Here is a 55,900-nt window from a genome sequence, read left to right on the forward strand (position 1 = left end):
ACCGGATTGTCGGCGGCGGTGTCCTCCAGGGTGTCCATCAGGCTCAGCCGGTCGCCGCCCTCGCCGCCGACATGCAGCAGCTCCTCCAGGGCGACCACGTTGGCCAGGGACAACTGGCTGAAAACCGCGTGCAGTTCCTCCAAGGCGATGCCCATCTCCGAGGCCACCTCGGACTCGGACGGGGTGCGCCGCAACTGCGCCTCCAGCGTGGCGTAGGCGCGCTCCACGTTCCGCGCCTTCTGCCGCACCGAGCGGGGGATCCAGTCGAGCGCCCGCAGTTCGTCGATCATCGCGCCGCGGATCCGGGTGATCGCGTACGTCTCGAACTTGATGGCCCGCTCGATGTCGAACTTCTCGATGGCGTCGATCAGTCCGAAGACTCCCGAGGAGACGAAGTCCGCCTGCTCCACGTTGGACGGCAGCCCCACACTCACCCGGCCCGCGACGTACTTGACGAGCGGCGAGTAGTGCAGGATCAGCTGCTCCCGCAGCCGCTCGTCGCCGGTGGTCTTGTACGAGCGCCACAGTTCGTCGAGGGAGGAGGGGGCGGGAGGGCGCACAGTGCCACGCGCAACCGGTGGTACTGCCGCGCGGTCAGACCCGGAGGTGTGCTGGGGCATGTGGTGCCTTGAGCCGTTCTGCCGTGAAGTGCTGGGGGACTTCTGTCTGGGGCGGAATCCTTGTGAGCGTAGCGTGACTGCGGTGTCGCAGTCCGCACAGGAGTGGAGATCCGGGCCGCGTGATTGCGTTCTGCCCCTCACGCCGCCCGCACCTGCCGGGATCCGGGGCCGTCGCCGTGGGCGAGGGCCTCCGGCAGGTCACCGATCGATCGTGCGAGGTCATCGGCTTACCTTTTCACCCGAATGCTCCAGGTCAAGAACCGCCTCGCCGCGCGTCGCCGCCACAGGGTGACGGACGCGTCAACCGCCAGCCGTCGCCCTCCCGTTCGACGAACCCCAGTGAGTGCAGTTCGTACAGTCGCGCGAGCGTTTCGTCGGCGGACGTCCCGGCGCCGCGGGCGAGGTCACGGGGGCTGACCGGGCCGTGGTACGGGAGGGCGTCGAGGACCCTCGCCGCCACCGGGTCCAGCCGGTCCCGGGGCAGCACCGGGCCGCGCCGGTCCGGTGCGAGGTCGCCGATCTCCCCGATCAGCTCGGCGACTTCGGACGCGTCGGTGACCAGCACGCCTTCACCGCGGAGCAGTTCATGGACACCGGCCGACAGTCCGCTGGTGGCGGGCCCCGGCACCCCCATCACGAACCGGCCGAGCCGCTGGGCCTGACGGGCGGTGACGAGGGAGCCGCTGCGGTACTCGGCCTCCACCACGACCGTTCCTCTGGTCAGGGCGGCGATCACGCGGTTGCGGAGGACGAACCTGCTGCGGGTGGGATGCGCGCCCGGCGGCAACTCCGCGATCACCAAGCCTTGTTGGGCCACCCGGCCGATCAACTCCGCGTGGCCTCGCGGATAGGGGATGTCGACACCGCAGGCCAGCACCGCCGCCGTCGCGCCGCCCACGGCCAGGACGCCCCGGTGCGCCGCCCCGTCCACACCGAACGCGGCGCCCGACACCACCACCCAGCCGCGCTCCGCGAGCCCGGCGCCGAGGGTCGCCGCCATGTGCGCCCCGTACGGCGTGCAGGCCCGCGCGCCGACCACCGCGACCGAGCGCAGGGCCCACAGCCGCAGGTCCGGCCGGCCCCGCACCCAGAGCCCGACGGGACGGGCGTCCCCCAGGTCGTCGAGCTGGCTCGGCCACTCCCGGTCCCCTGGGCAGACAAGGCGGCCGCCCAGGGCGGCCGCCGCCGCCAGGTCCCGCGCCGGCTCGGCCACCGCCGCCCGGAGCCGGTAGCCCTCCAGCCGTACGGCGGTCATCCCCGGCAGCCTCTCCGCGGAGCCGTCGGCGGAGCGGAGCGCCCGTAACAGCTCCACGGGCCCGGCCTGCCGCAACCACGCCCCCGCCCGCTCGTCCCCTGGCTCCAGCACCCGCGTCAACGCGGCCCGCGCCAGCCGCTCAGGCTCCGGCCCCCGCTCCGGCCCCTCGGCCTCCGGCCCTTGCGGCAGCATCTCCGCGTCCATCCCCCTCACAGCGCCCCCATCTCCATCGGCGCCCCGCGCTGGATGCCGGTCCGCAGCTCCAGGGCGACCGCGATGTCACGGTCCTCCGGCCGCGGAGCGCCCCTCAGGTCGGCCACCGTCCAGGCCACCCTCAGCACCCGGTCCAGCCCCCGGGCCGTGAGGATCCCGCGCTCCAGGTCCCGCTCCGCCGCGGCCAGCGCTCCGGGGGCCGCCAGCAGCCGGGTCCGCAGCTCATGGCCGGGCACCTCGCTGTTGGTCGTCCACGGCGTCCCGGCCAGCCGCTCCGCCGCCCGCGCCCTGGCCTCCCGCACCCGCGCGGCGACCACGGCCGTCGGCTCGCCCCGGCCGCCCTGCTCCAGCAGATCCGCCCGGTCGACCGGCTCCACCTCGACCCTCAGGTCCACCCGGTCCAGGAGCGGGCCGGACAGCCGTGCCTGGTAGCGGCGGACCACCGAGGGCGGGCACTCGCAGCCCGCGCCGGTGAGGGAGTGCCGCCCGCAGGGGCACGGGTTGGCGGCCAGCACCATCAGGAACCGGGCGGGCAGCCGCACCACCCCCGCCGCCCGCGCCACCACCACATGGCCCGACTCCAGCGGCTGGCGCAGCGCGTCCAGCGCCTTGCCCGAGAACTCCGGGGCCTCGTCCAGGAACAGGACCCCTCGGTGCGCGAGCGAGACCGCCCCCGGCCTCGGCATCCCGTTGCCCCCGCCGACCAGGGACTGCATGGTCGCCGAGTGGTGCGGGGCGCAGTACGGCGCCCGGGAGACGAGCGGTTCACCCGGGGGGAGGATGCCCGCCACGGAGTGGACCGCCGTCACTTCGAGGGATTCCTGCCGGGTCAGCGGCGGCAGGACCGCCGAGAGCCGCTCGGCCAGCATGGTCTTGCCCGCACCCGGCGGGCCCGAGAACAGCAGATGGTGTCCCCCGGCCGCCGCCACCTCCAGGGCCTTGCGCGGCCGCGGCTGTCCCGCCACGTCCGCCAGGTCCGGGATGTGCCCCTCGCCCTGCGGTGACGCCAGCCCGGCGCCGAGGCCCGTGCCCGGGACCATCAGTCCTGCGAGCATCGCGTCCGGGCGCCCCCGGTCGTCGACGGGCTCGTCGGGCACCGGCTCGTCGCAGAGGATCGCGATGAGCTGGCGCAGGCTCCGGACGCCGAGGACCGAGACACCCGGCACCAGGGCGGCCTCTCCGGCCGTCTGCTCGGGGACGACGACCTGCTGGTACCCGGCCTCGGCCGCCGCGAGGACGGCCGGCAGCACCCCCCGTACGGGACGGACCCGGCCGTCCAGCCCCAGCTCGCCGATCATCACGACATCGGCGATGGCGGCGGGGTCCAGCCGCTCCGCCGCGCCGAGCACCGCACACGCCACGGCGAGATCGAAACCCGATCCGCTCTTCGGGACCGAGGCCGGGGAGAGGCCCACCGTGAGCTTCTTCTGCGGCCACTCGGCCCCGGAATTGACCACGGCGGCCCGCACCCGGTCCCGGCTCTCGATCAGGCTCTTGTCCGGCAGCCCGACCAGCGTGAACGCCGCCACCCCGGGCTCCAGGTCCGCCTGGACCTCCACCACCACACCTTCGACGCCGACCAACGCCACGGAACACGCCCGTGCGTACCCCATCAGGACACCCCCCGCGCATGCTCGGTGACAGGGGCGCCGCGCCGGGGCACGATCACCCCGATCAGGTCGATCCGGGCCCCGCCGACGGGTGGCCCGCCGTGCCGCTCCAGCCAGATCTCGGCGAGCCGCCGCAGCCGGTCCGCCTTGGCCGGGGTGACCGCGGCCATGGGATGTTCGAACCCGTTCGGCCTGCGGGTCTTCACCTCGCAGAAGACCAGTGCGTCGCCGTCCCTGGCGACGATGTCGACCTCTCCGGCGCGACAGCGCCAGTTGCGCTCGATCACGGCCATTCCGGCGTCGGTCAGCAGCCGTGCCGCCAGATCCTCGCCGTACCGCCCGAGTGCCCCCCGTGCGTTCATCTCTCCACCACCTCCGGCACCGACTCTGACCCGGCCGGACGGAAGTTGTGGATCTTGGTGGATAACCTTCCCGATGTGGAAAACCCGGCCACCCACACGGGTGACCGGGTCCAGGACGTGTCCAGCGGATCTTGCACGAGTCGGCGGCCGTGACCTACGGACCGCGCGGGGTCAGCCTCCCGGAAGTTCCAGATCGCTCTTGTTGAGCTCTTCGATATTGACGTCCTTGAAGGTCAGCACGCGGACCTGCTTGACGAACCTCGCGGGCCGGTACATGTCCCAGACCCAGGCGTCCGCCATGGACACCTCGAAGAAAACCTCACCCTGGACGGAGTGCACCTGCATCTCGTAGTCGTTGGTGAGGTAGAAGCGCCGTTCGGTCTCGATCACATATTTGAACAGACCGACGACATCGCGGTACTCCCGGTAGAGCTTCAGCTCCATCTCGGTCTCGTACTTCTCGAGGTCCTCGGCGCTCATGGCATGTTTCCCCTTCAGCCGTGCGTCCCCCCATTGTGCGTCAGCCTCGGGCGCCCCTGGACGATCAGGCGGTTTCGGCGGCGAGGACCAACGGCACACGCGGGGGACCCTCGTCGAGGAGCGTGCGCAGCAGCTCGGCGAGTCTGGTCGGGTACACCGTCTCACGCGCCGCGAGAAGTTCGGCGGAAGTCCACCACCTCAGACCGGAGACGCTGCGCAATTCGAGCTCGGTGAGGCCCTGGGGGTCGGTGGCGGTCTGTGCCGTACGGGCGAGGAAGTACCACTCGTCCTGGTCCCAGCGCCGTCCGTCGAACGGGAAGGAGCACATCCGCTTCCAGAGCACCGGGCCCAGCTCGATTTCGGTGATCCCGGTCTCCTCGGCCAGCTCGCGGCGGGCCGCCTCCTCATGGGTCTCGTCGCCCTCCAGGCCGCCGCCGGGCGTGAACCACCAGTCGTTCCCGGGGTCGCCCGGCTCATGGCCGTGGAGCAGGAGGATGCGGTCGTCGGGGTCCAGGAGCACCACCCGGGCGACCCTGCGTACGGCCCCGGTCACCGGGCGGCCCGGCGGCGGGCGGAGCGGGCGGCGACGGGTCCGTACGCCGCTCCTCCGAGGATGAGGACCACGCCCACCAGCACCGCCCCCACCTGGAGCGGGAGCGGGCCGTCGGCGGAGACCCCGCCGGGCAGGGCGGCGAACGCGTCGGGGCGGCCGATCATGCCGTTCATCGGCCAGACCACCGCGTCGACCCGGGCCTGGACGGCGCTCAGGGGTACGGAGCCCTGCCCGGCGTCCTCCAGGTGGACCCGGGAGTCCAGGGAGGTGGCCCGCTCGTCACCGAGGAGGAAGATCTGGCCCTTCGGCACCTTGGCGGAGAAGTTCTGCGGGGAGGCGGGCGCCCGTGTGCCGGCGGCAGCGGCGCCTCGGTTGATGTACGGCTCCTCCACGGGGGTCCCGCCGACCGTGAGCCGTCCCTCCTTGTCGCAGCAGGCGACCGTGTCCCCGCCGATGCCGACCACGCGCTTCACCATCGGGGTGGCGCCCCAGACGCTGTCGGTGAAGACCACCACGTCACCGCGCCGGACATCGGCGCCGTCTATCCGCTCGGCGAGCACCCGGTCCCCGGCGTTGACCGTGGGGGACATGGAGGCGGTGGGGACGGCGTACGGCTTGTACACCACCGCCGCCCAGAGGAACCCTCCGAGGAAGAGCACACAGCCGACGGCCACGGCCAGACCCGACACCATGGTGCCGGTCCGGCCGCGGCCGTCATCGTTGCGTTGCGTACCGCTCATCCCAGCGCTCCCCCATCGGAGATCGACAATCGCTGATCCGAGTCGGCACCCTACCCGGCGGTACGCCCGGCGGTCAGCCTCCTGCGGCGCCAGAACACGAGGGGCAGCGCTCCGGCTACCCCCAGTGCGGCCGGGGCCAGCGCGGCGGCCGCGTTCAGCCCGGGCTGGTCGAACGTGCTGGGGATGGGCAGGGTCGCCCAGCGGCCCACGGGCCAGGCGACGACGATCGCACGGCCGACGACCTCGTCGTTGGAGACGGTGCCCTGGCCGGGGAGCTCCTGGTGGTAGCGGGAGTCCAGGGAGTTCTGCCGGTGGTCGCCCATGACGAAGATCCGGCCCTCCTCGACCTTGATCGGGCCGAAGGGCTTGTCGTTGCACGGGGTGTTCCCCGGGAAGATGAACGACTTCTCGTCGAGCGCCTTGCCGTTGACCGTGACCGGCCCGTTCTCCTTGCACTCCACGGTGTCGCCGCCGATCGCGATGACCCGCTTGATCAGGTCCTTCTCCTCGGCGGAGGGCATCAGACCGATGAAGCTGAGGAACTTCTGCGCCACGTTGGGCTCCGGGGTCGCGGCATCCTCCAGCCAGCCGCCCGGATCGTGGAAGACCACGACCTCGCCGCGCTCCGGCTCGGCGCCGAACCAGGGGGTGAGCTTGTCGACCAGCACCCGGTCGCCCCGCTGCAGGGTGTTCTGCATCGAGTCCGAGGGGATCGAGAACGCCTGGATCAGGAAGGTCTTGATCAACAACGCCAGGATCAGGGCGATACCGATGAGCAGCGGCAGCTCCATCCAGAAGGAGCGCTGCCTCCGGGGAGGCGTGCCGCCGCCCGGACTGCCGTCGTCGTCGCCCGGTGTACCACCCTCACCGCCCGGCGGCACCGCCGCCCCGCCCTCGGGAGACTCGTCGCGCCCCGGCCGGTCCTCGGGTTCGTCGTGTCCGGATCGTGCGCCGACCGCCAAATCCCCCACATCCACTCCTCAATACGTGCCACTGCCCGCGCCCGATCCGGTGCAGGCCCACCACTCCCATAACGAGCGGGAGTTCCGCAGGGGTCGGGAGCCGGACCATTCCGTCCCGATCCGGAGTGGCAACCCTATGCGACGGCCCCGGAACGGCCGCCTCCGAGCCGCTCGCCCGCGCCACCGCGGCGAAGGTCTCGCGCTCCTCCAGGGTGGTCCAGTTGGAGAAGGGCCAGGCGATCACGACGGCCCGCCCCACCACCTCCTCCTCGGAGACCGTGCCCTTGTCGGGCTCGTCGAGATGGAAACGGGAGTCGGCCGAGTTGGACCGGTGGTCGCCCATCATGAAGAGGCGGCCCACCGGAACCTCTACCTCGAACTGCACGGTCGAGGGCCGGTCGTCCGGGTGCAGATAGGGCTCGTTCAGCGGTACGCCGTTGACGGTGACGCGGCCGTCGGTGCCGCAGCACTTCACGGTGTCGCCGCCGACGGCCACCACCCGCTTGATCAGGTCCTGCTCGTCGTCGGAGGGCAGCAGGCCGATGAACTTCAGCGCCTCGCTGGCCTGCTTGACGCCGATGGGCGGATCCTCCTTGCCCGCGGCGTTCTCCTGCTGGAGCCAGCCGCCGGGGTCCCTGAAGACGACGACGTCCCCGCGCTGCGGCTTCGACCCGAAGTTCGGGGTCAGCTTGTCCACCAGGACGCGGTCGCCGATCTTGATGGTCTGCTCCATCGAGCCGGACGGGATCACGAACGCCTGGACGAGGAAGGTCTTCAGGACGAGCGCGATCAGCAGCGCCAGCACGATGAGGACCGGTATCTCCTTCACCGCTGATCTGCGCCGCTTGCGCCGGACCTTCTTGGCGAGCCTGCGGCGCTCGGCCCGGGTCGGCAGCGAGCGGGGCGTGGTGGGCCGACTCCCGGTCGGCAGCGGGACGTCGGAGGCCGGGGCGCCGCGCGGGCGCCCGCGGTTACCCATGCGCCCTGCCGGGTGCCCGTACGCCGTCGAAGGCGCCGGTCCCCTCCAGGCCGCCGATCCGGGCCGGCGGCCAGCCCAGCCAGTCGACCCGGCCGATCACCTTCTCGGCGGGGACCATCCCGCCGCCCGGCGATCCGAGGTGGTCGCGGGAGTCGCTGGAGCGGCTGCGGTGGTCGCCCAGCACCCAGAGCGTGCCCTGCGGGACGACGATGTCGAACGGGGCCTCGGAGGCGGTGTCCCCGGGGTGGAGGTACGTCTCGTCCACCACCGCCCCGTTCACCCGGAGCCTCCCCCGCGCGTCGCAGCAGACGACCCGGTCACCCCCCACGCCCACCACCCGCTTCACGAAGTCGGTGTCGGGGGGTTCGGCGAGGCCCAGGGAGGAGGCCGCCCAGCGGGCCGGCGCGGCCAGCGGGTTCGCGTCCAGGTCCTCCCGTACGAAGGAGCCCGTCCCGTCGAAGACCACCACATCCCCGCGCCGGGGCTCGGCGCCGGACCGGTACGCCAGCTTGTTGACGAGCACCCGGTCCCCGACCTGGAGGGTGGGCTCCATGGAGCCGCTGGGGATCAGGAAGGGCTGGACCACGAAGGCGCTGAACAGCAGCAGCGCGGCCGTGCCCGCCACCCCCGCGACGAGGACGCGCCGCCGCCAGGGCCGTACGGCCGCGACGGCGCCCCGGACACGCGAGAAGCGCGACCCCTCCTCGGACCCGGCACGGGGTTCCGAGGAGCGATCGCGCTCCGAGTGCTCTGCTTGCGTGTCCATCGCGGCCGAATCCTATCCGGCCGCGCTGTGGACGCCAGAGGGTGCCTTGCCGGTCACCCGCCGTCGGCAGATCAGTTGTCGCGCTTCTCCTTGATCTTCGCGGCCTTGCCGCGGAGCTCACGGAGGAAGTACAGCTTGGCGCGACGGACGTCACCGCGGCTGACGAGCTCGATCTTCTCGAAGATCGGGCTGTGCACGGGGAAGGTGCGCTCGACGCCGACGCTGAAGGAGACCTTGCGGACCGTGAAGGTCTCGCTGACGCCCGAGCCCTGACGGCGGATGACGATGCCCTTGAACTGCTGGATACGGGAGCGGTTGCCCTCGATCACTCGCACGTGGACGTTGACGGTGTCACCGGGGCGGAACGCCGGGACGTCCGACCGGAGGGTGGCGGCGTTGACGCCATCGAGCAGGGAAGACATGAGTTCTGCTTTCTTCGCCGATGCCACAGGTCATCGACGGGATGTCGAGAGGAGTGAAGGAGTGCTGATCGCGTCGGGCGGGCGTCTTTCCCCCTGTGGCAGGGGCGCACACCGGACGTACAGCAGCGGCCTATTCTTCCACGGCCGGGGGCCTGCGCCAAAATCGGCCGCCGGGCTCCGGCGCGAAGCCGAGGATGGAGAGGATCTCGCGGTCCTTCTTGTCGAAGGCGCTCGCCTCGCACCGCTCGATCAGATCGGGCCTATTGAGGGCGGTCCGGGCGAACGCCTGGTCCCGCCGCCAGCGCGCGATCTTCCCGTGGTGGCCGCTGAGCAGGACGTCCGGGATCCCCCGGCCGCGCCACTCGGGCGGCTTGGTGTAGACGGGGCCCTCCAGGAGGTTCGCCATGGCGCCGGGAGCGAAGGAGTCGTCGCGGTGGGACTCGGCGTTGCCGAGGACGCCGGGCAGCAGCCGGGCCACGGCCTCGGTGATCACCAGGACGGCAGCCTCCCCGCCGGCCAGCACGTAGTCGCCGATGGAGACCTCGACGACCGGGACGCGGGTGGCGTACTCGTCGATCACCCGGCGGTCGATGCCCTCGTACCGGGCCGGGGTGAAGACCAGCCAGGGCTTGGCGGAGAGCTCCACGGCCAGTTCCTGGGTGAAGGGGCGGCCGCTGGGTGTGGGCACCACGAGGACCGGGGAGTGCGCGCCGGACTCGTACCCGTCGGCCAGGGCCTGGTCCAGCGCGTCGCCCCAGGGCTCGGTCTTCATGACCATGCCGGGGCCGCCACCGTAGGGGGTGTCGTCGACCGTGTTGTGCCGGTCGTACGTCCACTCCCGCAGGTCGTGGACGTGGACGTCGAGCACCCCGCGGGCGCGGGCCTTGCCGACCAGCGAGACGTTCAGCGGGTCCAGGTACTCGGGGAAGATCGTGACGACGTCGAGCCGCATCAGGCGTCGCCCTTCGGCGCCTCGTCCGCATCCCCGGAGGCCTGCGCGTCGTCCCCGGAGGCCGCCTCACCGGTCTCCTCGTCGCGGGAGGAGGCCACCACGGCCTCGCTCTCGTCGATCAGGCCGGGCGGCGGGGTGATGACCGCGCGCTGCTCCTCCAGGTCGATCTCGGTGACGATCTCCTCCACGAACGGGATCATCACCTCGCTGCCGTCGGGGCGTTCCACGATGAAGAGGTCCTGCGAGGGCAGGTGGGAGATCTCGGTGATCCGGCCGATCTCCGTGCCGTCGGCGAGCACGACGTCCAGGTCGATGAGCTGGTGGTCGTAGAACTCGTCCTCGTCCTCCGGGAGCTCCTCCGGGTCCACCTCGGCGATCAGCAGGGTGTTGCGCAGGGCCTCGGCGCCCGTGCGGTCGCGCACGCCCTCGAAGCGCAGCAGCAGCCTGCCGCTGTGCACCCGTCCCGACTCGATCGTGAGCGGGCCGGTGGCCGCCGGGTCGGTGGCCAGGACGGCGCCGGGCCCGAGCCGCAGCTCCGGCTCGTCCGTTCGTACCTCGACGGTGACCTCGCCCTTGATGCCATGGGCGCGGCCGATCCGCGCAACTACCAACTGCACGCTGTTCTCCGATTGATGGGGTGGGGACCTGGGGACCCGTGGGCCGACCGGTCGCGGGAACGCCCGGGGTGGCCGACGACAAAGGCCGGGGACGGCCCGAAGGCCCTCCCCGGCCCTGGCCGGTGTTCAACTGCGGTCAGCGGACCTGGTCCACATCGACGAGGTCGACACGGATCCCACGACCGCCGATGGCGCCCACGACGGTCCGCAGAGCGCGGGCGGTACGGCCGTTACGGCCGATCACCTTGCCGAGGTCGTCGGGGTGGACCCGGACCTCCAGCACGCGCCCGCGGCGCAGGGTGCGCTCGGCAACCTGCACGTCGTCGGGGTTGTCGACGATGCCCTTCACGAGGTGCTCGAGAGCCTCCTCGAGCATGCTCAGGCCTCGGTCGACTCGGTGGACGCGGCAGCGTCAGCCGCCTCGTCCGCCTTCTTGTCGGCCTTCTTGGCCTTGGGGGTGATGGCCTCACCCTTGGCCTCGTCGCCGTCCGAGGACAGCGCCTCGAACAGGGCGCGCTTGTCAGCCTTGGGCTCCGGCTGCAGGAGCGGCGCGGGGGCCGGGAGGCCCTTGTGGGCCTGCCAGTCACCGGTGAGCTTCAGGATCGCGAGGACCGGCTCGGTCGGCTGGGCGCCGACGGACAGCCAGTACTGCGCGCGCTCTGCGTTGACCTCGATGCGCGAGGGGTTCTGCACCGGGTGGTACAGGCCGATCTCCTCGATGGCCCGGCCGTCACGGCGGGTACGGGAGTCGGCGACGACGATGCGGTAGTGAGGCGAACGGATCTTGCCCAGACGCTTCAGCTTGATCTTGACTGCCACGGAAGTGGTGTCTCCTGGTCTCTGACGTGGTTGGGCACAACTAGATGCCACGTGGGGTTGCGGTACTCGTAAGTGCCCGATGGACGCGTCAGCCGGAGGAGAGAGGGGTCCTGTGCGACTGTCGAGTACAGCTAGCCATTGTGCCACACCACTTCACCTCACCCCACCGCGACCGCCGCTTCCGGGATCTGGAACGGCTTGCCGCAGCCACCGCAGACGATCGGGGCCTGGGCCAGGACCGAGGGGACGACGCGGACGTTGCGTCCGCAGTCGCAGACGGCCTTGACCCGGACACCGCCTCCGGAGGAGCCGTGCCGGGCGGCAGGGCCCCGGAAGGAGCGCTTGGTGTCGGCGGCGGTGGCGACCGTGTGCGCCTTGAGGGCGCGCTGCAGCCGTTCAGTGGTCGGGCGGTACCGGCGCTTGGCCTCGGGATTCAGCGTGACCAGCGAGAATCCGCTGCTGGGGTGGGGCTCCTCGGCATGGTCGAGGCCCAGCTCCTCGGCGATCGCGAGGAAGCGTCGGTTGTGGTAGCGGCCGGCGCGGGAAGTGTCACGGACTCCTCTCGCGGCAGCGATGCCGTGGACTGCCTCGTGGAGCAGTCGCTCGAAGGAGAGCTCGGCGCCACAGGCGGACGAGGACTCTCCGATCAGGGACTCGGGCGCGGCTAGATCGGGCAGCTCGGGGTGGTACCGCTGAATGTCGGCCCACGCCTGTGCCAGCTCTGCGGCAAGTACAGGTGGTGTCGTGCTCACGTCGTGACAACGAGTCCGAGTGCCGTGGTGTTCCTATTCCGGGGCATCCCAAATAATTTGCACGTACCAGTCAGTTGCTCGTGATGTGCCCTGGATGCGTCCGGAGGCGGGCGGGTGCGCCGAACTGCGGAGAAGACGCACAGCTCGCACCAAGGTGGTGCACAGCGTGCGGTGCGCCCGGCGCACGGGATGTGCGGTGCGCCGGCGCCTGGTGCCACTTACGGGCCCGCCGGAGAGGGTACCCGGCGGCGCCGCTCGACGTGCCCGGTGCCCGGTGTCGGGTAAGACTGATTCGGAGAGGCGCACGACCGGGGCACGTAAACAGTGCCCCACAACCCCTGGACGGAACGGCGGATGCGCAGTTCTCTGGCATACGGGGGGTGCGGACATACGCATACGGGGGGCCGTCCACTCGGGCAAGATCGACCTCTTGGCGGATTGGGGCGCTTTCCATGACACCAACGCTCGTCCGGAACCTCCGGGACGCGGATCCCTCCGCGCCGGCGGACGCCGGTACCCGTGCCCGCGACTGGGCCGAGATCCAGGAACGCATGCTGGCACCGCTCTACGAGGCGGTGTACGACCGGCTCGAAGTCGGACCCGCCACCCGGATGCTGTCGCTCGGCTGTGGCTCCGGGCTGGCCATGCTCGTCGCAGCGGCCCGGGGGGCGCAGGTGACGGGCGTGGACTCCGACCGCGAGCGCCTGGCGCTGGCGCGTGAGCGGCTGCTGCCCGACGAGGGCACGGAGGGCGCGGAGGGCGCGCCCCCGCACCGGGCCCGGCTGCACGAGAGCGGGCTCCCGGCGGGCGCCGGCGCGGACGGGGCACCGTACGACCTGATCACCGTGTTCGAGCCGATCGGCTGTGCGGCCGGTGACTCCGAGGGGCTGGTGCCGGCGCTGGAGTCGGCGCTGCCGCTGGCGGCCCGGGGCGCGACCGTGGTGCTGACCGGCTGGGGCCCGCCGGAGCGGTGTGCCACGGCGCCGGTGCTGCGGGTCGCGGCCCGGCTGACGGAGTCCGCGCGTCCGCCGCGTCCCGGCGGGTGGCGGCCGACGCTCCGGGACGATCTGGAGGACGTGGCCGCGCGGGCGGGGCTGAAGCCGGACGGTTCGGGGCGGGTCTCCTGCCCCTTCGGGTACGCGGACCCGGACAGCGCTGTGCGCGGGCTGCTGTCGACCGGGCTCTTCGACGCCGCCGTACGGGCCACCGACCGCTCCCAGGTGGAGAAGGAGGTCGCGGAGGCGCTGCATCCCTACAGGCGGCCGGACGGCACGGTGTGGATGCCGAACGTCTTCCGCTACCTGGTCTGCACGACGTGAGCTGAAAGAAGCCGCCGCGAAACGCGCGTAAGGGGCGCCCTCTCTCAAGGGCGCCCCTTACGCATACGTCCGGCGGGCCGGTCAGCCCATGAACTTCTTGAACTCGTCCGGCAGCTCGAAGTTCTTGTCCTCCTGCGCCGGGAGCCCGAACGCGCCGCCCTGGGCGGCGGCCTGCTCGCGGCGCTCCGCGGCGGCGGCCTCCTCGGCCTTGCGCTTCATCGGGTTGCCGCTCTTGCGCTTGCCCTTGGCCTGCTTGACCTGCTTCTTCTGACGGCCGGGGCCGCCGCCCATGCCGGGCATCCCCGGCATCCCGGGCATGCCGCCGCCCTGGGCCATCTTCGACATCATCTTGCGGGCCTCGAAGAAGCGCTCCACCAGGCTCTTGACGGCGGAGACCTCGACGCCCGAACCCTTGGCGATACGGGCCCGGCGCGAGCCGTTGATGATCGTCGGCTCGGCGCGCTCCTTGGGCGTCATCGACTTGATGATCGCGGCGGTGCGGTCGATGTCGCGCTCGTCGATGTTGTTGATCTGGTCCTTGATCTGCCCCATGCCGGGCAGCATCCCGAGCAGCTTGGAGATGGAGCCCATCTTGCGGACCTGCTCCATCTGGGCCAGGAAGTCGTCGAGGGTGAAGTCCTTCCCACCCTTGCTCGACTGGAGCTTCGAGGCCATTTTGGCGGCCTCTTCCTGGCTGAACGTCTTCTCCGCCTGCTCGATCAGGGTGAGGAGGTCACCCATGTCGAGGATGCGGGAGGCCATCCGGTCCGGGTGGAACGCGTCGAAGTCCTCCAGCTTCTCGCCGTTCGACGCGAACATGACCTGCTTGCCCGTGACATGGGCGATCGACAGGGCGGCGCCACCGCGGGCGTCACCGTCGAGCTTGGAGAGGACCACACCGTCGAAGCCGACGCCGTCGCGGAAGGCCTCGGCGGTGTTGACCGCGTCCTGGCCGATCATCGCGTCGACGACGAAGAGGATCTCGTCGGGGCTGACGGCGTCGCGGATGTCCGCGGCCTGCTGCATCAGCTCCTGGTCGATACCGAGGCGTCCTGCGGTGTCGACGATGACGATGTCGTGGACCTTGGCCTTGGCGAACTCGATGGAGTCCTTGGCGACCTGGACCGGGTCGCCGACGCCGTTGCCCGGCTCGGGGGCGTAGACGGCGACGCCGGCGCGCTCGGCGACGACGCTCAGCTGGTTGACGGCGTTGGGGCGCTGGAGGTCGCAGGCGACGAGCAGCGGGGAGTGGCCCTGGCCCTTGAGCCAGAGGCCGAGCTTTCCGGCCAGCGTCGTCTTACCGGCACCCTGGAGACCGGCGAGCATGATCACGGTGGGGGCGGTCTTGGCGAACCGCAGCCGCCGGGTCTCGCCGCCGAGGATGGAGACGAGCTCCTCGTTGACGATCTTGACGACCTGCTGGGCGGGGTTCAGCGCCTGGGAGACCTCGGCGCCGCGCGCCCGCTCCTTCACGTTGGCGATGAAGGCCCGGACCACGGGCAGGGCGACGTCGGCTTCCAGCAGGGCGATACGGATCTCGCGTGCCGTGGCGTCGATGTCCGCCTCGGACAAGCGGCCCTTGCCCCTGAGGTTCTTGAAAGTCGCGCTAAGGCGGTCGGAGAGAGTATCGAACACGGCGCTCGTCGGTCCTCAGGGTCGGGGGCGGGGCAGGTCAATCGCCCTCCAGGGTATCCGGCCCCCGGAGAACACCAAGCCCTCGCCCGGATCCGGTGCCGGGCGAGGGCGGTACAAAAGCGTCGTACGTGTCAGCCGAGGGCCTTCTCGACCTCCCGGGCGACCTCGGCGGCCCGGATCTGCGGCAGCGGTTCGCCGTCGGTCCCGGTGACGTAGAAGGCGTCCACCGCGTTGGCGCCGAGGGTGGAGACATGGGCGCTGCGCACCCGTACCGCGCATCCCTCCAGGGCGTTGCCGATCCGGTGCAGCAGCCCGGGGGCGTCCTGGGACCGGACCTCGATGACGGTGGCCCGGCGGGAGCCGGCCGCCGCCACGGTGACGCGGGGCGGCGGGGCCTTCACGCCCCTGCGGCGCGGGTAGGCGGCCTCCCGCTCCGCGAGCCGGGCCCGGATGTCCAGGGAGCCGTCCAGGGCGCGTACGAGGTCGGCGCGGAGCCGGGCGGCCTGCGGGAGGGACCCGTACTCGGCCGCGACCCGCCAGCTGAGCAGCAGCAGGTCCGCGCTCTCGCCCACCTCGTTGGGCAGCTCCACCGCGCGCAGGTCGGCGGCGCGCACGGTGAGGCGGTGCAGGGCGAGGACCCCGGCGGCGGCGGGCAGGACGCCGGGGCGGTCGGGCAGGGCGATGAGCAGTTCGACGCCGACCGGCTCCACCTCGCCCTCCCCGGCGGGCTCCTCGGGCTGGGTGTGCAGGGTGAGGGCGGGTTCGCCGGTGCGCAGGGCCTCGATGGCGAGGCGTTCGTGCTCGGCGCTGGGCGCGGCCTCCTCCGGCTCCTCGGGGGCCTCCCCCGCGAGGACGGCGGCGACGCGCTTGACCAGGTCGGTGACGAGGGAGGCCCGCCAGGTGGACCAGGCGGCGGGCCCGGTGGCGAGGGCGTCGGCCTCGGTGAGGGCGTGCAGCAGCTCCAGGGTGGAGGCGGTGGAGACGGCTTCGGCGACCGACCGCACGGTGGCGGGGTCGTCCAGGTCGCGCCGGGTGGCGGTGTCGACGAGCAGCAGGTGGTGGCGTACGAGGGTGGCGATGACACCCACGTCGTGCTTGTCGAAGCCGATCCGGGTGGCCATGTCGCGGGCGATGACCTCGCCGGCCACCGAGTGGTCGCCGGGCCAGCCCTTGCCGATGTCGTGGAGGAGGGCGGCGACCAGGAGGAGGTCGGGGCGGTGGACGCGGCGGGTGAGGGAGGAGGCGCGGACGGCGGTCTCCACCAGGTGCCGGTCGACGGTCCAGGTGTGGACGGGGTTGCGCTGGGGTCGGCAGTGGACACGTTCCCAGTCGGGCAGCAGCCGGGTGATGATCCCTTCCGCTTCGAGCGCCTCCCAGACGCCGACGGTGGGCTCCCCCGCGCCGAGCAGGGTGACCAGCTCCTCGCGGGCCTCGGGCGGCCACGGGACGGGCAGCGGCCGGACGGTGGTGGCGAGGTGGCGTACGAGGTGGCGGGAGAGCGGCAGTCCGGCCTCGGCGGCGGCCGCGGCGGCGCGCAGGGTGAGGACGGGGTCGCGGTCGGGGCGGGCGGCGCGGGCGAGGACCACTTCGCCGTCGGCCTCCACCACGCCGTCGGCGAGCGGGGCGCGCTCGGGGACGGCCTTGGAGCCGAGGCCTCCGCTGAGCATGGCGCGCAGCTTCGGGCGGACCGAGCGGGCGCGCAGCACCCGGTTGACCTCGCGCCAGGTGACGTCGGTGGCGTACGAGACCGTGCGCGCGGCCTCGTACACCTGGCGCAGCAGCGCGTCCGCGTCCATGAGGCCGAGCGCTTCGGCGACCTGGTCCTGTTCCTGGAGGGCGAGGCGGTCGGTGGCGCGGCCGGTGGTGAGGTGGAGGGCGTCGCGGGCGTCCAGGAGGACGCGGCGGGCCTCGGTGAGCCCTTCGCGGGGGGCGTCGGCGACCCAGGAGGCGGCGACCGCGCGCAGGGCGGTGGCGTCGCGGAGGCCGCCCCGGGCCTCCTTGAGGTCGGGTTCGAGGAGGAACTGGAGCTCGCCCATCCGCTCCGCCCGCTCCTGGCAGAGCTCATGGAGGGCGGGGAGGCGTTTGGGCGCCTGGTTGCGCCAGTCGGCGAGGATCGCGGTGCGCAGGGAGGCGACCAGGCCGAGGTCGCCGGCGACGGGGCGGGCGTCCAGCAGGCCGAGCTGGACCTTGAGGTCCTCGCCGGCCGTCCTCCGGGCCTCGCCGGGGGTGCGTACGGAGTGGTCGAGGGCCAGGCCCAGGTCCCAGACCGGGTACCAGATGCCGTCCGCGAGGGCGGAGAGGGCCGCCGCGTCGGCGGTGCCGTCGTGCAGGAGGAGCAGGTCGAGGTCGCTGCGCGGGGAGAGTTCGCCGCGGCCGTAGCCGCCGACGGCGACGAGGGCGGCGCCGCGGACCCCGGCGTGCTCGGCCGCCGACGTGAACAGGCCGGTGAGCCAGTCGTCGGTGAGGCGGGCGAGGGCCGCACGGCGCGGCGGCCCGGACCGCGCCTCCTGCTGGAGGAGGCGCAGCCGGGCCGCCGCGTAGCCGCTGGGTCCCGAGTCTTCGCTTTCGGTGATCGCTTCGGTGCTCGTCACCCAGGTGCCTTCCGTTCGGTGGGGCCTCGGTCAAGGGCGCCCGTCCGGTGTGCGGGCCGTCCGTCGGGGGCGTCGGGCCGGGAGCCGGAGGGAGGTCCGGCGCCCGGCGGGAGCCTCCGTCAGAGGGCGTCCGGGCCGCGTTCGCCGGTCCGCACGCGGACGGCGGTGTCGACCGGGACGCTCCAGACCTTCCCGTCACCGATCTTGCCGGTACGGGCGGCCTTGACGACGACCTCGATGAGCTGTTCGGCGTCCTCGTCCTCGACGAGGACCTCGATGCGGATCTTGGGGACCAGGTCGACGGTGTACTCGGCGCCCCGGTAGACCTCGGTGTGGCCGCGCTGACGCCCGTAACCGCTGGCCTCGGTGACGGTGAGCCCCTGGACTCCGAAGGCCTGGAGGGCCTCCTTGATCTCGTCCAGCCGGTGGGGCTTCACGACCGCGGTGATGAGCTTCATGCGTCCACCTTCTTTGCCTTCGGTGCTGCCGTCGGGTCCGTCGCGGGGGCGGTGGTGCGGGAGACCGTGCCGCCGCCGGCGCCGCTGAAGTCGTATGCGGTCTCGGCGTGCTCGACCTGGTCGATGCCGGAGATCTCGTCGTCCTCGGAGACCCGCATCCCGATGGTCTTGTGGAGCACCAGGGCGATGAGGCCGGAGACGACCAGAGAGTACGCGAGGACCGCGACGACGCCGACGACCTGCTTGCCGAGCTGATCGACACCGCCGCCGTAGAAGAGGCCCTTGGCGTCGGACTGGACGCCGCCGGTGGCGAAGAAGCCGACCAGGATCGAGCCGATGATGCCGCCGACGAGGTGGACGCCGACGACGTCCAGGGAGTCGTCGTAGCCGAACTTGTACTTCAGGCCGACGGCCATGGCGCACAGGACACCGGCGATGGCACCGACCGCGATGGCGCCGAGCGGGGAGACGGAACCACCCGCGGGGGTGATGGCGACCAGGCCGGAGACCGCGCCGGAGGCGGCGCCGAGGGTGGTGAAGGAGCCGTGGCGCAGCTTCTCGTAGACGAGCCAGCCGAGGACGGCGGCGGCGGTGGCGACCTGGGTGTTGAGGAACATGACCGCGCCGACGCCGTCGTCGTTGCCGAGCCAGGATCCGGCGTTGAAGCCGAACCAGCCGAACCACAGGAGGGCCGCGCCGAGCATGACCAGCGGCAGGCTGTGCGGCCGCATCGGGTCCTTCTTGAAGCCGATGCGCTTGCCGATGACGAGGATCACGCCGAGGGCCGCGGCACCCGCGTTGATGTGGACCGCCGTACCGCCGGCGAAGTCGATGACGCCCAGCTCGAAGAGCCAGCCGCCCGCGCCCCAGACCCAGTGGGCGACGGGGAAGTAGACGATGGTGACCCACAGGACGATGAACAGCGCCCACGCGGTGAACTTCACGCGGTCGGCGAGCGCACCGCTGATCAGGGCCGGGGTGAGGATGGCGAACATCAGCTGGAAGGCGGCGAAGACGTACACCGGGATGGTGTAGCCGTCCCAGAGTTCGGTGACGCCGATGTTGCTGAAGCCGACGTAGTCGGAACTCCAGCCGATGACCGAGCCGACGTCGGAGCCGAAGGCGAGGCTGAATCCGTAGAGCACCCACAGGATCGTGACGATCCCGAGGCTGATGAAGCTCATCATCAGCATGTTGAGGGTGCTCTTGACGCGGACCATGCCTCCGTAGAAGAAGGCCAGGCCGGGGGTCATGAGCATCACCAGGGCCGAGCAGATGAGCATGAACCCGGTGTTGGCGGCAGACAGCTCAGGGGCGTCTGCGGCAAGCGTCGTGATGCCTGGGGGCATCGGCGTCTCCTCGTCGTCGGAGCGGCCGCGGCGTGCGGGGGAAAGCTGCGGGACCACTGGGCAAAGGTGCGGGCCGGTCAGGGGGTGTCCGGCGGATCATGGCCGGAGACCGCCTGTGCGCCATGAGATTGGCGGAGCGCCGTTTCCGGGGATGCCGCACGATGTTTCGCGAGCGTGACGAAGAGGTGGTGCGTGTTACGTCGGAATGAATCCCGGGTGGCGGGTCCGGTGCGCTGCCTACCATGCAGCCCACGCCGCATACGGTCCGGTTGAAACGCCGCCGGGGTACTCCTGAGGGCGGAACGACGCGAACCGGCCACGGCTCCTCTCCGGATGACCAGGCGATGGGGGAGCCGAGTCGGGCTGTACGGAGGGGTGCCGCGGCCGGGGCCGGTGGTGCCGGGTCAGACCGCTTCGGCGGACTCCGGCAGCTGTTCGCTGAGCAGGTCGGTGAGCCGGGCGACGTCGGCGACATCGCCGAAGTCCCTGGCAGCGGTGTCGACGGTCTTGCGCAGCCGGGTGTTGACGCGCTCGGAGCGGACTTTCTTGGCGATCTTCAGGGCCTGTCCGGCGAGCACGGTGGACTGCTCGGGCTCGCGCTGGAGCAGGTGGACGGTGGCCATGCCGATCAGGTTGAGCGCGTAGGAGCGCTGGTGCTCGTCGTCCTCGCCGAACAGCTCGACGGCCTTCTCCATGACGGGCTCGGCGAGCGAGGCGTAGGTGGGGCTGCGGCCGGCGACATAGGCCAGGTCACGGTAGGAGTGGGCGTTCTCCCCGTTGAGCTCGGCCTCGGAGAAGAAGCGGATCCAGTCGGGCTCGGGCTCGCCGTCGAGTCCGGCGTCGAGGAAGGTGTCCTCGGCCATCCGGACCGCGCGCTTGCACTTGCTGGGCTGGCCCATGTTGGCGTACGCGCGGGCCTCCATCGCATACAGCATGGCCTGCGTACGAGGAGTGGCGCAGTCGCGGCTGCCGTACTGGGCGAGGTGGATGAGCTCCAAAGCGTCGTCGGGGCGGCCCAGGTGGATCATCTGGCGGCTCATGCTGGAGAGCACATAGCTGCCGAGCGGCTTGTCCCCGGCCTCCTTGGCGGCGTGCAGGGCGAGCACGAAGTACTTCTGGGCGGTGGGCTGGAGGCCCACGTCGTAGCTCATCCAGCCCGCCAGCTCGGCCAGTTCGGCGGCGCAGCGGAAGAGGCGTTTGGCGGTGGCCCCCGGCTGCGGCTCCTGCAACAGGTCGGTGACCTCGTGGAGTTGCCCGACGACGGCCTTGCGGCGCAGCCCGCCGCCGCACTGCGCGTCCCACTGCCGGAACATCGCGGTGGTGGACTCCAGCAGGTCCAGCTCGGGTCCGGAGAGCCGGGAAGGCCTGCGGGCGGCGGCCTCCGACTCCGGTTCGCCGGGGCCCCTGGCGGGGACGGGCACCAGCCAGCGCTGCATCGGCTCGATCAGGGCGGGCCCGGCGGCCAGCGCGAGCGAGCTGCCGAGGAAGCCCCGCCGGGCGAGCATCAGGTCGCTGCGGGAGAACTCGCTGAGCAGGGCGACGGTCTGCGGGCCCGCCCAGGGCAGGTCGACGCCGGCCACCGAGGGTGACTGGTGCGCGGTGCGCAGCCCGAGCTCCTCGACGGCGACCACCGCGCCGAAGCGCTCGGAGAACAGCTCGGAGAGGATGCGCGGGATCGGCTCGCGCGGCTGCTCGCCGTCGAGCCAGCGCCGCACCCGGGAGGTGTCGGTGCTGATGTGGTGGGCGCCCATCTGCCGCGCCCGCCGGTTCACCTGGCGCGCCAGCTCGCCCTTGGACCAGCCACTGCGTACGAACCACGACCCCAACTGCGCGTTGGGGCGCTTACCGGCCTCCGTATCGCCTGCGCCGCTGCCGCTCACCGGAACGCCCCCACTCCCCGTCATCCCCGCTGAATCCTTCATCGTGCGAACCACTATCAGAATGCCGTGCCTGCTGCCGTTCGTACGGGAGTTGGCCGCCATCGAACAGGAAACCGGGTTGCCCGAGGCATACCCGTGGCTGCACATGCTCCCAGGGTTCGTGTACCGACGGTAATCCTACGATCACCCCTCTCGCGAGGGGGATTGCGGAAACGCCACCATTCGCCACCCCTTCGAATGAACCCGACTGCCTTCTGGCGCGCTTGACTTGAGCCACCACGATCGATGACGAGCGTACGGAAGCACTGGGGGGCGCACGCACCGCGCCGCACCACCTCGCGCACCACGGCGCACGCCACTCGATCGAGTTGCAGCGACGGAGGGTTACCCGAGCGCTCCGGGTCGTAACCACCGATGAGTCGGACCCGTTGGAGGGGGCATGGGCTTCACGATCGGCGGCATCCGCGAGAAACGTTCCGGCGTACGGCGGCGAGGCCGCAGCGCCGAGGCCACCGCGGTGGCCGAGTACACCGGGCTCTGGGGCTGGGCGGTGGCGCCAGGCACCCGCGCCCGCGACGGCGCCTGCTCGTGCGGGCAGCGGGCCTGCCCGGCCCCCGGCGCCCATCCGCTGGGCTTCGCCCGGGAGGTCCCGGCGGGCACCGGCCTGGACAGCGCGGCGGACGCCTGGGCCGAGACCCCGGGCGCCTCGATGCTGCTGCCGGTGGGCCGCACCTTCGACGTCCTGGACGTGGCGGAGCAGGCCGGGCGGCGGGCGCTGGTGCGGCTGGAGCGGATGGGGCTGCCGCTGGGCCCGGTGGCGGTGACGCCGACCGGCCGGGCGCAGTTCTTCGTCGCCCCCGGGGCCGCCGCCGAACTGCCCGGCCTGCTCTACCGCATGGGCTGGGACGACGCGGACCTGGACCTGCGGGCGCTGGGCCCGGGCGCGCACATCACCGCCCCGCCCTCCGACCTCGGCGGCCTCGGCCCGGTCCGCTGGCTGCGGCCCCCGGTGCTGGACACGGCCGCCGCTCCCCCGCAGGCGCGGCTGCTGCTGGGGACGCTGGCGTACATCTGCCACCGGTCGTGAGCAGGAGGCAGGAGTACCGAGACGGCGGACGGGCGGCAGGCTCCTCGTGGGAGCCTGCCGCCCGTCCGCCGTACGGAGTGAGGCGCGTCAGTCGCCGATCAGGGCGTCCACGAAGGCGCCCGGCTCGAACGGAGCCAGGTCGTCCGCCCCCTCGCCGAGCCCGATCAGCTTCACCGGTACGCCCAGCTCGCGCTGGACCGCGATGACGATGCCGCCCTTGGCGGTGCCGTCGAGCTTGGTGAGGACGATGCCGGTGATGTCCACGACCTCGGCGAAGACCCGGGCCTGGACGAGGCCGTTCTGCCCGGTGGTGGCGTCCAGGACGAGCAGGACCTCGTCCAGCGGACCGTGCTTCTCCACGACCCGCTTGACCTTGCCCAGCTCGTCCATGAGCCCGGTCTTGGTGTGCAGCCGGCCGGCGGTGTCGATGAGGACCACGTCGGCCCCCTCGGCGATGCCCTCCTTGACCGCGTCGTACGCGATCGAGGCGGGGTCGCCGCCCTCGGGTCCACGGACCGTACGGGCTCCGACGCGCTCGCCCCAGGTCTGGAGCTGGTCGGCGGCGGCGGCGCGGAAGGTGTCGGCCGCGCCGAGGACCACGCTGCGGCCGTCGGCGACGAGGACCCGGGCCAGCTTGCCGGTGGTGGTGGTCTTGCCGGTGCCGTTGACGCCGACGACCATGACGACGCCCGGGGTCTCGGCGCCGCCCTCGGTCTTGACCTCGCGGTCGAAGTCCGGGCCGAGCAGGGTGATCAGCTCTTCGCGCAGCAGGGCGCGGAGGTCTTCGGGGGTGCGGGTGCCGAGCACCCGGACGCGCTCGCGGAGCCGTTCGACCAGTTCCTGGGTGGGGGCGACGCCGACGTCGGCGGTGAGGAGGGTGTCCTCGATCTCCTCCCAGGTGTCCTCGTCCAGGTTGTCCCGGGACAGCAGCGTGAGCAGCCCCTTGCCGAGCGAGTTCTGCGAGCGGGCGAGCCGGGCCCGCAGCCGGACGAGCCGGCCCTCGGTGGGCTCGGGGATCTCCAGCGCGGGCGGCGCCGGAGCCTCGACGACCGGGGCCTCCTCGACGGGCGCGGTGGCGTCCGGGAGGCCGACTTCGTCGATGGTGCGCCGCGCTTCGTCGCGCGGCGTCTCGGCCTCCTCGCCGACCTGTGGCTCGGCGGGAGGAGTGATGGTCGGCGTGGACGGGGGCGGGGGCGGCAGCTTCCGCTTCTTGCGGCTGCCGACCACGAGCCCGCCGACCAGGCCGACGGCGGCCAGGGCGATGACTACAGCGAGGATGACGATTTCGACGAGTTCCATAACCCGTCCAGTATCGGCCACGGCCGCCGCACGGGCACGGCCCCGCACGCCGCCCGGTGAGCCACCGCCCCCGTATGCACCGTTTGGGGGTAATGCCCGATGCGGATCCCTACCCTTCCGACGGTTCGTCAGCTACTGTGCGCCCCGCCCTGCCCGTCAAGCGGGCGCTGCGCGTCCGGCGAAAGGGACACCCGTCATGGCCTTCACCGTGGTCCGGTTCAATCTCGTCGATCCCGAAGCCACCCCCGTAACTCTCTCGGCCCGCTACCGCGCCGCCCTGGAGATGGCGGCGTACGCGGACGAGCACGGCGTCGACACGGTGCAGACCGAAGAGCACCACGGGGTGGCGAACTCCTGGCTGCCCTCCCCGTTCACCTTCGCCGGCGCGGTCTTCGGCGCCACCCGCCGGATCGCGGTGACGGTGTCGGCGATCATCGGCCCGCTGCACGACCCGCTGCGGCTCGCGGAGGACATCGCGGTGCTGGACCTGCTGAGCGCGGGGCGGCTGGTGACGGTCGCGGGGATCGGCTACCGGCCCGAGGAGTACGAGCGGGCGGGCGTGGAGTGGGGGCGGCGCGGCAGGCTCCAGGACGAGCTGCTGGAGACGCTGCTGGCGGCGTGGACCGGGGAGCCGTTCCCGTACCGGGGCCGTACGGTACGCGTCACCCCGCGCCCGTACACGCGGCCGCATCCGCTGCTCCTGGTCGGCGGCAGCTCACGGGCGGCGGCGCGGCGGGCGGCCCGGCTGGGGCTGCCGCTCTTCCCGAGCGCGCATCTGCCGGAGCTGGAGGCGTACTACCACCAGCAGCGGGAGGCCTACGGGACGGAGGGGTTCTGCATGATGCCCGCGGCCCGGACGCCGCTGCTCCACGTCTCCGAGGACCCGGAGCGGACGTGGGCGCTGTACGGGGAGCACCTGCTGCACGAGGCGCGGACGTACGCCTCCTGGCAGTCCAAGGACATCCGCTCGGCGGTGCGGTCGGCGGCCACGACGGTGGCCGAGCTGCGCGAGGAGGGGGTGTACCGGATCGTCACGCCGGAGGAGCTGACCGGGCTGGACGCGGATTCGCTGGTGCTGCATCCGCTCTGCGGCGGAATGCCGGTGGAGGAGGGGTGGCGGAGTCTGCGGCTGTTCTGCGAGGCGCTGGAAACGCCGGCTGCCCCGGCTCGGCCATGAACCAGGGCAGCCCGTGAACATAAAAGGAGGTGGCTAGCCCATCTCCTCCAGCGTCTTGCCCTTGGTCTCCTTCACGAACTTGAGCACGAAGGGGATCGAGAGCACGGCGAAGCAGGCGTAGATGATGTACGTCCCCGAGAGGTTCCAGTCGGCCAGGCTCGGGAAGCTGGCGGTGATCGCCCAGTTGGCCATCCACTGCGCGAAGACGGCGACACCGAGGGCGGCGGCCCGCAGGCGGTTCGGGAACATCTCGCCCAGGAAGACCCAGACGACGACACCCCACGACAGCGCGAAGAAGAGCACGAACGTGTGGGCGGCGATCAGGGCCACGACGCCTTGGGTGGTGGGCAGCTTGCCGTCGATCAGGTCGGCGGAGAAGGCCCACGCCTCGACGGCGAGCGCGATGGCCATACCGACCGAGCCGACGAGGGCGAGCGGCCTGCGGCCCACCCGGTCCACCAGCACCATCGCGATCACCGTGCCGATGATGTTGATGATCGACGTGGTGAACGAATAGAAGAACGAGTCGGTCGGGTCGATGCCGACGGACTGCCACAGCGTCGCCGAGTAGTAGAACGCCACGTTGATGCCGACGAGCTGCTGGAACATCGACAGGCCGATACCGACCCAGACGATGGGCAGGAAGAAGAACCGGTTGCCGAGCAGGTCCTTGAAGGAGGACTTGTGCTCACGGTGCATGGCGGTCTCGATCTCGGCCACGCGGGCGTCGAGATCGATCTTGTTGCCCTCGACCTCTTCGAGGATCTTGCGGGCTTCGGCCTTCTTGCCGACCGAGATGAGGAAGCGCGGCGACTCGGGGATGGCGAAGGAGAGGAGCCCGTAGAGGATGGCCGGGACGACCATCACACCGAGCATCCACTGCCAGGCCTCCAGGCCCAGGATCTTGCCGCGCTGGTCGCCGTCGGCGATCTGCAGGACGGCGTAGTTGACCAGCTGGGAGACGGCGATGCCGATGACGATCGCGGCCTGCTGGAAGGAACCGAGCCGGCCGCGGTAGGCGGGCGGGGAGACCTCGGCGATGTAGGCCGGGCCGATGACGGAGGCCATGCCGATGGCGAAGCCGCCGATGATGCGCCACATCGCCAGGTCCCAGAGCGCGAACGGCAGGGCGGAGCCGATGGCGCTGGCGGTGAAGAGCACCGAGGCGATCTGCATGCAGCGGATGCGGCCGATCCGGTCCGCGATCCGGCCGGCGGTGGCGGCGCCGATCGCACAGCCGATCAGCGCGATGGCGATGACCTGGGCGAGCGTCCCGGAGCCGATGTCGTACCGGTCGCGGATCGCTTCCACGGCCCCGTTGATGACGGAACTGTCGTAGCCGAAGAGGAAGCCGCCCATCGCCGCGGCCGCCGTGATGAAGATGACATGGCCGAGATGGTCCGGGTGGGCCGCTCGGGCTCCGGACTCCGGTCCGGTCGCTGCGCTGGTCACATGAACTCCTGATGCCTGGCCGCAAGTCAGACGTGGGGGGTGAGCCTTCCCAGTGGGGCACAACATCCGGCCCGCCACCACTTGAAGGTGAAAGCAACTTTGCAGAGGTTATGCGTTCAAGAAACGAAGTCAAACAGCGGGTCCCAGCGCATGTACCCAGGCGTGCGCGAAAGGTGCGTCGAACCTCTGATGTTTCGGTAAAGAGTCGGCGGATCCGCCGATCGGGTCAACGCAGCCGCTGGCTGATCACCTTCGACACACCGTCACCCTGCATGGAGACGCCGTACAGCGCGTCGGCGACCTCCATCGTCCGCTTCTGGTGGGTGATGACGATCAGCTGGGAACTCTCCTGGAGCTCCTCCATGATCCGGATCAGCCGCTGCAGGTTGGTGTCGTCGAGCGCCGCCTCGACCTCGTCCATCACATAGAAGGGACTGGGCCGGGCCTTGAAGATGGAGACCAGCAACGCCACGGCCGTCAGGGACCGTTCACCGCCCGAGAGCAGGGAGAGCCGCTTCACCTTCTTGCCCGGCGGACGGGCCTCCACGTCCACTCCGGTGGTGAGCATGTTGTCCGGATCGGTCAGGATCAGCCGCCCCTCACCGCCGGGGAAGAGCCGGGCGAAGACGCCCTCGAACTGACGGGCCGTGTCCCGGTACGCCTCCGTGAACACCTGCTCGACCCGCTCGTCGACCTCCTTGATCACCTGGAGCAGATCGGCCCGGGTCTTCTTCAGGTCTTCGAGCTGCTCGGAGAGGAACTGGTGCCGTTCCTCCAGCGCGGAGAACTCCTCAAGGGCGAGCGGATTCACCTTCCCGAGTTGCTGGTACGCCCGTTCGGCCGACCGCAGCCGCTTCTCCTGCTCCGACCTCACGAACGGCTTCGGCCGGTTACGCGGATGCTCCGGGTCCTCCGGCAGATCCTCGCCCTCGGCGGGCGGCGAAGGCGGCACCAGCTGGTCCGGGCCGTACTCGGAGACCAGCCCCGCCGGCTCCACGCCCAGCTCCTCCAGGGCCCTGGTCTCCAGCTGCTCGATGCGCAGCCGCTTCTCGGCGCCCAGCACCTCACCCCGGTGGACGGAGTCGGTGAGCTTGTCCAGCTCGCCCTTGAGGTCGCGGCCCCGGCCCCGCTCGGCGGCCAGCTCGCGCTCCCGCTCGCCCTTGGCGGCCTCGGCCGACGTGCGCTCCTGATCGGCCCGTACGAGGGACACCTCGACGTGCGCGAGCAGCTGACGGGCGCCCGAGGCGACGGCGGAGGCCACGGCGGCCTCGTGCCGCAGCCGGGCCCGGCGCTGCTCGGCGCGGGCGCGAGCCTCGCGTTCGGTACGGGCCGCCCGGTCGAGGCCGTCGGCGCGTCCGGCCAGGGACTTGACGCGTTCCTCGTGGGTACGGGCCTGGAGCCGGGCCTCCATCTCGGTCTGGCGGGCGTTGGCCCCGTCGGCGGCGAGCCGGTCCCGTACGGAGGTGTCGGGCTCCTCCTCCACCGGCGCCTCCTGGGCCACCAGCAGCCGCTCCGCCAGCTCCTCCGCCTCCTCCATCGCCCGCTCCAAGGCCTCCTGGGCGCGGGCCGCGGAGGCGGTCATCCGCTCGGCCTCGCCCGCCGCGGCCCGGGCCTGCCCGGAGAGCCGGCCGAGTTGCTGGGCGACACCCGACTTCTCCCGCTCGGCCGCCCGACGCCGCTCCCCCAGCTCCTCGACGAGCGCGGCCCCCTCCGTGCGCCGCTCCCCCGCCAGCCGCTGGGCCTGAGCCAGCTCCTCGCACCGCACGGCGAGGTCGGCCAGCTCGGCGGCGGCCTCGTCCACGGAGGCCTGCACCTCCAGGAGGCTGGGCGCCCCGGCGGACCCGCCGTGCGCGAAGTGGGCGGAGAGCACGTCCCCTTCACCGGTCACCACGGTCAGCCCGGGGTGCGCGGCGACGAGGGCCTCGGCGTCCTCCAGGGTGGGGACGACGACGGTGTCCCGTACGAGGCGGCGTACGGCGGCCATGAGGGCGGCGGGGCCGGTGACGAGGTCGGCCACGGCGGGGGTGGTGAGGGTTTCGGTACGGCCGTGGGGCAGCGCGAGGACATCGGGGCCGCCGGGCGCGGACCCCGTATCGCCGGGTGCGCCACCCTGTGCGGGCAGCGGGCCGGAGGACGCCTCCGGAGCCTCGTCCTGTACGTGCTCGTTCTGTACGTGCTCGCCGCCCTGCCCCGGTACGTGCGGCGGCTCCGGGTCCACGGCCCCCGGCTGCCCCGGTACGTGGCCGGGCCGGGCGCCCTCCGCCGGCTCCCCCTCCCCCAGCAGCATCGCCGCCCGCCCCGCGTCCTGTTCACGCAGCAGCCGGATCGCGTCGGCGGCCGTGGCCGGGTCCTTCACCGCCACCGCGTCCGCCGCGGCGCCGAGGGCGGCGGCGACCGGGACCTCGTAGCCGGGGCGGACGGTGAGCAGTTCGGCGGCGGGGCCGAGCAGGCCCGTCAGCCGTTCGCGGGCGCCGAGCAGCGCGCCCGTACCGTCCTTGCGGCGCAGCCCCAGGGCCAGCGCCTCGTGCCGGGCCGCGACCGCCGCCCGCCTGCGCTCGGCGGCCGTCGCCTCCTCGCGGGCGGCGCTGTGGGCGGCCTGGGCCACGGCGAGGGCCTGCTTGGCCTCCTCGTGGCGGGCGGTCAGCTCCTCGTCGTCGGCGTCCAGGCCCTCGACCTCGGCCTTGAGCTGCTCGTACTCCTCCTGGGCGGTGACGGCCCGCTCCTGGGCCTCGTCGCGCGATGCGGCCAGCCGGTCGATCTCGGCCTGCGCCGAACCGGCCCGGCTGCGGGCCGCGTTGACCTGGCCGTTCAGCCGGGCCAGGCCCTCGCGGCGGTCGGCGATGGCGCGGGCGGCGTCCTTGAGGCGGCGCTCCTCGGCGGCCAGCTCGCGCTCCAGGTCGGCGCGATGGGCGACGGTGTCCTCCAGCGCGTGTTCGGCCGCCTCCAGGGCCGCCGTCAGCTCCGCCTCCTGCTCACGGATCCGGGCGGCCTCGCGCTCCAGGTCCTCGGGGTCGCGGCCCCGGCGCTCCTCGGCGGGGGCCTCGGTGGCGCTCCTGACCCGGGCGTCGGCCAGCGAGACCGTGCCGCGGACCCGCTCGGCCAGCTGCGACAGCTCGTACCAGGTCTGCTGGGCGCGCTGGAGCCGGGGCGCGAGGCGGCGCACCTCGCCCTCCAGCTCGGCCTCCCGGGCGAGCGCGGCCTTCAGCTCGGCCTCCGCCGCGTCCTTCCGCTTCTTCAGCTCGGCCTCGTCGGCGATCTCGTCGCGCAGGGCGTCCCGCAGGGTCACCAGGTCGTGCGCGAGGAGCCGGAGCCGGGCGTCGCGCAGGTCGGCCTGGATGACGGCGGCCCGCCGGGCGACGGCGGCCTGCCGGCCGAGGGGCTTGAGCTGGCGGCGCAGCTCGTCGGTGAGGTCCTGGACACGGGCCAGGTTGGCGCCCATCGCGTCCAGCTTGCGGAGCGCCTTCTCCTTCCGCTTCCGGTGCTTGAGGACGCCTGCGGCCTCCTCGATGAAGGCCCGGCGGCCCATCGGGTCGGCGTGCAGGACGGAGTCCAACTGCCCCTGGCCGACGATGACGTGCATCTCGCGGCCGATACCGGAATCGGAGAGGAGTTCCTGGATGTCCAGCAGCCGGCAGGTGTCCCCATTGATCTGGTATTCGCTGCCGCCATTGCGGAACATGATCCGAGTGATCGTCACTTCGGCGTACTCGATGGGCAATGCACCATCGGAATTGTCGATGGTCAGCGACACTTCGGCGCGGCCGAGCGGAGGCCGCCCGGTCGTCCCGGCGAAGATCACGTCTTCCATCTTGCCGCCGCGCAGGGATTTGGCCCCCTGTTCTCCCATGACCCAGGAGAGGGCGTCCACCACATTGGATTTCCCCGACCCATTGGGGCCGACGACACAGGTGATCCCCGGTTCGAACCGCAGGGTGGTGGCGGACGCGAACGATTTGAAACCACGCAGGGTCAGGGCCTTGAGGTGCACGCCGCCGGACTCTACCTTTCCCTCTCGGTTTCGGTCATGAAGGTGCAGGGCACATCAGACGGTAAGCGAGAGGGGTGCGGCGGGGGGCCGGGGGGTTCGGGCAAGAAAAAAGGGACGCCGGAGCGTCCCTGTAGATCTTGGTGCGTAGATCCTTGATCCTTGTGCATGATCTTGGTGCGTGATCGTGTTGCGGGGATCTGTACGGTCCTGCACGGCGCATCGCCACGGCAACCGGGCGATGCGTTGCCGGTGATCCGGACACGGGCGGCCCTGTCGGTCAGGGACCCGGTCGTCCGGGGACGGCGATCCGTGACGCAGGACGGATCAGATATGGAGAGATGTTCCGAGGCTGATGAGACTGCTCAGCCCGACCGGCCCCGAGGGGGCCACCGGTCAGGTCAGCGCAGGCTCGCCCTGGGGTACGTCGATGTCGATGCTGTCGAGCAACGACTCCTGGTGCTGAGCGGCGGCGTTGAGCGCGTCGTTCTCGTCCTGGATCCGGTTGAGCTCGGATTCCAGGTCCTGGACGCGCTGCTGGAGCCGTCGCATCTCGGCGAGGAGTCGCGGGTCGGAACCGCCGACGTAACCGAGAAGCGCCTTTGCCATGATGGATGGTCCTCCACAATGAGTGACCGACCGATGCGGTGTGGGTCGTCAGGGGATCGCACCCGCGGTGCTCGGCAGGGCTCTGTCACCACTGCGGTTCTGCTGCATATCAGCTCTACCGAACAGCTAAGGTGCGCGGGGTTTTCAGCGTCTCACCAAAAAGTTTGACGGTCAACACGATCACACCCCGTGGAGCCAGGTGTCCCGGGGGCGCGCGGCCGGACGATCATGCGGCGCGACTCTCCTGCGGGACCCCGACGGGTGTGAAGATCTTCGTCAATGCCGCAGCCTTGCACGACATCCCGCATCTGGCAACCATCGGTCGCCGCGCGGTCCTTTCGCAGGTCATTTCGGGTGTGGGGCCCGACGGGGCCGGCCCGTGACCGTTCGCTCCGGCGCGTTCACCGAGCGGATCGGGGACGCCTGTGCGAGCCCCTATCAGCGGATGGCGAATCCGTCGTAACCGCCGCGCGGGGTGTCCCAGATCTCAGTGACTCCATCCACGCGCCCGGGTGTGTCGTCGGAGCGCAGCCAATCCAGCAGACGGTGGCAATTGTCACGTGATCCTTCGGCGACCACCTGCACCCGGCCGTCGTCGAGATTGAGTGCAAAGCCCACGAGTCCGCCGATCTCCAAAGCATTTGCCCTGGTGAACCAGCGGAAGCCTACTTGCTGTACTCGGCCGCGTACCCAGATGACCAGCCGTGCCTCTTCGTTCATGCCCGAACGCTAACCGGCCAATTGCTCCAAGAGCACGGCGGCCCCTTTGAGCCATGGCGTACAGTCCCGTCGCAATAGCCTCACTCGTTCGGGTGAGTACGGGGACCAAGATCGACCGATAGGTCGACCGGTCATCGGGTGACGTCGCTGCGACGTCCGGAGCATCAGGAAGGCACAGCGCATGGGACGCCACCGACGATCCGCCGCAGGCCCCGCCGCTGAAGAACCCGCGGCCGGAGCGGCCTCGCGGCACCGGGGCACGCGCCGGAAGAAGAAGTCCGCGGTGCCCGTGCGCACCGGGCTCCTCGGAGCGTCGGCCGCGATGGCGGTCGGCGCGGTCGCCGTCGCCTCGGGCCTGCTCCCCGGCGGCGACACCTACACCTCGGGCGGCTCCACCGCGGCCGACCAGGTCCGCACCGGCGGCGCCCCCGACCTGCTGACGCAGCAGGGCGGCTCCAGCGCCCCGGCCGACCGGTCCTCCTCCCCCGCCAGCCGGGGCAGCGAACGCCCCGAGGCCCCGTCGAAGGCCCCCTCGAAGTCGCCGTCCAAGACCCCGGCCAAGACGCCCTCGAAGTCGCCCTCCGGCAGCGCGTCGAAGACCCCGTCGAAGTCGGCCGCCCCCTCCGCCACGCCCTCGAAGAAGCCGGCCGCCACGCCGTCCAAGGAGTCGAAGGCGCCCACCACTGCCCCGAGGAAGAGCACCGCCCCGGCGAGCAAGGCCCCGGCCCCGCCGACGAAGACCGTGGCCCCGCCGCCCAGCAAGAAGCCCGCCCCCTCGCCTTCCGACACCTCCGCCCGCGCCGAGGTACTGGCCCTGGTGAACCAGGAGCGCGCGAAGGTCGGCTGCTCCCCGCTGACCACCAGCACCCCGCTCACCTCGCTCGCCCAGAACTTCAGCGAGGACATGGCGGCCCGCGACTTCTTCGACCACACCGACCCGGACGGCGACACCCCCTGGGACCGGGCCGCCCAGGCCGGTGTGCAGGGACTCGCCGCGGAGAACATCGCCCGCGGCCAGGCCGACGCCCAGGCCGTGATGGACGGCTGGATGAACAGCGACGGCCACCGCGCGAACATTCTCAACTGCGACTACAAGACGATCGGCATCGGCATCCACGAGGGCTCCGGCGGCCCGTGGTGGGTCCAGAACTTCGGCTTCTGACCCGTAGGCCCAGACACACGACCACCACTTACGCCCGTACAGCGCTCCCTCCAGGTGAGCGCTGTACGGGCGTAAGCTGCTGATATGGCCAGCGACACGGACGACCTCGCCTTCGACGTCTTCTCCCGGCAGTGCCCCTCACGCTCCACGCTGGAGCACGCCACCGGCCGCTGGGGCAGTCTGACGCTGGGCGCGCTGTACGAGGAGAGCCTCCGGTTCAACGAGCTGCGCCGCCGGGTCGACGGAGTCAGCGAGAAGATGCTCTCCCAGACGCTGCACGCCCTGGAGCGCGACGGGCTCGTCCTGCGCGAGGCGCAGCCGGTCAATCCGCCCCGGGTGGACTACGAGCTGACCCCGCTCGGCCGTGAGGTCGCCGGGAAGCTCCTCGGGCTGATCCATCTCGTCGAAGGCCGGATGGACGACGTACTCGCCGCCCGGACGCGTTACGACGAGGCGCGCGGCGGCCGCTGACAGCGCGGGCAGAAGTAGCTGGACCGGTTCATCCAGGCGCGGCGGCGCATCGGCGTCCCGCAGCGGCGGCACGGCTCGCCCTCCCTGCCGTACGCGTCGAGCGACCGGTCGAAGTAGCCGGACTCGCCGTTGACGTTGACGTACAGGCTGTCGAAGCTGGTGCCGCCCTGGGCGAGGGCCGCGTTCATCACGTCCCGGGCGTGGCCGAGCAGCTCGGCGGACTTGGGGCGGGTGAGGGTCGCGGTCGGCCGGTCGTAGTGGAGCTTGGCGCGCCAGAGCGCCTCGTCCGCGTAGATGTTGCCGACGCCGCTGATCAGCGACTGGTCCAGGAGCGCGCGCTTGACCGTCGTACGGCGCAGGCGCAGGGCCGTGTGGAACGCGGCATCGTCGAAGAGCGGGTCGAGCGGGTCCCGGGCGATGTGCGCGATGGTGTCGGGCAGGCCGTCGGGGGTGAGGTCGTGGAGCGAGAGCCCGCCGAAGGTGCGCTGGTCGACGAAGCGCAGCTCGGTGCCGAGCGCGTCGTCGAACCGCAGCCGGATCCGCAGGTGCTTCTCGTCGGGCGCGTCCGCGGGCTGCACCAGCAGCTGTCCGCTCATGCCGAGGTGGCCCAGCAGCGAGGAGGCGGCCTCGTCGATCGGCACCCAGAGGTACTTGCCGCGCCGCATCGCCGTACCGAACCGGACCCCGCGCAGCCGGGCCGCGAAGTCCACGCCGCCTGCGAGGTGCCGGCGGACCGAGCGCGGGTGCAGAACCTCGACATCGGTGACGGTCCGGCCGCTGACCCAGCGCTCAAGACCCCGGCGTACGACTTCGACCTCGGGCAGCTCGGGCACGGTGGACCACTCCAGACACGACGACGGTAGTACGGGGGCGCCTCTTACCGGAAGCCGCTCCCCGGGACAGGACGAACCCCCCGGTGCGCGGGGCACCGAGGGGTTCGACGTTCTGCTTCAGGCCGGAGCGGCGTCCGTGTCCGGCGACGGGTCGGCAGGGGTGTCGGCGGCCCCTCCGTCGGCCGCGGACTTCTCCGCGGCCTGCCGTGCCTCTGCGGCGGCGCTGATCTCGCGCCAGGCGGATTCCGCCGCCTGCTGCTCCGCTTCCTTCTTGCTACGGCCGGTGCCGGTGCCGTACGAGACACCACCGACGCGAGCAGCAGCAGTGAAGGTCTTCTCGTGGTCCGGGCCGGTCTCCGTGACGAGGTACTCGGGGACTCCGAGGCTCTCGCTCGCGGTGAGCTCCTGGAGGCTGGTCTTCCAGTCCAGGCCGGCACCGAGGTTCGAGGACCTGTCGATCAGCGGGTCGAAGAGCCGGTGGACCAGCTCCGAGGCCGCGCTGAGGCCCTGGTCGAGATAGACCGCGCCGATCACTGCTTCCAGTGTGTCGGCGAGGATGGAAGCCTTGTCCCGGCCACCCGTGCCCTCTTCACCGCGGCCGAGCCGGATGAAGGAGCCGAGTTCGAGGCCGCGGCCCACTTCCGCAAGCGCACGCGAGTTGACCACCGCGGCCCGCAACTTGGCCAGCTGGCCTTCGGGCAGGTCGGGGTGGGTGCGGTACAGCGTGTCCGTGACCACCAGGCCGAGCACCGAATCCCCGAGGAATTCCAGCCGCTCGTTGGTGGGCAGACCGCCGTTCTCGTATGCGTACGAACGGTGGGTCAGCGCACGCACCAGAAGGGCGGACTCGAGGTGATACCCGAGCCGCCCTTCCAGAAGCGTGTGGGACGAGGCTGTGTTGACGTTGTCTGCCTGCTTCTTGGCGCTGGACAACTCAGACATCGGGCCTCTCACCAGCCGCTCAGACCTCGAGGACCTGGCGCTTGTTGTAGGTGCCGCAGCTCGGGCACGCAATGTGCTGGAGCTTCGGCTCCTGGCAACGCTCGCACGAAACCAGGGTGGGGACCGCAGCCTTCCACTGCGACCGGCGGTGGCGCGTGTTGCTGCGCGACATCTTCCGCTTCGGAACAGCCACGGCTACTTCTCCTGCTTCTCGTCGACGCCAGGTTCGGCGCCGCCCATGTTGTCCTTCTCGCCGTCCTGAACGGTCTCGGCGAGTCCTTGCAGTGCCGCCCAACGGATGTCGACGGCGTCGTGGTGGTGGCCCGGGTTCTCGTCCAGCCTGATTCCGCATTCGGAACACAGACCGGCGCAGGTCTCCTTGCACACCGGCTGCATGGGCAGTGCTAGCACTACCGCGTCACGCAGCACTGACTCGAGGTCGAACAAACCGTCCTCGAGGAAGAACCTGTCCTCGTCGTCCTCGGCGTCGTCGGCCGGGTCCGCCGCACTGCTGCGGCCCCGGTCATCGGCGTCAGGGTACGAGAACATCTCCTGGAAATCCGCGTCGACCTCGACGGTCAGCGGCTCCAGACACCTTACGCACTCCCCTTCGGCGCTCGCACGGGCGGTACCTGTGACGAGCACCCCTTCCATGACCGATTCGAGTCGGAGGTCCAGCTCCAGGGGCGCGCCTTCCGGCACACCGATGACGCCGTCGATACCGAGAACCGGTGAACCGGGTGCGTCCACCGAGCGGGTCAGCCGCTTCAGGGCACCGGGACGCCGACCCAGCTCGCGCGTATCGAACACGAGAGGGTTGCGGTGGTCGAGGTGGCCGTTCAGGGCGTTTCCTGCTTTCGAAATCATGGGGTGCGGTGCTGCAAGGGGAGAGGCCGTCTACGGTCCGGAGTCAAATCGTCCCGATTCACAGACGAAACGGGCAGCCGAGATCGCGGACCTATGTGCGACCGAGGATTCAGGATACTGGACGGACCGCTCAGCACCCAATCGGCCCAGGGCCTCCCCCACGGCCCTTGCAGTCAGCGGCCCTCTTCGTAGCGGCGCAGCTGCTCCAGGTCGATCATGCTGGTGTCGAAGAGGCTGGTCTCGTCCAGCGCGCCCTGGTTCTGCTGGGCGGGCACCTGGGGCTGCTGCTGCCAGTCGTACTCCGGCTGGGCCTGCGGCTGGGGCGGGTACTGGTTCGGGTCGTAGGCGGGCTGCTGGTAGGCCGCGTACGGGTCCGGCACCTGCTGGTAGCCGTACGGGTCCTGGCCCGGCTGCTGCGGCTGCTGCTGGTAGCCGTACGACGTCTGCGCGTACTCGCCCTGTCCGTACTCGGTCTGCCCGTAGCTCGGCTCGGCCTGCGCCGGCCGGCCCGGGTACTCCGGCTGCTGCTCCTGGTAGAGCGGCTGCGGGGCGGCCTGCGGCGGCGCCGGGGTGGCCAGCTCGGCGAGGCCGGCCAGGTAGTCGGCGTCGCTGGTGTGGCCCTGGGCGCCCGCCGCGTCCTGGGCGGCCATGTGGGCCCCGAGGTCGTCGGAGGCGACCCGGCCGTGCAGCTTCTGCCGGCCGCGGCCGACCGCCTCCAGGGTCTTGGCGAGGACCGCCTCGAAGGCGCCGAACTTGGCGTCCACGTACGCGTCGGCCCGCTGCTTCAGCGTCTCGGGGTCGGCGCTGCGCTCGGGGGCCTCGGCGAAGTCGGGGTCCTGGTAGCCCTGCTCGTCCAGGCCCTGGCCGCGGCCGAGCAGCTTCTCGCGGCCGCGGTCGACGGAGCCGATGGTCTTGGTGAGGACGACCTCGAAGTTGGCGAGCTTGCTGTCGACGTAGTCGTCGGCCTCGGCCCGGACCTCCTCGGCCTCGCGGCGGGCCTCGGAGAGGATCCGGTCGGCCTCGCTCTGCGACTGGCGGGCGATCTCGGTCTCGGCGATCAGCGAGGAGCGCTGGGCGTGCGCGGACTGGATGATCCGCTCGGCCTCCTGCCGGGCCTGCTCGGCGAACTGCTCCTGGCCGCCGATCAGCTCCTGGGCGTGGGCGAGTGAGCCGGGCAGGGCCTCGCGCACCTCTTCGAGCATGGCGAGCAGCTCGGCGCGGTTGACCACGCACGAGGCCGACATGGGCATGGCGCGGGCGTTCCCGACCGCTTCGACGATCTCGTCGAGCTTCTTCTGCACGTCCACCGTGTGCTCGCCACTCTCTGCTGCTCTGTTGAAGCTGCTGCTCTGTTGGAGACGGACGGGACGACTGTAAGGCCAGTCGGCGGCCGCCCGACACCTGGTGACGGACCGTCAGCCGCTCAGCGCTCGCCCAGCCGCTTCGTGAGCGCCTCGTGGACCGTGGGAGGCAGCAGGTGGGAGACGTCGCCACCCCAGGTCGCGACCTCCTTGACCAGCGAGGACGACAGGAAGCTGTACGTCGGATTGGTCGGCACGAAGAGCGTCTCGACGCCGGAGAGGCCGTTGTTCATCTGGGCCATCTGGAGCTCGTAGTCGAAGTCGCTGACGGCCCGCAGGCCCTTCACGATCGCCGGGATCTCCCGCTGCTTGCAGAAGTCGACCAGCAGGCCGTGGAAGGACTCCACCTCCACGTTGCCGAAGCCGGCGGTGACCTCGCGGATCAGCTCGATCCGCTCGTCCACGGTGAACAGCCCCTTCTTGGACTGGTTGATCATCACCGCCACGTGCACCACGTCGTACAGCTTGGAGGCTCGTTGGATGATGTCGAGATGTCCGTTGGTGATGGGGTCGAAAGACCCCGGACAGACGGCGCGGCGCACTGTGATTCCCTCGCTCTCCGGTCCGGTCATCGTGCGTCTTCGCACGTAGCGGCGGCGCGACCGTACCAAAGCGTTCCCTCGCCGTAGCGACGGGCCCGCAGTGGCTCGAATCCGGCGGGCCAGCCGAATTCTCCGCCCCGGGTGCTGCGTTCCACCGTGACGAGCGCATCGGCTGTGAGCCACCCCTGAGCACGGAGTGTGAGCAGGATCTCGCGAAGATCGTCGTCGGTGACGGCGTACGGCGGGTCCAGGAAGACGATGTCGTACGGGTCCGAGGGCGCCGGTCCTGTCACGATCTGCTCGGCCCTGCCGGTACGGACCTCGGCGCCGGGCAGGCCGAGGGTGCGGACGTTGTCCCGGACGGTACGGACCGCCTTCTGGTCCGCCTCGACGAGCAGGGCGTGGACCGCGCCCCGGGAGAGCGCTTCGAGGCCGACGGCACCGGAGCCGGCGTACAGATCGGCGACGCGGACGCCTTCGAGAGTGCCGAGCAGCGCTTCCCAGGTGGAGAAGAGGCCCTCCCGCGCACGGTCGGAGGTGGGGCGGGTGCCGGTGCCGGGCGGTACGGCCAGGCGGCGTCCGCCGGCCGATCCGGCGATCACGCGGGTCATGGGTGTCGGATCCTCGGGGGTCGGGGGCGGGCACAGGGGCTCGCGCGTGGGCGCGTGCCGCCCGTACGCCGATGGGTACAGGCTGTCCGTCCACGATATGGCGTGCGGCCCGCACCGGCAGGGCGGCCCCGTGCGCTCACCCCTTGTCGAGGTACTCCTCCCGGTCCTTGTCGAGCAGGGCCGCCAGCACCGTCCGCAGCTCCGGCAGGTGCTCCAGCTCCGGATCGGCGGCGACGATCGCGACGGCCTCCTCGCGGGCGGCGGCGATGACCTCCTCGTCGTCGATGACGGTGAGCATCCGCAGCGAGGAGCGCACCCCGGACTGGGCCTGGCCGAGCACATCGCCCTCGCGGCGCTGCTCCAGGTCGATACGGGAGAGCTCGAAGCCGTCGAGGGTGGCGGCGACGGCGGAGAGGCGGGCGCGGGCGGGGCTCGCCTCGTGGGCCTCGCTGACCAGCAGGCAGAGCCCGGGGGCCGAGCCACGGCCGACGCGGCCGCGGAGCTGGTGGAGCTGGGAGACGCCGAACCGGTCGGCGTCCATGATCACCATGGCGGTGGCGTTGGGAACGTTGACGCCGACCTCGATGACGGTGGTGGCGACCAGGACGTCGACATCCCCGGCGGCGAACCGGCGCATCACGTCGTCCTTCTCGTCGGGGTGCATGCGGCCGTGCAGCACTTCGACTGTCAGCCCGGCGAGGGCGCCCTTGCGGAGCTCGTCGGCGATCTCCAGGACGGCGAGCGGCGGACGCTTCTCGGGGTCCTCATCGGCAGCCCTCTTCTTGGCCTTCCCCTTCTTCCCATCGGCCTCCTCCGCGTCGTCGCCGATGCGGGGGCAGACCACGTACGCCTGGTGGCCGTTCTCCACCTCCTCGCGCACGCGCTCCCAGGCGCGGGCGAGGAAGTGAGGCTTGTCCTTGGCGGGGACGACATGGCTGGCGATCGGGGAGCGGCCGGCCGGGAGCTGGTCCAGGACGGAGGTCTCCAGGTCGCCGAAGACGGTCATCGCGACCGTACGGGGGATGGGGGTCGCGGTCATGACGAGGAGGTGGGGCGGCTGCTTCCCCTTGGAGCGGAGGGCGTCCCGCTGTTCGACGCCGAAGCGGTGCTGCTCGTCGACCACGACCAGCCCGAGGTCGTGGAACTGGACCTTGTCCTCGATGAGGGCGTGGGTACCGATGACGATTCCGGCCTCGCCGGTGACCAGGTCGAGCAGGGCCTGCCGACGGGCCGCCATCCCCATGGAGCCGGTGAGCAGGACGACCTTGGTCCCCCGGTCCGAGCCGCCGAGCATGCCGCCCTCGGCCAGCTCGCCCATCATCTCGGTGATCGAGCGGTGGTGCTGCTGGGCGAGGACCTCGGTGGGGGCGAGCATCGCGGCCTGGCCGCCCGCGTCGACGACGGTGAGCATGGCGCGCAGGGCCACCATCGTCTTCCCGCTACCCACCTCGCCCTGGAGGAGGCGGTGCATGGGGTGTTCGGTGGCCAGGTCGTCGAAGATCTCCTTGCTGACCTTCTCCTGGCCCTCGGTGAGGGTGAACGGCAGCTTGGCGTCGAAGGCGTCCAGCAGGCCGTCGGCGACCGGGCGGCGGGCCACGGCGGGGAGCTGGGTGTCGGCGTACCGGCGGCGGGCCAGGGCGACCTGGAGGACGAACGCCTCGTCCCACTTGAGCCGGGCTTTCGCGTCCTCGACGTCCGCCTTCGTCTGCGGCCGGTGCACCTTCAGCAGCGCCTCGGGCAGCGGGGTGAAGCCGCGCCCCTCGCGCAGGGAGGCGGGCAGCGGGTCCACCGCGTCCTGCGCGCTGGGCAGTACGGCGTCGACGGCCTTGGCGATCCGCCAGGAGTCCAGTTGCTTGCAGGCGGGGTAGATCGGCAGCAGCCGTCCTGCGAAGGCGTCCACGGCCTCGGTCGCCTCGTCGGCGTCGGAGGCGTCGAGCAGTTGGTACGTGGGGTGGGCGAGCTGCATCTTCCGGTTGAAGACGGAGACCTTGCCCGCGAACATCGCCTGGCGGCCCGGGAGCAGCTCCTTGTGCGGCTTGTGGACGCCGTGGCCGAAGAAGACCAGCTGGAGGCGACCGCTGCCGTCGGTGAGGGTGACCTCAAGCCGTTTGCCCCGGCCGTTGTTGAACATCAGGATGCGGGCGTCGGCGACCTGCGCGACGACCGTGACGTGCTCGTCCAGCGGGAGGTCGGCCAGCGCGGTCAGCTTGCCGCGCTCCTCGTACCGCCGCGGGTAGTGGTGCAGCAGATCACCGACCGTGTGCAGGTCGAGGTGTTCGGCCATCACCTTCGCGGTGGCTCCGCCGAGCAGCTTCTTGAGAGGTTCATCGAACGAGGACACGCGATCCATTGCACACCACGCCACTGACAACCTTGGGCCGGGCACGGCGGTAGGTCTCCTTACTCGACACCGATCAGCAGCGGTGCGCGCTGGTGTCCGCCCCGGTAGACGACCGTGTCGACGGCGAGATAGCCCTCGCGTACGTGCTCCTCCAGCGCGTCCGCCATCGCGTCCGGGACGTCCTCGCCGAGGACGAGGGTGACCAGTTCGCCTCCGGCCGCCAGCATCCGGTCCAGCACGGTGCGGGCGGTGGCCGGGACGTCGGCGCCGATGACGGCCACGTCCCCGTCGATCAGGCCGAGGATGTCACCGGCCTGGCAGATGCCCGCCATGGTCCACGACTGGCGCTCGGCGACGGCCAGTTCGGCGTAGCGGGTGGCGCCGGCGGCGGCCGTCATGGCGACCACGTCCTCGTCGAAGCCGCGGTCCGGCTCGTGCACGGCGAGGGCGGCGATGCCCTGGACGGCGGCGCGGGTGGGGACGAGGGCGACCCTGACCCCCTCGGTCCTGGCCTGCTCGGCGGCGGCGGCCGCGGTGTGGCGCAGGGCCGCGTCGTTGGGCAGCAGCACCACCTCGCGGGCGTGCGCGCGGCGGATGGCGTCGACGAGTTCGCCGCTGGCGGGGGGTTCGCCGGGGCGGGCGATCACGGTGGTGGCGCCGGCCTCGGTGCAGAGCCCGGCGAGGCCGTCGCCGGGGACCACGACGACCACCGCGCGCTGGGCCGGTTCGGCCTGGACGCGGACGTCGTGGCCGCTCTCGGTGGCGAAGTGGGTGATCCGGATCCGGTACGGCCGCCCGGCCTCGACGCCCGCCTCCACGGCGGCCCCGGCGTCGTCGACATGGACGTGGACGTGCCAGAGCCCGTCGCCGCCGACCACGACCAGGGAGTCGCCGAGCGCGTCGAGCCGGGTCCGCAGCCGGTCCACCTGCTCGTCACGGGCCTCCAGGAGGTAGATCACCTCGAAGGCGGGCCCCCCGCCGTCGAGCTCCTCGGGGCAGTCGAGCGGGCCCTCCACGAGAGCGCCGCCCGCCGGAACCGGAACCCCGCCCACCGGCAGCCCCACCACGGATCCGCCGTCCACAGGGGCCGCGGCCTTCCCGGACCCGGTACGAGGCCCCCGTACCGGAGCCTGCCCGGTCACCGCCTCCACCAGCGCCCCCAGGACCGCCACCAGCCCGCGTCCCCCGGCGTCCACGACACCGGCCCGGCCGAGCACGGCGAGCTGCTCCGGGGTCTTCGCCAAGGCGGCGCGCGCCCCCTCGTACGCGGCGCTCACCACCGCGCGCACCTCCCGCTCCTCGCCCTGCGCGGCTTCGGCGGCCGCCGTGGCGACGGTCAGCACCGTGCCCTCCACCGGGTGGGCGACGGCCTGCCGGGCGGCGGCGGCGGCCCGGGTCAGGGCGAGGCGCAGGTGCGCCGCGTCACCGCCGTCGGCCAGCACCCCGGCCATGCCGCGCAGCAGCTGGGCCAGGATCGTGCCGGAGTTGCCCCGGGCGCCGATCAGGGCGCCGTGCGCCATGGCGCGTACGGCATCGGCGGTGGCGGGTGCGGTGGTGCCGGTCTCATGGGCGGCGAAGACCGCCTCGACGGCCGCGGCGGCGGACTCGACGGTCAGATAGAGGTTGGTGCCGGTGTCCCCGTCGGCGATGGGATAGACGTTGATCGCGTCGATCTCCGCGCGCTCCCGGCCCAGGGCCTCCAGGGCCAGTGAGCACCAGGTGCGCACCGCGACGGCGTCCAGATCGTCGGGGAGCTGCGGCACCGATGGTCCTCCTTGAAGCGGCCGTGGCAACGGGCTGCACCGCAGGTTAGCCCGCCTGCCGGGGCCTGGGCAGGGACAGGGGGCGGGAGGGCATTGGGCCAACCCGTGGTAGTTTCGTATCTCCGGAGCAGGCGTTGTATGCTGCTTCGGTTGCCCGATGAGAGTCGGGCCATTCCTCCGGTACCGCCACTTCATTCAATGATTCCGGCGCGCCGGAATTCACTGTAAGTGCATCTGAAGTCTTTGGAGTGACCCGTGGCTGCCAACTGCGACGTTTGCGGCAAGGGGCCGAGCTTCGGCAACAGCATTTCGCACTCGCACCGCCGTACGTCCCGTCGCTGGAACCCCAACATCCAGCGCGTGCGTGCCGTGGTCGGTCGGACGCCGAAGCGGCTCAACGTCTGCACCTCGTGCATCAAGGCCGGCAAGGTCGCGCGCTGACGTCTCCGTCGTAGCGCAGCCTTCCGGTTGCCCAAAAAGCCGGTCCACCTCGGTGGACCGGCTTTTTGCTGTGCTCCGACGGCTGTAGTCAGCCGGCCTGGCGCGTCCGCCAGCCGTGGTCGACCGGGCCGATACCGCCGCCCAGTGCGAATCCGGCCCGGATCGCACCGGTGACGTACGCCTTCGCGCCCTCCACCGCCGTGGGCACGTCCTGGCCGAGCGCGAGCCCGGAGGCGATGGCGGAGGCGAGGGTGCAGCCGGTGCCGTGGGTGTGCCGGTTGTCGTAACGGGGGGCGCGCAGCCAGTGTTCCGCGCTCCCGTCGGTGAGCAGGTCGACCGCCTCGCCGGGCAGGTGGCCGCCCTTGATGAGCGCCCAGCGCGGTCCGAACGCGAGGATCTCCGCGGCGGCCCGCCGCATGCCGTCCTCGTCGGTGACCTGTACGCCGGTGAGCTGCGCCACTTCGTCGAGGTTCGGGGTGGCCACCGTGGCGACGGGCAGCAGCTTCGTCCGTACGGAATCGAGCGCCTCGGCGGCGAGCAGCGCGTCCCCGTGCTTGGAGACTCCGACCGGGTCGACGACGACGGGGGCGTCCGTCCCGGCGAGGAGTTCGGCGACGGTCTCGACGAGCGCGGCCGAGGCGAGCATCCCGGTCTTCACCGCCTGGACGCCGATGTCGTCGACGACGCTGCGGTACTGGGCGCGTACGGCGTCCACCGGGAGCTCCCACGCGCCCTGGACGCCGAGGGAGTTCTGCGCTGTGACGGCGGTGAGCACGCTCATGCCGTGCACACCGAGGGCGAGCATGGTCTTCAGATCGGCCTGGATCCCCGCACCGCCGCCGGAGTCGGATCCGGCGACGGTGAGGACGCGGGGCGGTACAGCGGTACGTATGGGCATGCGCAGCAATCTAGTACGCGCACGCGCGCGCCAAAGGCTCACGCGTGAGCCCTGCGCTCCAGTACGCGTGAGCCCTGCGCTCTAGTAGGTGTCCTCGATCGCGCCGAAGTGGTCCCAGCCGCCCTTGCTGGTCCAGGGCGCCCCGTCCACGGTGACCTGGGGCAGGGCCGAGGGGTTGAGGACCTCGCCGATCACCTTCCAGCGGGCGGGGAGCTTCACGTCGGGCGGGAAGGTCGCCACGATCGCGTGGTCCTCTCCCCCGGTCAGCACCCACTGGAGCGGGTCGACGCCGACGGCCTGGCCGATGTCGGACATCTGCGAGGGGATGTCGATGAGCCCGGAGCGCAGGTCGATGCGGACCTTGCTGGCCTCGGCGATGTGCCCGAGGTCCGCGACGAGCCCGTCGCTGACGTCGGTCATCGCGGTGGCGCCGAGTCCGGCGGCCGCGGGGCCCGCGTGGTACGGCGGTTCGGGGCGGCGGTGGGCCTCCACGAAGGCGCGGGGCGAGCGGAAGCCGCGGGAGAGCACGGCGTACCCGGCGGCGGACCAGCCGAGCCAGCCGGTGACGGCGACGACGTCGCCGGGGCGTGCGCCGGCGCGGGTGACCGGTTCGTGGTTGCGCAGGTCGCCGAGGGCGGTGATGGCGACGGTGATGGTGTCGCCGCCGACCACGTCGCCGCCGACGACGGCCGCCCCCGCCACCTGGCACTCGTCCCGCAGCCCGTCCATCAGCTCGGCGGCCCAGGTGACCGGGAGGTCGGCGGGGACGACGAGGCCGAGGAGCAGTGCGGTGGGCACGGCGCCCATGGCCGCGATGTCGGCGAGGTTCTGCGCCGCCGCCTTGCGGCCGACGTCGTACGCCGTCGACCAGTCGCGGCGGAAGTGCCGCCCTTCCAGCAGGATGTCCGTACTGGCCACGACCCTGCGGTCGGGAGCGGCCACGACCGCGGCGTCGTCGCCGGGCCCCAGCCGTACCGCCGGAGTGGTGGTGAGCCGGGACGTGAGCTCTCTGATGAGCCCGAACTCCCCCAACTCGCCCACGGTTCCCTTCACCGAGTCTCACCTCTCATTTATCGCCCCGGACACCCGTCCGGGCCCCCGGTCGCGAGCCGTCACTGCTGTCGGTACCGTCAGGAGAGCTGTCGGCACCGTCAAGGGATACGTCAACTTCCGCACTCCGCACGCCACGCTGTGGACGTCACACGGCCCGTAGGTCTCCCCGTCACCCTCGGCGACGCGATAACGTGGCGTCCCTTTCCCCCACATGATCCTCGTGGCCGCCCTGGAGGTTCCGTGGTACAGGCGTACATCCTCATCCAGACCGAGGTGGGCAAGGCGTCGATCGTCGCCGAGACCATTTCCAAGATTCCGGGAGTCATCCAGGCAGAGGACGTCACCGGTCCGTACGACGTGATCGTGCGGGCCCAGGCCGACACGGTCGATGCACTCGGCCGCATGGTGGTCGCCAAAGTGCAGCAGGTGGACGGCATCACGCGCACCCTGACCTGTCCGGTCGTCCACCTCTGACCCCCGTCCGGTGCCGCGCGTGGGACGCGCGGCCGGTTTCTCCGCCCCGGCACCGTGCTCTCCGCGCGCTGACGGGGCGATCGTACTGCGCTACGGCCGCTCCCCCGTCCACGAAGACCGCTTGCCCCCACGCCCGGAAGGCCGGGACGGCCACCGCCGTCCCGGCCTTCCGGGTCTCTCAGCGCAGTCCGGTGGAGCGGGTCAACGCGGCCTGGATCAGCCGGTCGACCAGCTCGGGGTAGCTCACGCCGCTCTCCTGCCACATGCGCGGGTACATGGAGATCGGGGTGAAGCCCGGCAGGGTGTTGATCTCGTTGATGACGAAGGTGCCGTCCTCGGTGAGGAAGAAGTCGGCGCGCACCAGCCCCTCGCAGGAGGTGGCGTCGAAGGCGGCGACGGCGAGCCGCTGGACCTCGGCGGTCTCCTCCGCGGTGAGCGGTGCGGGTACCAGGCCGGCGGCGGAGTCGATGTACTTCGCCTCGAAGTCGTAGAACTCGTGCGCGGTGACCGGGGGGATCTCGGCGGGCACGCTGGCGCGCGGTCCGTCCTCGAACTCCAGCACGCCGCACTCGATCTCGCGGCCGCGCAGCAGGGACTCCACGAGGAACTTGGGGTCGTGGCGCCGGGCCTCCTCGATCGCCGCGTCCAGGCCGGAGAGCTCGTCGACCTTGGTGATGCCCATCGAGGAGCCGCCGCGGGCGGGCTTGATGAAGAGCGGCCAGCCGTGCTCACCGGCGAAGTCCACGATCCGCTTGCGTACGGCGGAGGGGTCGCGGTCCCACTCGCGGGGCCGGACGACCTCGTACGGTCCGACCGGGAGTCCGAAGGAGATGAAGACGCGCTTCATGTACTCCTTGTCCTGGCCGACGGCGGAGGCGAGGACGCCGGCGCCGACGTAGGGCACCCCGGAGAGTTCGAGCAGCCCCTGGAGGGTGCCGTCCTCCCCGTACGGGCCGTGCAGCACGGGGAAGACGACGTCGACCTCGCCGAGCGCCTTGGGCACCGAGCCGGGTTCGGTGTAGACGACCTCGCGGCTGCCCGGGTCCACGGAGAGCACGACGCTGCCCTCGGTGGACTCGGTGAGCCGGTCCACGTCGGGGACCTTGCGGTCGGTGATGGCCATGCGTTCGGGATCGTCCGCGGTGAGCGCCCAGCGGCCGTCCGTCGTGATGCCGATCGGCAGGACGTCGTACTTCGTCCGGTCGATGGCCTTCATGACGGCGCCGGCCGTGACGACCGAGATGCCGTGTTCGGAGCTGCGGCCGCCGAACACGACAGCCACACGCGGCTTGCGGCGCTGCTGCTCAGGGCTCTCGGGGCGCTCAGGGCTCTGGGGGAGGTTCTCGCTGCTCATATCGCGATGAGCGTACCTGCTGGTAAGGGAGGAGTCAGCGTCGCTCGGCCTTGGCGCTCCGCGACATCAGCTCCTTGACGGCGACGACCGGCGACTTGCCCTCGTGGACGATCGAGACGACGGTCTCCGTGATGGGCATGTCGACCCCGTGCCGGCGCGCCAGGTCGAGGACCGATTCGCAGGACTTGACGCCCTCGGCGGTCTGCTTGGTGACGGCGATCGTCTCCTGGAGCGTCATGCCGCGGCCGAGGTTGGTGCCGAAGGTGTGGTTGCGCGAGAGCGGCGAGGAGCAGGTGGCCACCAGGTCGCCCAGGCCCGCGAGTCCGGAGAACGTCAGCGGGTCGGCGCCCATGGCCACGCCCAGCCGGGTGGTCTCGGCGAGGCCGCGGGTGATGAGGGAGCCCTTGGTGTTGTCGCCGAGGCCCATGCCGTCCGCGATGCCGACGGCGAGGCCGATGACGTTCTTCACGGCGCCGCCGAGCTCGCAGCCGACGACATCGGTGTTGGTGTACGGGCGGAAGTACGGGGTGTGGCAGGCGGCCTGGAGGCGCTGGGCCACGGACTCGTCGGCGCAGGCGACGACGGCGGCGGCGGGGCGGCGCTCGGCGATCTCCTTGGCGAGGTTGGGTCCGGAGACGACGGCGATGCGGTCGGCGGTCACCTTGGTGACGTCCGCGATGACCTCGCTCATCAGCTCGGCGGTGCCCAGCTCGACGCCCTTCATCAGGGAGACCAGGACGGTGTCCTGCTCCAGGTGCGGGGCCCAGTCGGCGAGGTTGGCGCGCAGCGTCTGGGAGGGCACGACGAGGAAGGCGAACTCGGCTCCGAGCAGCGCCTCGGCGGGGTCGGTGGTGGCGCGGATCGAGGCGGGGAGCTCGATGCCCGGCAGGTAGTCCGGGTTGGTGTGCGTGGTGTTGACGGTCTCGGCGACCTCGGCGCGGCGCCCCCAGAGGGTGACCTCGCAGCCCGCGTCGGCGAGGATCACGGCGAACGCCGTACCCCATGAGCCGGTTCCGAAGACGGCTGCTTTTACGGGGTGCGTCACGTGGATCCCTTTCCCTGCGCCCTGCGCCGTTGTTCAGCGCGGGCTTTGCGGTGATCGTAGAGCTCGGCGGGGGCCTTCTCCCCGCGGACGTCCTCCAGCTGGCGGGTGATCGCGGCCATGATGACCTCGGTCGCCTGGCGCAGCACCTCGGGCGTCGGCTCGACATCGTAGAAGCGGCTGAGGTCGACGGGCGGGCCTGCCTGGACCTTCAGCGTCTTGCGGGGGAACAGCTGGAGCTTGTTCTCCTTGGCGTACGGCGGCATCGCGAGGTTGGCGCCCCACTGGGCGACCGGGATGACGGGGGCCTTGGTCATCAGGGCGACCCGGGCGGCGCCGGTCTTGCCGGCCATCGGCCACATGTCGGGGTCGCGGGTGAGGGTGCCCTCGGGGTAGAAGGCGACGCACTCGCCGCGCTCGATGGCGTCGACGGCGGCCCGGAAGGCGTCCAGGGCGTTGGTCGTCTCGCGGTAGACGGGGATCTGGCCGGTGCCGCGCAGCATCATCCCGACGAAGGGGGTGCGGAAGAGGCCCGCCTTGGCCAGGAGCCGGGGCACGCGTCCGGTGTTGTACTGGAAGTGGCCGTAGGAGAGCGGGTCCAGATAGGAGTTGTGATTGACGGCGGTGATGAATCCGCCGTCGGCCGGAATGTGTTCCATCCCCCGCCAGTCACGCTTGAACAGAACCACCAATGGCGGCTTGGCGATAACCGCCGCCAGGCGGTACCAGAAGCCGATTCTGCGGCGGGACACTCGGACACCTTCCTCTAAGGACCTCATCGGAACTTTCGACCTGTTGCCGGCTACCGACGGTCAAGTCTCGCCCCAGGCCCCTCCTCTGTCGAGAACACCGTACGCCTCACCCCCGGGCCCGGACCTCCGGGTTGTCGTACCGGCAGGCGAGAATAAGTCCTCATGGTCACGGAGGGGGAGATCGCCACGAACACCGATCCGGCGGGGCTCTGGTCCCTGGTCGTTCCGCTGAAGCCGCTCGCGCGGGCCAAGAGCCGCCTGGGGCGGGCCGCGGGCGAGCTCGCCCGGCCGCGCCTGGCCCTGGCCTTCGCCCAGGACACGGTGGCGGCGGCACTCTCCTGTCCCCGGGTGCGGGATGTGGTGGTCGTCACGGACGACGCGGCGGCCGGGGCGGCCCTTTCGGCGCTCGGCGCCCGGATCGTGCCGGACGTCCCGGCGGCCGGGCTCAACGCCGCGCTGGCGTACGGGGCGCGCTCGGTGCGGGCCCTCGCGCCCGCCGTCCCGGTGGCCGCTCTCAACGCGGATCTGCCGGCCCTGCGCGCCGGAGAATTGGCTCGGGTGCTCGATTTTGCCTCCGCTTTTCCCCGGGCATTTCTCCGGGACGCGGCGGGAATCGGAACGACATTTCTGTCCTGCGCCGGGGGTACGGAATTGCGCCCCGTTTTCGGTGGCCCCTCCGCCGCCCGGCATCTGGCTTCGGGCGCGGTGGAAATAGCGCTGCCCGGGGTCGACTCGGTGCGCCGGGACGTGGATACGGGCGAGGACCTGGAGGTGGCTCTGGCCCTCGGGGCGGGGCCGTACACGGTGCGACTCACGGCCGCGCTCGCGTCGGCGCCGGACCGATAGGCTGCCGCCCATGCAGGCGACCTCGTACACGTACGACCCCGAGACCCGGTCCGGCAGCGTGCTGCTGGACGACGGCACCCCGGTGGAGTTCGACGCCCCGGCCTTCGACGCGGGCGGTCTGCTGCTGCTGCGTCCGGGGCAGCGGGTGCGGGTCGAGGGCGAGGGCGAGGGTGCCGCCCTGCGGATCACGCTGGTGACGCTGCAGACGTTCTAGACCGTACGGGGGGTGAAGTGCCCCCGGACAGCCCGCGGGCCGGGCTCCCCCGGAGGGGAGCCCGGCCCGGCGCGTTTCCTCGAAGCGAGCGGTTACCCGGTCTCACTTCTTGCGTGCGGTGGCCTTCTTGGCCGTGGTGGTGCGCGCCGTGGTCTTCTTCGCGGGCGCCTTCTTCGCCGTGGCCTTCTTGGCGGGCGCGGTCTTCTTGGCGGTCGCGGTGGCCTTCTTCGCCGGGGTCGCCTTCTTCGCGGCCGGCGTGGCCTTCTTCGCCGTGGCGGTCGCCTTCTTGGCGGTGGCCTTCTTGGCGGTGGCGGTGGTCTTCTTCGCCGGTGCCACGGCCTTCGTGGCGGTGGTCTTCCTGGGCGTGGCCTTCTTGGCGGCCGACTTCTTGGCGGCGGCGGCCTTGACCGTCGTACGGGCGGCGGAAGATCCGCCCGAGAGGCTGCCCTTGGGGGCCTTCTTCACGGCCACGTCGTTCTTGGGGAGCTTCTTGGAGCCGCTCACCAGGTCCTTGAACCCCTGACCCGCGCGGAAGCGGGGCACCGAGGTCTTCTTGACCCGGACGCGCTCACCCGTCTGCGGGTTGCGGGCGTACCGGGCGGGGCGGTCGACCTTCTCGAACGAGCCGAAGCCGGTGACCGAGACACGGTCCCCGGCGACAACGGCACGGACGATGGCGTCGAGTACCGCGTCGACCGCGTCTGCGGCCTGCTGGCGGCCGCCGACCTTGTCGGCAATCGCTTCTACGAGCTGCGCCTTGTTCACGTCTTCCCCTTCGGAGACATTGCCGGAACGAAAGTGTTCAGGCTTTTTCGCACGTTAGGCAGATATATACCGCAAATCAAACACGAAACGGGCTAATCACCCTAGTGCCGCAACGAAGTCGACCGATGCGCAGTTCCACGTGTCAGTCACCTTCGGGGAATCGGCCCTCATCGAGGTCCTTCATCAACCGGTCCAGACGCCTTGCCGCGTCCGGGAGATCGTGCTTCGCCGCGGCCGTGACGACCAGCAGCTTCCGGGAGAGCGCCATCCGTACGCCCTCCGGGACTTGCAGTGCACGCACCTTCGCGTGCGCTTCCTTCAATCGGTCGGCGACTTGGCCATAGAGCTTGAGTTGGCTGTCGCGTTCCATGCACCGATTGTGCCATCTGGGGCGAGTTGTCGCCCGAGGGGGGCTCAACAAGCGACTGCGCCCCCTGCCCGGAGGCAGGGGGCGCAGTCATGGAAAAGCGCTGCTCAGGCGTCAATTGTACGCGGTTTGTGGGACGGCCTGGCCGCCTCGTAAGCCGCGATGTCCGCTTCGTTCTGAAGGGTGAGGCTGATGTCGTCGAGGCCGTTGAGCAGTCGCCAGCGGGCGTTCTCGTCCAGCTCGAAGTCGGCGGTGATGCCCTCGGCTCGGACCTGGCGGGTCTCCAGGTCGACGGTGATCTCGGCGGTCGGGTCGGCCTCGGTCAGCTCCCAGAGGGCGTCGACGACCTTCTGCTCCAGGACCACGGTCAGCAGGCCGTTCTTCAGCGAGTTGCCCCGGAAGATGTCGGCGAAGCGGGAGGAGATGACGGTCTTGAAGCCGAAGTTCTGCAGGGCCCAGACCGCGTGTTCGCGGGAGGAGCCCGTACCGAAGTCGGGGCCGGCCACCAGGACCGAGGCACCCTGTCGCTCGGGGCGGTTGAGGACGAAGTCGGCGTCCTTGCGCCAGGCTTCGAAGAGACCGTCCTCGAACCCGTCGCGGGTGACCTTCTTCAGCCAGTGGGCGGGGATGATCTGGTCGGTGTCGACGTTGCTGCGGCGCAGCGGGACGGCCCGGCCGGTGTGGGTGGTGAAGGCTTCCATGGCTATGCGACTCCGGCGGGGGTACGGGTGTCGGACAGGTCGGCGGGCGAGGCCAGATGGCCCAGCACGGCGGTGGCGGCGGCGACCTGGGGCGAGACCAGGTGGGTGCGGCCGCCCTTGCCCTGCCGGCCCTCGAAGTTGCGGTTCGAGGTGGAGGCGGAGCGCTCGCCGGGGGCCAGCTGGTCGGGGTTCATACCGAGGCACATCGAGCAACCCGCGTGCCGCCATTCGGCGCCGGCCCCGGTGAAGACCTTGTCCAGGCCCTCGGAGACGGCCTGGAGGGCGACCCGGACGGAGCCCGGGACGACCAGCATCCGTACGCCGTCGGCGACTTTGCGGCCGTCCAGGATGGCGGCGGCGTTGCGCAGGTCCTCGATGCGGCCGTTGGTGCACGAACCTACGAAGACGGTGTCCACGCTGATGTCGCGCAGCGGCTGCCCGGCGGTCAACCCCATGTACTCCAGGGCCTTTTCGGCGGCGTTTCGCTCCGAGGCGTCCTCGTACGAAGCGGGGTCGGGGACGTTCGCGGAGAGCGGCGCGCCCTGGCCGGGGTTGGTGCCCCAGGTGACGAACGGGGCCAGCTCGGTGGCGTCGATGACGACCTCGGCGTCGAACACCGCGTCGTCGTCCGAGCGCAGCGTCTTCCAGTACGCGACGGCCGCGTCCCACTCCGCGCCCTTGGGGGCGGCGTCGCGGCCCTCCAGATAGGCGAAGGTGGTCTCGTCCGGGGCGATCATGCCCGCGCGGGCACCGGCCTCGATCGACATGTTGCAGATGGTCATCCGGGCCTCCATCGAGAGCTTCTCGATGGCGGAGCCGCGGTATTCGAGGATGTAGCCCTGGCCGCCGCCGGTGCCGATCCGGGTGATGATCGCCAGGATCAGGTCCTTGGCGGTGACGTCCTCGGGCAGTTCGCCGTCGACCGTGATGGCCATGGTCTTGGGGCGGGCCAGCGGCAGCGTCTGGGTGGCCAGGACGTGCTCCACCTGGCTGGTGCCGATGCCGAACGCCAGCGCGCCGAACGCCCCGTGCGTGGAGGTGTGGGAGTCGCCGCAGACCACGGTGGTGCCGGGCTGGGTCAGGCCCAGCTGCGGGCCGACCACGTGCACGACGCCCTGCTCGACGTCGCCCAGCGGGTGCAGCCGTACGCCGAAGTCCGCGCAGTTCTTGCGCAGGGTCTCCAGCTGGGCGCGGGAGACCGGGTCTGCGATCGGCTTGTCGATGTCGAGGGTCGGGGTGTTGTGGTCCTCGGTGGCGATGGTGAGGTCGAGGCGCCGTACCGGACGTCCGGCCTGGCGCAGACCGTCGAAGGCCTGCGGGCTGGTCACCTCGTGCAGCAGGTGCAGATCGATGAAGAGAAGGTCGGGCTCGCCCTCCGCGCGCCGGACGACATGGTCGTCCCAGACCTTTTCCGCGAGTGTCCTACCCATCGCTTTCCCTCCGGCCGGCGTCTTCGCCGGCCCAACTAGAGATTCGGTGCGCCGCCGTCCGGATCCCCTGCGGGGCGGTGGCTGCGGGCCGTTGTGGGGCCGCCCGTACAGGTTCGCAACTTCCGCCGAAAATTGAACTTGCGTTTCACAGAGTGAGACGGGAGTATCGTCGTATGGACAACTCTAGCGGCGTCGGCGTTCTCGACAAGGCAGCTCTGGTATTGAGCGCCCTGGAGTCCGGTCCGGCCACCCTCGCCGGGCTGGTCGCGGCGACCGGGCTCGCACGGCCCACGGCCCATCGACTGGCTGTGGCACTGGAACACCACCGGATGGTGGCGAGGGACATGCAGGGCCGGTTCATCCTCGGCCCCCGGCTGTCGGAACTGGCCGCCGCGGCGGGCGAGGACCGTCTGCTGGCCACGGCCGGACCGGTACTCACCCACCTGCGCGACATCACCGGCGAGAGCGCCCAGCTCTACCGCCGGCAGGGCGACATGCGCATCTGCGTGGCGGCGGCGGAACGGCTGTCCGGACTCCGGGACACGGTGCCGGTCGGCTCCACGCTCACCATGAAGGCCGGCTCATCGGCCCAGATCCTGATGGCCTGGGAGGAGCCGGAGCGCCTGCACCGCGGCCTCCAGGGCGCCCGGTTCACGGCGACGGCGCTCTCCGGCGTACGGCGGCGGGGCTGGGCCCAGTCGATCGGCGAGCGGGAGCCGGGCGTCGCCTCGGTCTCGGCCCCGGTCCGCGGCCCCTCGAACCGCGTGGTCGCCGCCGTCTCGGTCTCCGGACCGATCGAGCGCCTCACCCGCCACCCGGGCCGGATGCACGCCCAGGCCGTCATCGACTCGGCAGCGCGGCTGAGCGAGGCCCTGCGCCGCACGGGCTGACCCCACGCCCGTACGACATCTCTCCCCCTCTTCCGGAAGGCCGCCCCAGCGCCGTGGCGGCCCTTTTCTTTGCCCCGGCCAACACCGTTGTGACGTAGGCGACTTGACCTGGGGCGCCGTGACCCGGACAAGCGAAAAGGCCCTCCACCGAAGTGAAAGGCCTTCCCGTACCGCTCTGTTGTACCCCCGACCGGATTCGAACCGGCGCTACTGCCGTGAGAGGGCAGCGTGCTAGGCCGCTACACAACGGGGGCGTGGTTACTGCTGACTTGCGCTGGGCTACCAGGACTCGAACCTAGAATGACGGTACCAGAAACCGTAGTGTTGCCAATTACACCATAGCCCATGGTGTGACAAGTACCCCCGACCGGATTCGAACCGGCGCTACTGCCGTGAGAGGGCAGCGTGCTAGGCCGCTACACAACGGGGGCCCTAGCGATCCTGCATCAAGAACGTGGGTGCGACCCAGATGTTCTCGCGGGAAGGATCTGTACCCCCGACCGGATTCGAACCGGCGCTACTGCCGTGAGAGGGCAGCGTGCTAGGCCGCTACACAACGGGGGCTTGTCCTGCTGGATACTGCTGGTCTTGCTCGGTACTGCGCTGGGCTACCAGGACTCGAACCTAGAATGACGGTACCAGAAACCGTAGTGTTGCCAATTACACCATAGCCCACTGAAATGCAACCCCTGGTGGGGGCTTCACTTCTGTCTGCGCTTCCCGGCCGGATCTTCCGTCCCGCTCGGGCGGCGCAGAAAGAACATTACCCGAAGGTGTCCGGCGCTCCAAAACGGGTTTGGCCGGACAGCAGGGCGGGGAGCTGGTCCAGCCCGGTGATCGTCACGAGATCCGGCCTCCCGCCCCTCCCCCGCCGGTCGAGCCAGATGCCGGTCAGCCCGGCGGCGACGGCCCCGCTCGCGTCGATGTCCGGCTCGTCGCCCACGTACGCCACCTCGTGCGGGTCCAGGGCGAGCTCCTCGCAGGCCGCGTGGAAGGCTCCGGCCTCCGGTTTGGAGACGCCCAGCTCCACGGCGCAGACCATCGCCTCGAACCGGTCCCGGATGCCGAGCGCGGTGAGCTTGCGGTGCTGGTGCTCGGTGCTGGAGTTGGAGAGGATCGCGTGCCGGTAGTCGGGCACCAGCCGGTCCAGGACCGGCAGCACATCCGGGAAGAGCTGCCAGGACGCCTCGTAGTGGGACAGGTGCCCGGCGAACCACGCGTCGGCCTCGGCGTCCGTGAGCGGCCGCGAGAGGAACTCCCGCACCCGGTCCCGGCGCTGGCCGAGGAAGTCCGTCTCGCCGGCGGCGACACGGGCCCAGTGCCGGACGGTGATCGCCTTCCAGGCGTCGAGGGCCTCGTCGACCGACGCGTACGCCTCGGGCAGTCCCACGCCCTCCAGGTGGAGCCGCATGCCGGTGTGGTCGGCGCCCGCGTAGTCGAAGATCGTGTCGTCGATGTCCCAGAGCACGGCGCGGATCGGCATGTACGCCACGGTAGCCGCCGACGGGCGCCCGCGTCGGGCAAAAGCCGAGGAGGGCCGCAGCCGGTCGGCTGCGGCCCTCCTCGGGGTGTTCCGTGCTTGCTTACGCGGCCAGCTTGGCCAGCGCCGCGTCGATGCGGGCCAGGCTCTTCTCGCGGCCCAGGATCTCCAGGGACTCGAAGAGCGGCAGGCCGATGGTGCGGCCGGTCACGGCGACCCGGACCGGGGCCTGTGCCTTGCCGAGCTTGAGGCCGTGCGCCTCGCCGGCGGTGAGGACGGCGTTCTTGAGCGACTCCGGGTCACTCCAGTCCGCCGCCTCCAGGTTGGCGCGGGCCGTGGTCAGGAGGGCGGCCGGGTCGCCCTTCATCGCCTTGGTCCAGGACGCCTCGTCCTCCACCGGCTCGTCGAGGAAGAGGAAGTCGACGTTGTCGGTGATGTCGGAGAGCACGGTGACCCGGGTCTGGGCGTACGGGGCGATCCGCGTCCACTTCTCCGCGTCGAAGGCCTCCGGGGCCCAGGGCGCGAACGGGGCCTTCAGCCAGGGGCCGCACGCCTCGGTGAAGTCCTTCACATCCAGCATGCGGATGTGCTCGGCGTTGATGTGCTCGGCCTTCTTGAGGTCGAAGCGGGCCGGGTT

The 55,900-nt window shown here is 71.3% G+C and carries 56 protein-coding genes and 5 tRNA genes (2 of these 61 cut by a window edge); 10 read left to right on the forward strand and 51 right to left on the reverse strand.

Features of this window, described 5'->3' with window-relative positions:
• The 16 genes from whiG to IF17_RS0124245 form a co-directional block, all read right to left on the reverse strand.
• Positions 1-620: the 5' portion of an RNA polymerase sigma factor WhiG gene (gene whiG / locus IF17_RS0124170; protein ID WP_026241016.1), read on the reverse strand. It extends 217 nt beyond the left edge of the window; 620 of the gene's 837 nt are visible here — the first part of the coding sequence; the start codon lies at positions 618-620; its stop codon lies off the left edge, out of view.
• Positions 621-873: 253 nt separating this feature from the next.
• The gene (dprA, locus tag IF17_RS0124175; protein WP_030569549.1) at positions 874-1,986 is read right to left on the reverse strand and encodes a DNA-processing protein DprA; all 1,113 of its coding nucleotides are present in this window, start codon (positions 1,984-1,986) and stop codon (positions 874-876) included.
• 98 nt (positions 1,987-2,084) lie between these two features.
• Positions 2,085-3,701 (reverse strand): YifB family Mg chelatase-like AAA ATPase, encoded by a 1,617-nt coding sequence (locus tag IF17_RS0124180; protein ID WP_030569552.1) that lies wholly within the window; start codon positions 3,699-3,701, stop codon positions 2,085-2,087.
• Positions 3,701-4,060: a YraN family protein gene (locus IF17_RS0124185; protein WP_030569554.1), complete on the reverse strand. Its 360-nt coding sequence runs from the start codon at positions 4,058-4,060 to the stop codon at positions 3,701-3,703. Before IF17_RS0124185 ends, IF17_RS0124180 begins: the two co-directional genes overlap by 1 nt.
• 171 nt (positions 4,061-4,231) lie before the next feature.
• Positions 4,232-4,540, reverse strand: coding sequence for a DUF2469 domain-containing protein (locus IF17_RS0124190; RefSeq protein WP_003965949.1), 309 nt, complete (start codon positions 4,538-4,540; stop codon positions 4,232-4,234).
• Positions 4,541-4,604: 64 nt separating this feature from the next.
• A complete protein-coding gene (locus tag IF17_RS0124195) occupies positions 4,605-5,093 on the reverse strand; it encodes an NUDIX hydrolase (protein WP_030569556.1) in 489 nt (162 codons plus the stop codon).
• The gene (gene lepB, locus IF17_RS0124200) at positions 5,090-5,833 is read right to left on the reverse strand and encodes a signal peptidase I (protein ID WP_030569558.1); all 744 of its coding nucleotides are present in this window, start codon (positions 5,831-5,833) and stop codon (positions 5,090-5,092) included. The genes IF17_RS0124195 and lepB (IF17_RS0124200) overlap by 4 nt, the downstream gene beginning before the upstream one ends.
• Before the next feature lie 50 nt (positions 5,834-5,883).
• The gene (gene lepB, locus IF17_RS0124205; RefSeq protein WP_030569561.1) at positions 5,884-6,795 is read right to left on the reverse strand and encodes a signal peptidase I; all 912 of its coding nucleotides are present in this window, start codon (positions 6,793-6,795) and stop codon (positions 5,884-5,886) included.
• The gene (gene lepB, locus IF17_RS0124210; RefSeq protein ID WP_030569564.1) at positions 6,698-7,774 is read right to left on the reverse strand and encodes a signal peptidase I; all 1,077 of its coding nucleotides are present in this window, start codon (positions 7,772-7,774) and stop codon (positions 6,698-6,700) included. Before lepB (IF17_RS0124210) ends, lepB (IF17_RS0124205) begins: the two co-directional genes overlap by 98 nt.
• Positions 7,767-8,540: a signal peptidase I gene (lepB, locus tag IF17_RS0124215; RefSeq protein ID WP_030569566.1), complete on the reverse strand. Its 774-nt coding sequence runs from the start codon at positions 8,538-8,540 to the stop codon at positions 7,767-7,769. Before lepB (IF17_RS0124215) ends, lepB (IF17_RS0124210) begins: the two co-directional genes overlap by 8 nt.
• Positions 8,541-8,611: 71 nt before the next feature.
• Positions 8,612-8,962 (reverse strand): 50S ribosomal protein L19, encoded by a 351-nt coding sequence (rplS, locus tag IF17_RS0124220; RefSeq protein ID WP_019763533.1) that lies wholly within the window; start codon positions 8,960-8,962, stop codon positions 8,612-8,614.
• Between the two features lie 130 nt (positions 8,963-9,092).
• Positions 9,093-9,914 (reverse strand): tRNA (guanosine(37)-N1)-methyltransferase TrmD, encoded by an 822-nt coding sequence (gene trmD / locus IF17_RS0124225; RefSeq protein ID WP_030569574.1) that lies wholly within the window; start codon positions 9,912-9,914, stop codon positions 9,093-9,095.
• Positions 9,914-10,531 carry a ribosome maturation factor RimM gene (gene rimM, locus IF17_RS0124230; protein ID WP_030569577.1) on the reverse strand — a complete coding sequence of 206 codons (618 nt, stop codon included), beginning with the start codon at positions 10,529-10,531 and terminating at the stop codon, positions 9,914-9,916. Before rimM ends, trmD begins: the two co-directional genes overlap by 1 nt.
• A gap of 136 nt (positions 10,532-10,667) precedes the next feature.
• Complete coding sequence (locus IF17_RS0124235; protein WP_003965959.1) at positions 10,668-10,907, reverse strand: RNA-binding protein; 240 nt, start codon at positions 10,905-10,907, stop codon at positions 10,668-10,670.
• A gap of 2 nt (positions 10,908-10,909) precedes the next feature.
• A complete protein-coding gene (rpsP, locus tag IF17_RS0124240) occupies positions 10,910-11,350 on the reverse strand; it encodes a 30S ribosomal protein S16 (protein ID WP_030569580.1) in 441 nt (146 codons plus the stop codon).
• Positions 11,351-11,508: 158 nt separating this feature from the next.
• Positions 11,509-12,102, reverse strand: a complete 594-nt coding sequence (locus IF17_RS0124245; protein WP_018509633.1) for a hypothetical protein — start codon at positions 12,100-12,102, stop codon at positions 11,509-11,511.
• Positions 12,103-12,554: 452 nt separating this feature from the next.
• On the opposite strand from IF17_RS0124245, the gene IF17_RS0124250 reads away from it, so the two are divergent.
• Positions 12,555-13,421 carry a class I SAM-dependent methyltransferase gene (locus IF17_RS0124250; RefSeq protein ID WP_030569584.1) on the forward strand — a complete coding sequence of 289 codons (867 nt, stop codon included), beginning with the start codon at positions 12,555-12,557 and terminating at the stop codon, positions 13,419-13,421.
• A gap of 81 nt (positions 13,422-13,502) precedes the next feature.
• Here IF17_RS0124250 and ffh read toward each other — a convergent pair whose 3' ends face one another.
• From ffh to nsdA, 5 genes are all read right to left on the reverse strand, one after another.
• Complete coding sequence (gene ffh / locus IF17_RS0124255; RefSeq protein WP_030569587.1) at positions 13,503-15,056, reverse strand: signal recognition particle protein; 1,554 nt, start codon at positions 15,054-15,056, stop codon at positions 13,503-13,505.
• Between the two features lie 131 nt (positions 15,057-15,187).
• Complete coding sequence (locus IF17_RS0124260; protein WP_030569591.1) at positions 15,188-17,647, reverse strand: [protein-PII] uridylyltransferase; 2,460 nt, start codon at positions 17,645-17,647, stop codon at positions 15,188-15,190.
• A 119-nt stretch (positions 17,648-17,766) separates the two neighbouring features.
• Positions 17,767-18,105, reverse strand: coding sequence for a P-II family nitrogen regulator (locus IF17_RS0124265; RefSeq protein ID WP_006127894.1), 339 nt, complete (start codon positions 18,103-18,105; stop codon positions 17,767-17,769).
• The gene (locus tag IF17_RS0124270) at positions 18,102-19,454 is read right to left on the reverse strand and encodes an ammonium transporter (protein WP_030569595.1); all 1,353 of its coding nucleotides are present in this window, start codon (positions 19,452-19,454) and stop codon (positions 18,102-18,104) included. Before IF17_RS0124270 ends, IF17_RS0124265 begins: the two co-directional genes overlap by 4 nt.
• A gap of 404 nt (positions 19,455-19,858) precedes the next feature.
• Positions 19,859-21,334 (reverse strand): transcriptional repressor NsdA, encoded by a 1,476-nt coding sequence (gene nsdA / locus IF17_RS0124275; protein WP_030569600.1) that lies wholly within the window; start codon positions 21,332-21,334, stop codon positions 19,859-19,861.
• A gap of 439 nt (positions 21,335-21,773) precedes the next feature.
• Here nsdA and IF17_RS0124285 point away from each other — a divergent pair, with 439 nt between their 5' ends.
• Positions 21,774-22,421: a bifunctional DNA primase/polymerase gene (locus IF17_RS0124285; RefSeq protein ID WP_030569603.1), complete on the forward strand. Its 648-nt coding sequence runs from the start codon at positions 21,774-21,776 to the stop codon at positions 22,419-22,421.
• Positions 22,422-22,508: 87 nt separating this feature from the next.
• Here IF17_RS0124285 and ftsY read toward each other — a convergent pair whose 3' ends face one another.
• The gene (gene ftsY, locus IF17_RS0124290; protein ID WP_030569607.1) at positions 22,509-23,720 is read right to left on the reverse strand and encodes a signal recognition particle-docking protein FtsY; all 1,212 of its coding nucleotides are present in this window, start codon (positions 23,718-23,720) and stop codon (positions 22,509-22,511) included.
• Positions 23,721-23,916: 196 nt separating this feature from the next.
• On the opposite strand from ftsY, the gene IF17_RS0124295 reads away from it, so the two are divergent.
• Positions 23,917-24,897, forward strand: a complete 981-nt coding sequence (locus IF17_RS0124295) for an LLM class flavin-dependent oxidoreductase (RefSeq protein ID WP_030569609.1) — start codon at positions 23,917-23,919, stop codon at positions 24,895-24,897.
• A gap of 33 nt (positions 24,898-24,930) precedes the next feature.
• Here IF17_RS0124295 and IF17_RS0124300 read toward each other — a convergent pair whose 3' ends face one another.
• The 4 genes from IF17_RS0124300 to IF17_RS1000000138015 all read right to left on the reverse strand — a co-directional run bounded on the left by IF17_RS0124300 (position 24,931) and on the right by IF17_RS1000000138015 (position 31,663).
• On the reverse strand, positions 24,931-26,349 hold the full coding sequence (locus tag IF17_RS0124300; RefSeq protein WP_030569612.1) for a sugar porter family MFS transporter: 1,419 nt from the start codon (positions 26,347-26,349) through the stop codon (positions 24,931-24,933).
• Between the two features lie 226 nt (positions 26,350-26,575).
• Positions 26,576-30,337 (reverse strand): chromosome segregation SMC family protein, encoded by a 3,762-nt coding sequence (locus tag IF17_RS0124305; RefSeq protein WP_030569615.1) that lies wholly within the window; start codon positions 30,335-30,337, stop codon positions 26,576-26,578.
• Between the two features lie 393 nt (positions 30,338-30,730).
• A complete protein-coding gene (locus tag IF17_RS0124310) occupies positions 30,731-30,943 on the reverse strand; it encodes a hypothetical protein (RefSeq protein ID WP_003965973.1) in 213 nt (70 codons plus the stop codon).
• Between the two features lie 438 nt (positions 30,944-31,381).
• On the reverse strand, positions 31,382-31,663 hold the full coding sequence (locus IF17_RS1000000138015) for an acylphosphatase (protein ID WP_076968486.1): 282 nt from the start codon (positions 31,661-31,663) through the stop codon (positions 31,382-31,384).
• A gap of 181 nt (positions 31,664-31,844) precedes the next feature.
• On the opposite strand from IF17_RS1000000138015, the gene IF17_RS0124315 reads away from it, so the two are divergent.
• Together IF17_RS0124315 and IF17_RS0124320 are read left to right on the forward strand one after the other, a co-directional pair.
• Positions 31,845-32,825 (forward strand): CAP domain-containing protein, encoded by a 981-nt coding sequence (locus IF17_RS0124315; RefSeq protein WP_030569619.1) that lies wholly within the window; start codon positions 31,845-31,847, stop codon positions 32,823-32,825.
• An 84-nt stretch (positions 32,826-32,909) separates the two neighbouring features.
• The gene (locus IF17_RS0124320; protein ID WP_030569622.1) at positions 32,910-33,296 is read left to right on the forward strand and encodes a winged helix-turn-helix transcriptional regulator; all 387 of its coding nucleotides are present in this window, start codon (positions 32,910-32,912) and stop codon (positions 33,294-33,296) included.
• Here IF17_RS0124320 and mutM read toward each other — a convergent pair.
• The 9 genes from mutM to IF17_RS0124365 form a co-directional block, all read right to left on the reverse strand.
• The gene (mutM, locus tag IF17_RS0124325) at positions 33,269-34,129 is read right to left on the reverse strand and encodes a bifunctional DNA-formamidopyrimidine glycosylase/DNA-(apurinic or apyrimidinic site) lyase (RefSeq protein WP_030569625.1); all 861 of its coding nucleotides are present in this window, start codon (positions 34,127-34,129) and stop codon (positions 33,269-33,271) included. The two genes, IF17_RS0124320 and mutM, sit on opposite strands and share 28 nt — an antisense overlap.
• A 117-nt stretch (positions 34,130-34,246) precedes the next feature.
• On the reverse strand, positions 34,247-35,071 hold the full coding sequence (gene rnc, locus IF17_RS0124330) for a ribonuclease III (protein WP_026241021.1): 825 nt from the start codon (positions 35,069-35,071) through the stop codon (positions 34,247-34,249).
• A gap of 19 nt (positions 35,072-35,090) precedes the next feature.
• Positions 35,091-35,264, reverse strand: a complete 174-nt coding sequence (gene rpmF, locus IF17_RS0124335; protein WP_003965982.1) for a 50S ribosomal protein L32 — start codon at positions 35,262-35,264, stop codon at positions 35,091-35,093.
• Positions 35,265-35,266: 2 nt separating this feature from the next.
• Positions 35,267-35,938 (reverse strand): YceD family protein, encoded by a 672-nt coding sequence (locus tag IF17_RS0124340; RefSeq protein WP_051884112.1) that lies wholly within the window; start codon positions 35,936-35,938, stop codon positions 35,267-35,269.
• Positions 35,939-36,111: 173 nt separating this feature from the next.
• Positions 36,112-37,245, reverse strand: coding sequence for a F0F1 ATP synthase subunit B (locus IF17_RS0124345; protein ID WP_030569631.1), 1,134 nt, complete (start codon positions 37,243-37,245; stop codon positions 36,112-36,114).
• 116 nt (positions 37,246-37,361) lie between these two features.
• Positions 37,362-37,841, reverse strand: coding sequence for a pantetheine-phosphate adenylyltransferase (gene coaD, locus IF17_RS0124350; protein ID WP_032772528.1), 480 nt, complete (start codon positions 37,839-37,841; stop codon positions 37,362-37,364).
• 26 nt (positions 37,842-37,867) lie between these two features.
• A complete protein-coding gene (gene rsmD, locus IF17_RS0124355) occupies positions 37,868-38,452 on the reverse strand; it encodes a 16S rRNA (guanine(966)-N(2))-methyltransferase RsmD (RefSeq protein WP_018509652.1) in 585 nt (194 codons plus the stop codon).
• A 136-nt stretch (positions 38,453-38,588) separates the two neighbouring features.
• Positions 38,589-40,802, reverse strand: a complete 2,214-nt coding sequence (gene recG, locus IF17_RS0124360; protein ID WP_030569638.1) for an ATP-dependent DNA helicase RecG — start codon at positions 40,800-40,802, stop codon at positions 38,589-38,591.
• Positions 40,803-40,852: 50 nt separating this feature from the next.
• Positions 40,853-42,556, reverse strand: coding sequence for a DAK2 domain-containing protein (locus tag IF17_RS0124365; RefSeq protein WP_030569642.1), 1,704 nt, complete (start codon positions 42,554-42,556; stop codon positions 40,853-40,855).
• A gap of 255 nt (positions 42,557-42,811) precedes the next feature.
• On the opposite strand from IF17_RS0124365, the gene rpmB reads away from it, so the two are divergent.
• On the forward strand, positions 42,812-42,997 hold the full coding sequence (gene rpmB / locus IF17_RS0124370; protein WP_003965989.1) for a 50S ribosomal protein L28: 186 nt from the start codon (positions 42,812-42,814) through the stop codon (positions 42,995-42,997).
• 88 nt (positions 42,998-43,085) lie between these two features.
• Here the strand turns inward: rpmB and thiD are convergent, their stop codons facing one another.
• Together thiD and IF17_RS0124380 are read right to left on the reverse strand one after the other, a co-directional pair.
• A complete protein-coding gene (gene thiD, locus IF17_RS0124375; protein ID WP_030569645.1) occupies positions 43,086-43,895 on the reverse strand; it encodes a bifunctional hydroxymethylpyrimidine kinase/phosphomethylpyrimidine kinase in 810 nt (269 codons plus the stop codon).
• A gap of 81 nt (positions 43,896-43,976) precedes the next feature.
• Positions 43,977-44,948 (reverse strand): thiamine-phosphate kinase, encoded by a 972-nt coding sequence (locus IF17_RS0124380; protein WP_030569648.1) that lies wholly within the window; start codon positions 44,946-44,948, stop codon positions 43,977-43,979.
• A 240-nt stretch (positions 44,949-45,188) separates the two neighbouring features.
• Here IF17_RS0124380 and IF17_RS0124385 point away from each other — a divergent pair, with 240 nt between their 5' ends.
• A complete protein-coding gene (locus IF17_RS0124385; RefSeq protein WP_015611652.1) occupies positions 45,189-45,422 on the forward strand; it encodes an Lrp/AsnC family transcriptional regulator in 234 nt (77 codons plus the stop codon).
• A 178-nt stretch (positions 45,423-45,600) separates the two neighbouring features.
• Here the strand turns inward: IF17_RS0124385 and IF17_RS0124390 are convergent, their stop codons facing one another.
• Genes IF17_RS0124390 through IF17_RS0124400 form a run of 3 tightly spaced genes read right to left on the reverse strand, consistent with a single transcriptional unit; the run spans position 45,601 to position 48,570 of the window.
• Positions 45,601-46,776, reverse strand: coding sequence for a D-alanine--D-alanine ligase family protein (locus IF17_RS0124390; RefSeq protein ID WP_030569653.1), 1,176 nt, complete (start codon positions 46,774-46,776; stop codon positions 45,601-45,603).
• A gap of 34 nt (positions 46,777-46,810) precedes the next feature.
• Positions 46,811-47,821 (reverse strand): NAD(P)H-dependent glycerol-3-phosphate dehydrogenase, encoded by a 1,011-nt coding sequence (locus tag IF17_RS0124395; RefSeq protein ID WP_030569656.1) that lies wholly within the window; start codon positions 47,819-47,821, stop codon positions 46,811-46,813.
• A complete protein-coding gene (locus IF17_RS0124400; protein WP_030569659.1) occupies positions 47,818-48,570 on the reverse strand; it encodes a lysophospholipid acyltransferase family protein in 753 nt (250 codons plus the stop codon). The genes IF17_RS0124395 and IF17_RS0124400 overlap by 4 nt, the downstream gene beginning before the upstream one ends.
• A 162-nt stretch (positions 48,571-48,732) precedes the next feature.
• On the opposite strand from IF17_RS0124400, the gene cofC reads away from it, so the two are divergent.
• Together cofC and IF17_RS1000000138695 are read left to right on the forward strand one after the other, a co-directional pair.
• The gene (gene cofC, locus IF17_RS0124405; protein WP_030569662.1) at positions 48,733-49,416 is read left to right on the forward strand and encodes a 2-phospho-L-lactate guanylyltransferase; all 684 of its coding nucleotides are present in this window, start codon (positions 48,733-48,735) and stop codon (positions 49,414-49,416) included.
• Positions 49,417-49,426: 10 nt separating this feature from the next.
• Positions 49,427-49,630, forward strand: coding sequence for a hypothetical protein (locus tag IF17_RS1000000138695; RefSeq protein WP_030569665.1), 204 nt, complete (start codon positions 49,427-49,429; stop codon positions 49,628-49,630).
• Positions 49,631-49,732: 102 nt separating this feature from the next.
• Here IF17_RS1000000138695 and IF17_RS0124415 read toward each other — a convergent pair whose 3' ends face one another.
• From IF17_RS0124415 to leuC, 4 genes are all read right to left on the reverse strand, one after another.
• Positions 49,733-50,395: an HU family DNA-binding protein gene (locus IF17_RS0124415; protein ID WP_030569668.1), complete on the reverse strand. Its 663-nt coding sequence runs from the start codon at positions 50,393-50,395 to the stop codon at positions 49,733-49,735.
• A 142-nt stretch (positions 50,396-50,537) separates the two neighbouring features.
• Positions 50,538-50,765, reverse strand: coding sequence for an SCO5555 family protein (locus IF17_RS0124420; RefSeq protein ID WP_030569672.1), 228 nt, complete (start codon positions 50,763-50,765; stop codon positions 50,538-50,540).
• Positions 50,766-50,869: 104 nt separating this feature from the next.
• Positions 50,870-51,463: a 3-isopropylmalate dehydratase small subunit gene (leuD, locus tag IF17_RS0124425; protein WP_030569675.1), complete on the reverse strand. Its 594-nt coding sequence runs from the start codon at positions 51,461-51,463 to the stop codon at positions 50,870-50,872.
• A 2-nt stretch (positions 51,464-51,465) separates the two neighbouring features.
• On the reverse strand, positions 51,466-52,893 hold the full coding sequence (gene leuC, locus IF17_RS0124430) for a 3-isopropylmalate dehydratase large subunit (protein WP_030569684.1): 1,428 nt from the start codon (positions 52,891-52,893) through the stop codon (positions 51,466-51,468).
• A 173-nt stretch (positions 52,894-53,066) separates the two neighbouring features.
• Between leuC and ndgR the strand changes: the two genes are divergently transcribed.
• Positions 53,067-53,783 carry an IclR family transcriptional regulator NdgR gene (gene ndgR, locus IF17_RS0124435; protein ID WP_003966003.1) on the forward strand — a complete coding sequence of 239 codons (717 nt, stop codon included), beginning with the start codon at positions 53,067-53,069 and terminating at the stop codon, positions 53,781-53,783.
• 181 nt (positions 53,784-53,964) lie between these two features.
• Here the strand turns inward: ndgR and IF17_RS0124440 are convergent.
• The 7 genes from IF17_RS0124440 to gltX all read right to left on the reverse strand — a co-directional run.
• A tRNA-Glu gene (locus IF17_RS0124440) sits at positions 53,965-54,037 on the reverse strand.
• 20 nt (positions 54,038-54,057) lie between these two features.
• Positions 54,058-54,129: transfer RNA gene (locus IF17_RS0124445), tRNA-Gln, on the reverse strand.
• A 12-nt stretch (positions 54,130-54,141) separates the two neighbouring features.
• A tRNA-Glu gene (locus IF17_RS0124450) sits at positions 54,142-54,214 on the reverse strand.
• Between the two features lie 60 nt (positions 54,215-54,274).
• A tRNA-Glu gene (locus IF17_RS0124455) sits at positions 54,275-54,347 on the reverse strand.
• Between the two features lie 39 nt (positions 54,348-54,386).
• A tRNA-Gln gene (locus IF17_RS0124460) sits at positions 54,387-54,458 on the reverse strand.
• An 88-nt stretch (positions 54,459-54,546) separates the two neighbouring features.
• A complete protein-coding gene (locus IF17_RS0124465; RefSeq protein WP_030569687.1) occupies positions 54,547-55,266 on the reverse strand; it encodes an HAD family hydrolase in 720 nt (239 codons plus the stop codon).
• A 100-nt stretch (positions 55,267-55,366) separates the two neighbouring features.
• Positions 55,367-55,900, reverse strand: the final stretch of a protein-coding gene (gltX, locus tag IF17_RS0124470) for a glutamate--tRNA ligase (RefSeq protein WP_051884113.1). It continues 942 nt past the right edge of the window; only the last 534 of its 1,476 coding nucleotides appear in the window; its start codon lies off the right edge, out of view; the stop codon is at positions 55,367-55,369.

The sequence above is a fragment of the Streptomyces cyaneofuscatus genome, assembly GCF_000718135.1.
In the GTDB taxonomy this organism is placed as follows: Bacteria; Actinomycetota; Actinomycetes; order Streptomycetales; family Streptomycetaceae; genus Streptomyces; species Streptomyces cyaneofuscatus.

Coding starts and splice junctions, on each gene's coding strand:
- IF17_RS0124180 (WP_030569552.1), bottom strand. CDS start 3,701: ATGGGGTACGCACGGGCGTGTTCCGTGGCGTTGGTCGGCGTCGAAGGT.
- IF17_RS0124185 (WP_030569554.1), bottom strand. CDS start 4,060: ATGAACGCACGGGGGGCACTCGGGCGGTACGGCGAGGATCTGGCGGCA.
- IF17_RS0124190 (WP_003965949.1), bottom strand. CDS start 4,540: ATGAGCGCCGAGGACCTCGAGAAGTACGAGACCGAGATGGAGCTGAAG.
- lepB (WP_030569558.1), bottom strand. CDS start 5,833: ATGAGCGGTACGCAACGCAACGATGACGGCCGCGGCCGGACCGGCACC.
- lepB (WP_030569564.1), bottom strand. CDS start 7,774: ATGGGTAACCGCGGGCGCCCGCGCGGCGCCCCGGCCTCCGACGTCCCG.
- lepB (WP_030569566.1), bottom strand. CDS start 8,540: ATGGACACGCAAGCAGAGCACTCGGAGCGCGATCGCTCCTCGGAACCC.
- rplS (WP_019763533.1), bottom strand. CDS start 8,962: ATGTCTTCCCTGCTCGATGGCGTCAACGCCGCCACCCTCCGGTCGGAC.
- trmD (WP_030569574.1), bottom strand. CDS start 9,914: ATGCGGCTCGACGTCGTCACGATCTTCCCCGAGTACCTGGACCCGCTG.
- IF17_RS0124235 (WP_003965959.1), bottom strand. CDS start 10,907: ATGCTCGAGGAGGCTCTCGAGCACCTCGTGAAGGGCATCGTCGACAAC.
- IF17_RS0124250 (WP_030569584.1), top strand. CDS start 12,555: ATGACACCAACGCTCGTCCGGAACCTCCGGGACGCGGATCCCTCCGCG.
- IF17_RS0124265 (WP_006127894.1), bottom strand. CDS start 18,105: ATGAAGCTCATCACCGCGGTCGTGAAGCCCCACCGGCTGGACGAGATC.
- IF17_RS0124270 (WP_030569595.1), bottom strand. CDS start 19,454: ATGCCCCCAGGCATCACGACGCTTGCCGCAGACGCCCCTGAGCTGTCT.
- IF17_RS0124285 (WP_030569603.1), top strand. CDS start 21,774: ATGGGCTTCACGATCGGCGGCATCCGCGAGAAACGTTCCGGCGTACGG.
- ftsY (WP_030569607.1), bottom strand. CDS start 23,720: ATGGAACTCGTCGAAATCGTCATCCTCGCTGTAGTCATCGCCCTGGCC.
- IF17_RS0124295 (WP_030569609.1), top strand. CDS start 23,917: ATGGCCTTCACCGTGGTCCGGTTCAATCTCGTCGATCCCGAAGCCACC.
- IF17_RS0124310 (WP_003965973.1), bottom strand. CDS start 30,943: ATGGCAAAGGCGCTTCTCGGTTACGTCGGCGGTTCCGACCCGCGACTC.
- IF17_RS1000000138015 (WP_076968486.1), bottom strand. CDS start 31,663: ATGAACGAAGAGGCACGGCTGGTCATCTGGGTACGCGGCCGAGTACAG.
- IF17_RS0124315 (WP_030569619.1), top strand. CDS start 31,845: ATGGGACGCCACCGACGATCCGCCGCAGGCCCCGCCGCTGAAGAACCC.
- IF17_RS0124320 (WP_030569622.1), top strand. CDS start 32,910: ATGGCCAGCGACACGGACGACCTCGCCTTCGACGTCTTCTCCCGGCAG.
- rnc (WP_026241021.1), bottom strand. CDS start 35,071: ATGTCTGAGTTGTCCAGCGCCAAGAAGCAGGCAGACAACGTCAACACA.
- IF17_RS0124340 (WP_051884112.1), bottom strand. CDS start 35,938: ATGATTTCGAAAGCAGGAAACGCCCTGAACGGCCACCTCGACCACCGC.
- rsmD (WP_018509652.1), bottom strand. CDS start 38,452: ATGACCCGCGTGATCGCCGGATCGGCCGGCGGACGCCGCCTGGCCGTA.
- recG (WP_030569638.1), bottom strand. CDS start 40,802: ATGGATCGCGTGTCCTCGTTCGATGAACCTCTCAAGAAGCTGCTCGGC.
- thiD (WP_030569645.1), bottom strand. CDS start 43,895: ATGCCCATACGTACCGCTGTACCGCCCCGCGTCCTCACCGTCGCCGGA.
- IF17_RS0124390 (WP_030569653.1), bottom strand. CDS start 46,776: ATGAGCAGCGAGAACCTCCCCCAGAGCCCTGAGCGCCCCGAGAGCCCT.
- cofC (WP_030569662.1), top strand. CDS start 48,733: ATGGTCACGGAGGGGGAGATCGCCACGAACACCGATCCGGCGGGGCTC.
- IF17_RS1000000138695 (WP_030569665.1), top strand. CDS start 49,427: ATGCAGGCGACCTCGTACACGTACGACCCCGAGACCCGGTCCGGCAGC.
- IF17_RS0124420 (WP_030569672.1), bottom strand. CDS start 50,765: ATGGAACGCGACAGCCAACTCAAGCTCTATGGCCAAGTCGCCGACCGA.
- leuD (WP_030569675.1), bottom strand. CDS start 51,463: ATGGAAGCCTTCACCACCCACACCGGCCGGGCCGTCCCGCTGCGCCGC.
- leuC (WP_030569684.1), bottom strand. CDS start 52,893: ATGGGTAGGACACTCGCGGAAAAGGTCTGGGACGACCATGTCGTCCGG.
- ndgR (WP_003966003.1), top strand. CDS start 53,067: ATGGACAACTCTAGCGGCGTCGGCGTTCTCGACAAGGCAGCTCTGGTA.
- IF17_RS0124465 (WP_030569687.1), bottom strand. CDS start 55,266: ATGCCGATCCGCGCCGTGCTCTGGGACATCGACGACACGATCTTCGAC.